Origin of the sequence: Streptomyces sp. NPDC005808 (assembly GCF_042871385.1) — a bacterium.
In the GTDB taxonomy this organism is placed as follows: Bacteria; Actinomycetota; Actinomycetes; order Streptomycetales; family Streptomycetaceae; genus Streptomyces.
The window spans coordinates 111,737-169,188 of the sequence record NZ_JBIAIK010000011.1 but is presented as its reverse complement, the minus strand read 5'-3'; the positions used below and the strand labels follow the sequence as shown (position 1 = coordinate 169,188).

Here is a 57,452-nt window from a genome sequence, read left to right as displayed (position 1 = left end):
ACCCGTCGCCATCAAGCGGTTCGTCCGCGAGCGCGGCGTCGCGGCCTACAAGGTCCCCGATCTCGTCGAGTTCGTCGACGTCTTCCCCCAGACCGGAATCGGCAAGGTCAGCAAGAAGCAGCTGCGTTCCACCGCCGTCGCCGAGCAGCACTGAAAGGCCCAGATTTCCCATGGCACTTCCGGCCATAGCCCCCTACCCCCTGCCGACCGAGGACGAGCTGCCCGCGAACCGGGTCGCCTGGACCGTGGATCCCGCGCGCGCCGTGCTGCTCGTCCACGACCTGCAGAATCACTTCCTCGGCGCGTTCCCGGCCGGTGAACCGCCCCTGACCGGGATGCTCGAGAACACCTCCCGGCTGCTCGACCACGCCCGGAGCCGCGCCATACCGGTCGTGTACTCGACACAGCGGGGCGGGCAGACTCCTCGCCAGCGCGGTCTCCAGCTCGACTTCTGGGGTCCCGGAGTCGCCAACGACCCGCAGGCGCTCAGCGTGCCGGAGGCGGTCGCGCCGCAGCCCGGCGACCGGATGCTCACCAAGTGGAAGTACAGCGCGTTCGTGCGCACCCGGCTGGAGGAACTGCTCCGCGACGAGGACCGGGACCAGCTGATCGTCGTCGGCGTGTACGCCCATATCGGCGTCCTCATGAGTGCCTGCGACGCGTGGATGCGGGACATCCAGGCGTTCGTCGTCGCCGACGCTGTCGCCGACTTCTCCCGCGAGGACCACGACATGGCACTGCGCTGGGCCGCGGGCCGCTGCGCGGTCGTGACCACCACCGACGCGCTTCTCAAGGAGATCTGAGCCCGATGGCCCTCACCCTGGAGCAGATCCGCAGCGATGTCGCCGACTCCCTCGGCGAGAATCCCGCGGACATCCCTTTCGACGAGAACCTCGTGGACTACGGCCTCGACTCGGTCCGGGTCATGGCGCTGCTGGAACGCTGGCGCCGTGACCACGGCGTCGAGGCGGCCTTCGCCGACCTTGCCGAGCAGCCCGCCATCGAGGCCTGGGCGCCACTCCTTGGAGTTGTCTCATGACGGTCCTCCTGACAGGCGACACCGACACCTCGGTCACCGAACTGCCGCTGACGGCAGCCCAGTCGGGCATGTGGTTCGCGCAGGCCCTGGATCCGGGCAGCCCCGCGCAGAACACCGCGGAGTGCCTGGAGATCGATGGGCCGATCGACCCGGAGCTCTTCGCCGCCGCCCTGCGGCAGGTCGTCGCCGAGGCCGACTCACTGCGCGTACGCGTCGAGGAGACCCCGGACGGCCCGCGCCAGCACATCGCCGCCGCCGTGGAGTTGCCGCTCACCGTGCGCGACCTGCGCGCGGCGCAGGACGCCGAGGAGCAGGCCGAGGCATGGATGCGCGCCGACCTCGGCGACCCCTTCGACCTGGCGGCGGGACCGCTGTTCCGCCATGCCCTCTTCCAGGTGGGCGAACAGCGGTGGCTCTGGTACCAGCGCATCCACCACCTCGTCATGGACGGCTTCGGCTACTCGCTCCTCGTTCGGCGCACCGCCGAGGCCTACACGGCGCTCGCCCGGGGCGCGGAGCCGGGTCCGCGCACCTTCAGGTCGCTTGCCGAACTCGTCGCCGACGACGCCGAGTACCGCTCCTCGGACGCCTTCGCGGCCGACCGCGCGCACTGGGCCCAGGCGTTCGCCGACCGTCCGGAGGCGCCGCGGCTCGCGGGCCGCGGCGCCCTTCCCTCGCGCACATTCCGCCGTCGTACGACGTATCTGCCGCGGGAGACCACGGAGCGCCTGCGCGAGCTCGCCGCCCGGTCCCGCGCGACCTGGCCGGACGTGCTGATCGCCGCGCAGGCCCTGTACACCTCCCGGGCCACTGCACAGTCGGATGTCGTACTCGGCCTGCCGATGATGGGCCGCATGGGCTCGGTGGCGCTGCGCGTGCCGGGCATGGTGATGAACGTGCTGCCGCTGCGGCTCACCGTCTCCCCCGACGCGACCTTCGCCGAGCTGGTACGCCAAGTGGTCCTCGGTATCCGGGAGGTGCGCCGCCACCAGCGTTATCGGTACGAGGACATCCGCCGCGACCTGGGGCTGCTCGGCGAGATGCGGGGCCTGGTCGGTCCGCTCGTCAACATCATGCCCTTCGACTACGGCGTCGACTTCGCCGGAGCACCGACCCGGGCACGAAACCTGTCGGCCGGCCCGGTCGACGACCTGACGGTCAACATCTACGACCGCGCCGACGGCCACGGCCTGCGCATCGACCACGACGGCAACCCCGCCCTGTACGAGGACTCCGAACTCGCCGCGCACCAGGAGCGGTTCCTGCACCTCCTGGACCGTCTCGCCAACGCCGACGCGCAACTGCCGCTCGCCGCCCACGGCATCGCGACCCCGGCGGAACACGCCCTGGTTGTGGACGAGTTCAACCACACGGTCCGCAAGCTGCCGCCGACCACACTCATCGGCCCCATCGAGTCGCGCGCGGCCCGGACGCCGGACGCGACGGCGCTGGTGTACGGCGACACCTCTCTGACGTACGCGGAACTCAACGCCCGCGCCAACCGGCTGGCCCGGCACCTGCAGACCCTCGGCGCCCGGCCGGGCGCGGTGGTGGCGGTCTCGGTGCCGCGCTCGGTGGAGCTGATCGTCTCGCTGCTCGCCGTACTGAAGGCGGGCGCCGCCTATCTGCCGCTCGACCCGGACTACCCGGAGCAGCGGCTGACCTACATGCTCCGGGACGCGGCGCCGGTGTGCGCCGTCACCGACCGCGTGGGACGTCTCCCCGAGGACTCCGGCACGCCGCTCGTCGTCCTGGACGGGCTGGACGTGTCCACGCACTCGTGGGTGAACCCGCCTCGGGCGCTCACTCCGTCCGATCCGGCGTACATCATCTACACCTCCGGTTCCACGGGCCACCCCAAGGGCGTCGTCGTCTCCCACGCGGCGATCGACAACCGGCTGCGCTGGATGCAGCACGAGTACGGGCTCACCGCCGAGGACCGCGTGCTGCAGAAGACTCCCTCGTCGTTCGACGTGTCCGTGTGGGAGTTCTTCTGGCCACTGCGCCAGGGCGCGGCGCTCGTGGTCGCAGAGCCCGGCGGCCACAAGGACCCCGTCTACCTGGCCCGGCTGATCCGCGAACAGTCCGTCACCACCTGCCACTTCGTGCCCTCGATGCTTCAGGTGTTCCTGGCGGAGGCGGACACCGCGCAGTGCGAGGGACTGCGCCTGGTCTTCTGCAGCGGCGAGGCCCTGCCGCGCGAGACCGCGAACGCCTTCGGGCGCACCGTGCCGAGCGCCCGGCTGCACAATCTGTACGGGCCGACCGAGGCCGCCGTCGACGTCACCTACCACGCCTGCGCCTCGGAGGGCTCGGGACCGGTGCCGATCGGACGGCCGGTGTGGAACACCCGTCTGTACGTGCTCGACGCCGCGTTGCAGCCCTGCCCGCCGGGAATTCCGGGCGAACTGTACTTGGCGGGAGTGCAGTTGGCGGACGGCTATCTGAACCGTGCGGAGCTGACGGCGTCCCGGTTCGTGGCCGATCCGTTCGGCCCCTCCGGCAGCCGCGTGTACCGCACGGGCGACCTGGCACGCTGGACGAAGTCGGGCGAGGTCGAGTACCTGGGCCGCACCGACCACCAGGTGAAGCTGCGCGGGCAACGCATCGAACTCGGCGAGATCGAGGCCGCGTTGGCCGACCAGGACGGGGTGGACGGATCCTGCGCACTGGTCCTCGACGACCGGTTGGTCGGGTACGTGACCGGCGTCGCCGATCCCGCGACCGTACGGGCAGCGCTGGCGCGCGAGCTGCCGGAGCACATGGTCCCGGCGATCGTCGTCGTCCTCGACGCGTTCCCTCTGAGCCCCAACGGCAAGCTGGACCGGCGCGAACTCCCGGCCCCGGTCTTCGCGGGCGGGGAGGGTGCCAGGCGCCCTTCGGGTCCGCGCGAGGAGGCGCTGACGCGGCTCTTCGCGGAGGTGCTCGGAGTGGAACAGGCCGGTCCCGACGACGCGTTCTTCGATCTGGGCGGCACCTCTCTGCTCGCGGTGCGGCTGGTGGCACGCGTACGGGAGGAGCTCGGCGCCGAGCTGACGATCGGCTCGCTCTTCGAGGCGCCGACCCCGGCCGCACTCGCCGGTCGACTCGAAGAGGCGGGACCGGCCTCCGGGGACGCACTGGACGTCGTACTCCCGCTGCGCGCCGAGGGCGACCGGCGTCCACTATTCGCGTTCCATCCGGCGGGCGGCATCTCCTGGTGCTATGCGGGGCTGTCCGCCCAGCTCGGTCCGGGACAGCCCGTGTACGGCATCCAGGCACGCGGCCTGGTCCGTGACGAGCCGCTGCCGAGCACACTCCAGGACGAGGCCGCCGACTACGTCGAGCGGGTCCGCGAGGTACAGGCACACGGTCCGTACCGTCTCCTCGGCTGGTCCGTCGGCGGGATCCTCGCGCACACCGTGGCCGTGTTGCTCCAGGACGCCGGCGAGGAGGTCGAACTCCTCGCGCTGCTCGACGCGTTCCCGGCCGAACAGTGGCGCGAACGGCCCGCGCCCGAGGAGGGCGACGCGCTGACCGCCGTACTGCGCATGGCGGGCTTCGACCGCACCGAGGAGCGCACCAGGGACGACGTACTCGCCACGCTACGTCGGGCGGGCAGCCCGCTCGCCGGGCTGAGCGACCACACCCTGTCGAAGATCGTCGACATCGTGCCGAACCACGCGCGCATGATGCGCGAACACCAACACCGTTTGTACGACGGTGACTTGCTGTTCTTCACGGCCGCGGCACCGCGTGCCGAGGACTGGCTCAGCCGGGAGGCCTGGCGCCCTCACGTGACCGGTGCCGTCGTCAACCACGACCTGGACTGCACGCACCCGCAGTTGATGCGGGACAGGCACCTCGACGACATCGCCGCGCATCTCGCGGCCCGCTTGAAGGAGCTCGACGATGCCTGCGCAGGGCGAAGATGAGCACGTCTGCACGCGTCACCTGGACGGGTGGCGGGTCAGCCGCCGGCGCCGGACAGCAACTCGACCAACCCATCAGCCAGTTCAGTGCGCCAGCAGAGGTAGTCATGGCCACCGTTGAATTCGCGGTAGGAGGCGTCGTCGTAGCCGGCGGCGGTGAGGGCGTCGCGCAGACGACGGGCCGCCGGGAGGGCGACCCACTCCTGCTCGCCGAAGGAGAGGCGGAAGCGCACCGGAAGGCGGGGGGCCTCGGCGACGCGCCCGGTCAACCACTCCGCCTCCGGACCGACGGGCCACCAGAACGAGCCCGACTGCACGAGCACGTTGCCGAAGCGGTGCGGGGCCCTGAGGCCGGCATAGGCGGCGGTGAGGCCGCCGAGGCTCTGGCCGGCGATCACAGTGCGCGCGGGGTCGTCCGTGACCGGCAGCCGGCCGGCCGCCCACGGCAGCAGCTCGTCCACGAGGAACGCGACGAACTCCGGACGGCACGTCAGCTCCGCCCAGCGGGTGTCCGCGTCCACGGACTCGGGCAGAACGGCGGCGAGCGGCGGGATTCGGCCGTCCGCGATGAGGTTGTCGAGGAGGTTCGCGAGACCGAGCCCCGGCTGCCAGTGCTCGCCGTCGAGCAGGACCAGGACGGGCAGGCCCGCCGACTCCCGTCGCTCCCCAGGGGGTTCATACAGCCAGACGCGCCGTCGCCCGCCGAGGAGCGCGCTCTCCACCTTGTGCTCGGTGGTCGTGCCGCGGGCCACGTCCGGCCTCGGCGTCCAGGCCTGCGCGCCAGGAGCACCAGGGAGTTCGGCGTACGGGACGGGGGTACCGCCCCAACGATGCGGAAGGGTCCGGGCGTTGAATGGGTCGGCGCGCCGCTGGGTGCGCAGCCATCGCCAGTACTCGGGAGTGCCCGGGTCCGGACCCTCACCCTCGTCGACGTAGAAATCGTAGGTGCCGCGCCAGTCGTGGCGCAGGCGGAGCGTCCAGTGCCAGACGTCGGTTCCGGGAGCCCGCTCCATCAGGTTGCCCGCCGGGACGCGCGGGTCGCCGAGCTTGTTGGGCAGGACCTGGACGGCCCGGGTGGCGGGCGTGCCGCGCCACAGGTACGTGACGGCCACATGATCGGCGCTGCCCAAAGGGTCGGGCGAGACGAGCGGGGTGCCGCGTCGGCGGATCCCGGCCCAGAACTCCTCGACGCCTTCCGGCGCCGGCAGTGGGCAGCCCGGTTCCTGGAGTCGCGGCAGCGCTTCGGGGCGCGGCAGTCGGGGCGGGTGGTGCGGGGTGCCCTCGGGCGGCACGAGCTCGAACATGCGGGTTGACTCCGGATGACGGGGGGTGAGTCGGCCATCTTTAGGTTAGGTGAAGCAGTCGGAGTGCGGTCGAGACGCTTTCAGGTACGCGCGGTACCTTCCCCCTGACACGGCCGCGCTCGGCCGGGAAAGTTCTCAGACATCGGGAGAGTCATGCGCGCCGGAGTGACGGACGAGACGATCGTCGAGGTCGCCGCCGGGGTCCACCTGGTCCACGGCAGCGACACGAACTGGGTGATCCTGGCCGAGGGCGACGACGTCACCCTGGTCGACACGGGCTATCCCGGTGACCGACAGGCGGTCCTTGCCTCGCTGGAAGCTCTCGGCCACTCCCCCGAGGCCGTCACGGGCGTGCTCATCACGCACGCGCACAGCGACCATCTGGGTTCGGCCGAGTACCTCAGCAGCACCTTCGGCATCCCCGTCCACCTGCACGACGCCGAACTGCCCCACGCGCGCCGGGAGTTCCTGCATCAGGTCAGCACCGGACAGGTGCTTCGCGAGGCCTGGCGTCCCGGCGTCCTGCCGTGGGCGCTGCACGCCGTCAAGTCGGGCGGCAAGGCGGACGTCCGGATGACCAGGCCGGAGCCGTTCCCCAAGGCGGGCGCGCTCGATCTGCCCGGCCGTCCGGTTCCGGTGCACACGCCCGGCCACACGGCGGGGCACTGTGTCTTCCACCTCCCGGATGCCGGAATCCTGATCTCCGGCGACGCCCTGGTCACCGGCCACCCCACGTCACGGGTACGGGGTCCGCAGCTTCTGCCGGCCATGTTCGACACCGAGCGTGTAAAGGCCCGGGCGTCGCTGACACACATCGAGGCCCTCGCCGCGGACGTCCTGCTGCCTGGGCACGGTCCCGTGCACCACGGCCCGGTGCGCGAGGCCGCGCGACGCGCGCGGGAGCTGGCCGGCTGACGCGGTCCAGTCGGCCGCGCCGGGCCGGGCCGCCGCCAGATATGCCCGCAGCGCGTCGCGGTCGCGGTCGCGGTCGCGGGCCAGGAAGTCGACGTGGCTCTGGATGCGGTCGATCTCGTCACGCAACAGTGCGGCGGTCTCCAAATTCAGGCACGCCTGGCCCGGTGAGCGTGTTGTCACCGGGACCGGTGGAGGCCGACGGGGCTCAGTGACAACACGAAGGTGCCTGCGTCCGTCCTCGTGGCAAGAAGGAGGCCCCACCGGTCAAGCGCGCCCGGTGGGGCCTTCCCTGCTGGAGCCTTCCCTGCTGGAGCCTTCCGGCCTCGGTGGGCGGCGGGCGGTGGGGTCAGCGGGTCGCGGCCGGCCGGGATCGCCGGTACAGGGCTGCCCCGCCCAGGAGCAGGGCGGTGCTCACGGCGATCGCGGGCAGGGTCTGGTCGGCGCCGGTGTGGGCGAGGGACGCCACGGGCTGCGGCGGAGCCTGGTGACGCGGCGTGCCAGGTGGCGTGTGCACCCCGGTTGGCGGGGTGGGCGGCTTCGGTGCGGGCTTGACCGGGCGGTCGGGCCGGCCGCCGGAGTCGTTCGTGGACTCGTTGCCGACGGCCGCGTTGCCGATGCCGACGACGCTCACGGAGTTGCCCGTGACGTTGACGGGGAGATCGACGGGAAGCTGCACACCGTTACCGGAGAGCACACCTGGCGAATCCTTTCCGCTGCTGTGTGCGACGGCACCGCCCTGCGTCCCTCCGGGCGCCTCGGCCCCGCTGCCCCCGCGCGTCCCGCCGGGCGTCCCGGCCCCGCCGCCCTTGTTGGCGCAGCTGTTGCCCGCCGCCGGGTTGAGGAGCCCGACGACGTTCACGGTGTTCCCGCACACGTTCACCGGCACGTGCACCGGGAGCTGGATGGTGTTGCCGGAGATCAGACCGGGCGAGCGCGCCGCGGTGCCGTCCGCCGCGGAGTCGGCGTGCGCCGGCATGGTCACGGCCATGGCGCCCGAGGCGGCGGCTGCGACGATCAATCCATTTCGGGTAACCCGTTTCATAGGGTCCCTGCCTTCCAGACATGGTCGCGGGCGGTCGCCCGCATGGCATAAAACGCGGGAGCACCATCCGAGTTATGGCTTATCGGTCTTTCACCCCATCGAGCGTCCCGTTTATCGAACTGGCGAGGGGGCTTGCGCGACCGGCGTAGGCGCGGAGTCGGCGCTCCTGAAACACGTCGGCCGGCCTCCCGTCGGGCGCGCAGATTAAGGCACCAGGGCCCTTTCCGCTCGCCCAGAGGCGTCCCCGGGAACCCGCGCTTATCGTGGGCGAGGGGGCAGCCGGGCCTACCTGGAGGCATGCATGCCGTCCGTGCACCAACGCTGCGCGCTCACCGGAGCCACGACCGTGACGCTGGCCCTGCTGGCGGCCGGACTCCCTTCGGTGGCGACGGCCGCCGACGCTCCCGACCTGTCCCGTTTCTACGGTCAGAAGATCAAGTGGTCCGCGTGCAATGGCTACGAGATGCCCGAGGACATGCAGTGCGGAAAGGTGACCGTCCCGCTGGACTATGCCAAACCCGGTGACGGAACACTGGACCTGGCGCTGGCCCGCTATCGCGCGACGGGAAAGTCACGGGGTTCGGTACTGCTGAACTTCGGTGGCCCCGGCGGTGCGGGGATACCCCAACTCGCCGTCGGCGGCGAGGACTTCATGGGCCTGACGAACGGCTACGACGTGGTCACCTTCGACCCCAGAGGCGTCGGCCAGTCCTCGCCCGTCAGCTGCGGCGAGGGCGCCGGCGAAACCGACGGCAGGACGGACGACACCACCGATCCGCAGGACGCCCTCAAGGCGTTGCGGAGGGCCGCGGACGAGTGCGCCAGGCACTCGGGGCCCGTGCTGCGCCACATCGGCACGGTCAACGCCTCCCGGGACATGGACGTGATGCGCCAGGCCCTCGGCGACAAGAAGCTCAACTACCTCGGTTTCTCCTACGGAACACGTCTGGGCGCGGTGTACGCGGCCCAGTTCCCCAAGAAGACGGGCCGGTTGGTCCTCGACGGTGTGGACACGCTCACCGAACCGCTGGCCGAGCAGGGTCTGGTGGGCGCGGAGAGTCAGCAGGCCGCGCTGGAGGACTTCCTCACCTGGTGCACGAAGGACCTGACCTGTCCGTTCGGGCAGGATCCGCGCAGCGCCCGAACAGAGGTGGTCCAGCTCATCGACTCGCTGGACGCGGACCCGGTCCCGGCCGACTTCGGCCAGGAGTTCTCCGGACAGGACCTCGTGGGCGCCATCAGCCAGGCGCTCTACAGCCGTCAGATGTGGCCCACGCTGGAGCAGGCCCTCAACTCCCTGCTGCAGGACGGCGACACCCGCTGGCTCGTTCAGTTGTCCGGAGGCGCGGCCTTCCCCGGAACCACCGTCGGAGGCCGGCCGGAAGGCGAACCGGCCGTGCCGGCCCGGCCGGACGGCGAATCGGACACGGCAGCCCGGAAGGACGACGAGCTGACCGTGACGGCCAGCCCGGACGGCGGCCTCGTCGACCCCGTGGACGTCCCCGTCGACAACCTCCCGGCCGCCCTGATGGCGATCAACTGCGCGGACGACCCCGACCGGCCCTCCGCCGACCAGATCACCAAGGAGATCGACAGACTCCGCGCCGAGTACGCGCAGGTGTCCCCGGTCTTCGGCGAGTACCGGCTCACCCAGGTACTGATGTGCTACGGCCGCGCCAAGGGCACCGACTACATACGCGACGAGGTACGCGACGTGGCCGCCCCCAAGATGCTCCTCGTCGGCACCCGTGGCGACCCCGCGACTCCGTACCGCTGGACCGTGGAGACCGCCGAGCGGCTCGGCTCGTCGGCCGTCGTGCTGGACAACAAGGGCGACGGCCACACCGGGTACGCGTCCTCCAAGTGTGTGCACCAGAAGGTCGACGACTTCCTGCTGTACGGCTCCCTGCCGGACAACGGCAGCTCGTGCGGGCCGCCTGACTCCGGCGACTGAACGGGGCGCTCGCGCGAGAACCGTGGTCCCCAGGGAACTGCAACAGCCGTGTAACACGGACAAGTCGGCTACAACCTCCTGATCGGCACGGCCGTCACACTGGGCAGGCGTCGCCTCGACCGGGCGCGCCGCACTTCCCGGGCACATGCCCACCGCAGCTTCACAGGGGGAACACCACCGATGCGTATCCGTCCCGTCCTCGCCCTCGCGACCGCCGCCGCGGCGCTGCTCGTCGCCGCGCCTCAGGGCTCGGCCGCCACGGCGCAGACGCCGACCGCCACCAAGGTCGCCGTCTGCCCCGACGAGGCCCTCACCCTCGCGGCACACCAGTCCGCCAAAAACGCCACTGTCGTGCACATCAGCGTCACCAACCACTCCACGCGCACCTGCACCGTGGACCGCATCCCGACCGTCACCTTCGGGGATCTCGACGGCGCGGCCCTGCCGGTGCCCGCCGGGGACAGCGGGCCCTACCGGGTCGGCGCCGGCAAGACGGCGTACGCGGCCCTGCGCACGATCGTCGACCCCGCCGACCCCGAGGTTCGCCGGGTGGACTCGATCGGCGTCTCCGCCGACCCGGCGCGGTTCGGCCGTACCTTCACGGCGCCGGAGCTGGGCGCCGGTGACGCGGTCCTGGTGTGGGAGCCGGTGACGACGTGGTGGAAGCCGTCGGTGGCCGCCGCGGACAAGGCTCTCGGGCTCAAGTAGGACACGCGGCGGCGCCCGCGCAGCCAGGCGGTCCGGGCACGGAGGACGGGCGGGACCCCGCAGAACTTCACGGGGTCCCGCCCGATCAAGTGCACCAAGTGCCCGATAGGCGAATTAGCCCTATCGTGCAGGTATGGAGCACGCACTCAGTCCCGCGACCCTGACCGAACTGCGCAGGCCCCGGCCCTATCCCGCGGTCTCCGTGCTGACGCCGACCCACCGCCGCGAACCCGACAACGCCCAGGATCCGGTCCGGCTGCGCAATGTGGTGGCCGAGGCCAAGAAGCAGCTTGAGGCCGATCCGTCGGTCACCCGCGAACGGCGGATGGACCTCGTCGAGCAGCTCGACCGGGCCCTCGCTGAGGTCGATCTGACGCACGCCGAGGACGGCCTGGCGATCTTCGCCGCCCCCGGCGAGCACCAGGTCTGGTCGCTGGCCCGCACCGTGCCGGAGCGCGTGGTGCTCTCGGACACCTTCCTGACCCGCAATCTCGTCGCCGCGCAGGCCTCCGAGCGGCCGTTCTGGGTGCTGTCGGTCTCGGCGGACCGGATCACGCTGTGGAACGGCGGCGTCGACCGTGTCGTCGAGGAGAACTCCGGAGGTTTTCCGCTCACGCGGAGCCTGGAGGACCCGGACGCCGAGCGCCAGGAACGCGTCGGCAACCTGCCCAGCTCCTTCCGCGACGAGCAGACGCGGCACTTCCTGCGTGACGCCGACACCGCCGTCGGCGCCGTCCTGCGCAGGCACCCGCGGCCGTTGTACGTCACCGGTGAGACCGCCGCGCTCTCCCTCCTCGAGGAGATCGGCACCGTCACCAAGGAAGCGGCGCACATCCCGCACGGCGGTCTCGCTCACGGCACGCCCGACGCCGTGTGGCACGCGGTTCGTCCGCTGATCAGCGCCGAGGAGAAGAAGGACGTCGACGCGGTGGTCCGGGAGCTCGAATCGGCACGTGGCCGCAAGGCGTTCGCCGCCGGGGTCGACGAGGTGTGGCAGACCGCGGCCGAGGGCCGCGTGCAACTGCTCGCCGTCGAGGAGAACTTCCGTGTGACGGTACGGGACGACGACGGCGACCATCTCGTTCCCGCGGAGAGCAGTGATCTGGACGCCCGCGAGGACATCGTCGACGAGATCGTCGAACAGTGTCTGGAGACCGGCGCCGAGGTGCGCTTCGTCCCCGACGGCAGCCTCGGGGACGCGAAAGGGATCGCAGGGGTGCTGCGTTACTGATCTCCCCGGCCGACAATGATCCCTGTCGTCGGCGGGAAGGTGCGAAGCGCGTGAGTGACCTACTGGGTGTGGCAGTTCTGGGTGCGGGACACATGGGTGCCGACCACATACGGCGAATCGACCAGGTGGTGAGCGGCGCGAGGGTCGCCGCGGTCGCGGATCCCGATACCGAGCGGGTCAAGGACGCCGTGGCCGGGATCGACGGCGTCTCGGTGCACGCCGACGCAACGGCCGCGCTCGACGCACGCGGCGTACAGGCCGTGTTGATCGCGTCCCCCGGGCCCGCGCACGAGGAGGCGCTGCTCGCGGCCTTCGCGCGGGGCCTGCCGGTGCTGTGCGAGAAGCCGATGGTTCCGGAGTCGTCCGGCGCGCTGCGGGTGGTGGAGGCCGAGGCGCGGCTCGGGCGGAGGCTGGCGCAGATCGGGTTCATGCGCCGGTACGACGCCGAGTACCAGCGTCTCAAGTCCCTGCTGGACAGTGGACGGTTGGGCCGCCCACTGATGCTTCACTGCACGCACCGCAATGTCTCCTCGCCGGCTCACTTCACCACCGCGATGCTGGTCAACAGCTCCGTCTCGCACGAGATCGACGCGGCGCGCTGGCTGCTCGACCAGGAGCTCACGGCCGTGACCGTGCTGCAACCGCGCCCGAGCTCACGCGCCCCGGGAGGCCTCCTCGACCCCCAGCTCGTACTGTTCGAGACGGCGGAGGGTGCCCTGGTCGACGTGGAGATCTTCGTCAACTCCGGCTTCGGCTACCAGGTGCGATGCGAGGCTGTCTGCGAGGGCGGGAGCGCTCGGATCGGGGACGAACACACGATGGTCGTGACGACGGCCGGCGGCGCGTCCGAGGAGGTGCCGCAGGACTACCTCGTACGGTTCGCCGACGCCTACGACCGCGAGGTGCAGGCGTGGGTGAACGCGACCCGCGAGGGCCGGGTCGTCGGACCGAGCACCTGGGACGGATACGCCGCGTCCGCCGTCGCCGAGGCGGGAGTCCTGGCGCAGGAGAGCGGCGGCCGGGTGACCGTCGAACTCGCCCCGCGCCCGGGACTCTACGACCGGATCGACCGCTGACGCCCGCCGCGCCCGTCGCGCTCTCGGCCTATGTCACGGCGCTCCGAATGCCGAGGGTGATGAGGACCGCCGACGTGACCTTGGCGGCAGTTTGCTTGAAGCGGGTTCTGTGCAGCGCGTGGGCAGCACGCAGGATGAGAAAGGTCCAGGCGGCGAGCCAGAGTGCGATCAGCAGCGCGTGGGCGGTGGCCAGAGTGAGGATCTGGCCGCCGAAGGGTTGGTGGGGTGCGATGAACTGGGGAACCAGGGTCAAGTAGACAGCTGCGGCCTTCGGGTTGAGGACGTTGGCGAGCAACGCTTGGGCGTAGACGGAGTCCGCCCCCTTCGGCAGGCGTTGGCGGTAGGGGACGGCTGCCGCGTGCGATGCGGCGGAGCGCCATGTCCATATGCCCAGGCCGATGAGGTAGACGGCACCGATGAGCTTGACGGCGGTGAAGGCCTGGCTGGAGTGCATGACCAGGGCTGACAGGCCGGCTATGGCGAGAGTGGCGTGGATGTACAGGCCGGTGACTGTGCCGAGGATGACGGGAAGAGCCTGCCGACGGCCGCTGTCGGTGACGTGTTGGAGCAGCAGGGCCAGGCTGGCTCCGGGGGTGGCGATCAGAGGAAGGACGGCCACCAGGAACCCGGCGACGGCGTAGGGATGGACCATGGTGCCTCCGGATCGTGCGAGCGGGGGATCAGAGCACGACGCGGTAGTGGGTGGTCAGGCGCCGGTCGTCGTCCAGGATGTGGAACGCGAGGCCGGGCGGCTGGTCGCGGTCTGCGGCCTTGTCACCCTCCCAGGGCATGCGCAGAGTCCAGGTGATGGCCGGTCCGACGATCAGCGGACGCCCGGCGAAGGTCGAGGCGGCCGCCGTGTGTGCGTGGCCTGTGAGGACGGCGGCGACCTGTGGGTGCGCGTCGAGCAGGTCGGCCAGTTCTCCGGGCTTTTCGAGCATGCAGGAGTCGGGCAGTGGGTGATGGAGTTCGACCGGCGGCTGGTGGAAGGCGACCAGTGCCGCGGTGTCCTGCGGCAGCGCGGTGAGGGTGGTGTCGATCCAGGCGAGTGTCTGGGCGTCGAGGCGTCCCTCGTCGCGGCCCGGGATGGTGGAGTCGCACATCAGGATGGTGGCGCCGGTGATGTGGTGGGCCTGATTGATGGGACCGTGGCCGGGTGCCTCTCCCAGCAGGGCCTTGCGGTAGGCCGGTCGCGCGTCGTGGTTTCCGGGACAGGTGAGCACGGGGAAGGGGGCGGTCAGGATCTGAGCTGCTTCCTCGTACTCGGCCTCCTCGCCGTGATCGGCGATGTCCCCGGTGACCAGGAGCGCGTCAACCGGGTGGGGGAGAGCTCGCAGATAGTCCATGACACGGGTGGCGCGTCGGGTTGCCCTCTCGCTGCCGTCCAGGTGCAGGTCGCTGATCTGTGCAAGCAGCGTCATTCCGCAGTCGCCTCCAATGGCGGGCTCAGCCGCCGGCCCAAGCCAGGGCGGGTGCCTCCACCTACTCCAGCCTCTAACGGATATTTTCTGTTTTCCATTAGAAACCTTAGGGTGTGCTCGGGGATGCGATCAAGTGGCGGATGACCGGGCACCGAGAGGAAAGGGATGCCTTGTGGAGCGGTGGCTGGCATTGGAACTGGCGAGCACGATTCGCCACGACGGAGACGGCGGCGTCGCCGACGACCTCGCGACGGTCCAGGGAACAACGCACTGGATCCACGAGCAGAGGGATCTACTGGCCGCCGACATTCCGGCCGGCGAACTCGCCGCGGATGAAAACCTCAGGGTCGGGATCATCGAGCTTCGGCAGGCCGTCAGGGCTTTGTTCGCCCGGGTGGTCAGTCCCGCTCCGCCCAGCCCGGCGGACGCCCATCGCCTGATGACTGCCGACCAGGCGATGACCCTCCTCAACACGGCTGCCGCGCAGGAACTGGTCGCCCCTCAGCTGGACTGGCCCGCTGAAGGAGTCCCCAGCGCCCGACTGCTGTCGGCGGAGAGCGATCCGTACGTTCGGCTTGTCGCGGCACTGGCCCGCGCCGCCATCGACTTCCTCAGCAGCCCGCAGCGCACGCAGTTGCGGTCCTGCACGGCGCCCCGCTGCGTGCGCTACTTCGTCAAGAGCCACGGGCGGCAGGAGTGGTGCAAGCCGTCATGCGGAAACCGTGCCCGAGCAGCTCGCCATTACAGGCGTCAGCGCACGGAAGCTGATGACGGTTCTACCGATGCCCGATTCCGTAACACAGCCGGACTAGCACAAACGACCCTCGAACAAGAGAATGAGTAACGTACACGCTTAGCCCCGGGCGCCATCAAGTCACGTACGCCGTCTACGACTTGATCGCATCGAGCACGATCCGGACGCGGCCGGGACACGCACTCCGCGGGGACTGTGGCATATGCCAGATGCACCACCGTATCGTGTGTTGCCAAATCCCTTACAGCGCGTCGCGGGCTGTGCGAGAGTCGTAACGGTCCTTCCGTCAGCCTTGGTCGTACCGTCCCCGCATCGGAGTACGTCATGCCCTCCCATCTCTCTGCGGACCGCTCAGCCGCCCAGCCGCCGCAGCGCGGCACGGTCGATGCGCTCATTTCGCAGACGCGGCGGCTGCGCGGCGAGGTGGACGCCGTACGACGGGAAGCACCCGTCGACGACGAGAACCCACAGGGGCGCTGGCAGCGTGCACTGTGCAATCTGGCGCTGCATCAACTCAACGACCTGGACGAACACTTGGCCCAGCTGCGGGACGGACCTCCACCCGCACCCGTCCAGCCCGCGCCGGTCCCCGCCGTCCGAGCCGTGCCGACCACACCCCGGCGCGGCTCACTGCTCAGCCGGGTCGGCAGCGCCGAGTGGAATCTGCTGACGGACGAGGCCAGTTGGTCGGGGGAGCTCTACGAGATCCTGGGGCGCGACCCGGCCGCTCCCCCGCTCACGCTCGATGAGCTGCCGTCGCTGGTGCACGACGAGGACCGGCCGATGCTGACGGCGATGGTCACGGCCTGCCTCATCGACGCCAAGCCCATCGACGGAGAGTTCCGCATCCAGCGGCCCGACGGCGGGATGCGGACCGTGCACATGATGGGCGAGCCCGTGCTCGACGCCGACGGCAGCACCGTCTCGATGTGGGCCGTGCTGCGCGACGTCAGCGAACTGCGCCGCAGCCAGCGGACGGTGAGCGAGACCCGTGACTCGCTGCAGCGTCAGCGGCACATCGCGCAGACCGAGCACCGGCTCGCGGTAGAACTGCAGGAAGCCGTGCTGCCGCCGTGGCGTGGCTCCCTGCGGTTCCCGCAACAGGGTCCCGAGACACTGGACCTCGCCGCCCGCTATCTGCCGTCGTCCAGCAGCGCACTGGTCGGCGGCGACTGGTACGACGCGCTCGAACTCCCGGACGGCGAAACGCTGTTGAGCATCGGCGATCTCACCGGCCACGGAGTCTCGGTGACCTCGGGCATGGCGATGCTGATCGGCGCCCTGCGCGGTATGGCCGTGGCCGGCACCCAGCCTGGGCAACTCATGTCCTGGCTGAACCAGCTACTTGACGTCTCCGTGCAACCGGCCCTCGGCAGCGCCGTCTGCTGCCGCTACCGGCCCGAGACCCGCACCCTCACCTGGGCACAGGCAGGACACCCCGCCCCGCTGCTGTTCCGCAACGGGACGGGGCGCATGCTGACAGCACCGGACGGCGTGCTGCTCGGGGCGACCTCGGGTGCCACCTACGGACAGGCCGAAGAGACACTCGAAGACGGCGACCTGCTGCTCCTTCACACGGACGGGCTGGTCCCCCGGCGATGGGAGTCCCTCGGCTCGGACGAGTCCGAGAGCGGCGAAGGAACGGCGGCCGTCCCGAGGCTGCTCGCCCTGGCCCCGCGCTTCAGCGAGGCCCGCACGGCGCAGGAGTGTGTACGGGCGGTTGTCGAGGAGTTCGGTGAGACCGAGCGGGAGGACGACGCCTGCGTGCTCGTGGCCAGGGTCGGCTCCTGACGAACGGCCATCACCACGCCATGGCGGTCGAGCTCACGTCCTGCTCGCTGCACCCGCGGACCTAGGCCCGCTCGCTGTTCCCACCCTTCGGCTTGAACGTGCCTTTGGGAAGGGCGAGTTCGATCTCCTCACGCAGTTCGTGGATCTTCGGATAGCTGGAGTACTGCCCGGTGAGCCGGTACATCTCGCGCAGCCTGTCCCAGGTGCGGTGGGAGGAGTTGGCCCCCATCGACGTCAGGGCCAGTCGCGCGTACCGGTCGGCCTGCTCGGGGTCGTCGGCGATGAAGCAGGCGGACGCCAGGGAGATGTGGTCGAAGATCTGTGACCTCTCCCTGCCCGTCCCGCGCAGCTTGAGCGCCTCCTTCGCATGGCGCTGCGCGGTGGCGGCCGCGGCCGGCTCGTGTTCGGCGAGGGTCCGGTAGGCCAGGGCCTGCATGCCGTGCATGTCGGCCTCGTCGAACATCTGCATCCAGCTCGGTGGAGGGACGTCGCCACGGTCGGAGACGAACAGGTCCTCCGCCTCGCCGAGGGTGCGCCGCATGGCCTGGCCCTTGCCCATGGACGCCTGTGCCCAGGCCTCGATGGTGTAGAGCATGGCCTGGGTGCGCGGCAACACCTCGTCGCCGGAACCGGACTTGGCGAGTTTCATGAGGTCGAGTGCGTCGTCGGGCCGGCCCAGGTGCACCATCTGGCGAGCCGCTCGTGAGAGCGCCTCCCCGGCGCGGGGCCGGTCGCCGCCCTCACGGGCCGCGTGGGCGGCGATGACGAAGTACTTCTGGGCCGTGGGCTCCAGGCCGATGTCGTGCGACATCCAGCCCGCGAGGACGGCGAGGTTGGCGGCGACGCCCCACAGGCGCCGCTGCAGATGGTCAGGGTGTCGGTAGGAGAGCATTCCTCCCACTTCGTTGAGCTGCCCCACCACAGCCTTGCGTTGCAACCCGCCGCCGCGGGCCGCGTCCCAGGCCCGGAACACTTCGACCGAGCGCTCCAGCTCTTCGATCTCCTGCGACCCGATGGGGGCGGCCTCGTAGCGGTCGAACCCAGCGGGGTCGGCGTGCAGGGGATCATCGAGATCAGGGGCGTCGGCCGCGAGGGCCGGATCGGTGTGGAGCCACTCGTGCATGGCAGTACTGAGTGCGGAGCCCGCGGCAAGCGCGGCACCCGCGCCCACCAAGCCGCGTCGGTTGAGCATGAGGTCCATTCCCGTGAATTCGGTGAGGACCGCAGCGGTCCGCTCGGGCGCCCACGGCACTCCGTCGGGATGTTCCGCATTCCCGCCGCCCTGCCGTTTCCCCACGCGCCCGTGCCGGACCAGACCGAGGTCCTCGATGGTCACGACACGGCCGAGACGCTCGGTGAACAGAGCTGCCAGCACCCGCGGCACCGGATCGCGCGGGATCTCTCCCATGTCGATCCACCGCCGCACCCGCGAGGTGTCGGTCGCCAGCTGGGGGTGGCCCATGGCCGCCGCCTGCCGGTTGACCATTCTCGCGAGTTCGCCCTTGGACCAGCCGGCCAGGCCGAACAGGTCCGACAGGCGGGTGTTGGGTTGTCCGTTCACGTCAAGCCCCCAGGTTCTCGGCTGAATTGACAGTAACCGTCTGTCAGTTGCTGAGCGACTATTCGCCAGGGTTCGCCAGGGTGCGCCAGATGGTGTGCCACTGGGCATCCGGTGTCAGGTAGGAAAGCGCCACCCCGACCCGGTTGCCCCAGGGACATTCCCCAGGGTGCACCAGGGCAGCCGGGGCGGGTGGCGCGGCATCTTGCAGGCACACGAAGGGATCTGTTTCGCCCATGTACACAGCATCGTCCTCCGTGTCCGCCCCGCCCCGGCCGTTGCACCCCCGCCCGGCGGGCAGCGGCCCCTACCTCGACCCCGCGCGTCCCGCGACGGGCCCCGTGCTCGGTGCCGGCCGGACGCGGCGAGTTCCGGGGCTCGGCACCCAACCGCTCAGCGGGAGACTCGACTTGTCCGGCCCTCAGGGCGCGCAGCTGCGCACGGCGATCGCGTCGGTGCACCGGATCTGTCCGGAGTTCGCTCCGGTTCAGGTACTGCGCCGCAGCGGACGCTCCGTACTCCTGGTCGGCACGACCGGGCGCAGCACGGCCGTCGCCAAGTGTCTACTCGACCACTCTCCGGTGTGGGCTGAGCGCTTCCAGCATGAAATAGCTGCCTACCGCTCGTTCGTGCGGCACCGGCCGCCGGTCCGGGTGCCCCGGCTGATCGCGGCGGACCCGGACAACTGCACCCTCGTGATCGAGCGGATGCCGGGCCGGGTGGCCGCGCTGCAGCGGCATCCGGCGGAGGCCCCGCCGCGCGCGGACATTCGGGCGGCACTGGGTGCCATCTGCCGGCTCAACGCGTGGCGGCCGCCGGCGGGGACGTTCAACGCCCCGATGGACTACGCGGAGCGGATCTCCCGTTTCCATCAGCTGGGTCTGCTCACGGACCGGGACATGGGCGATCTGCAGAAACTGGTGCACGGCATCGCGCACTCGGCGGGCCGCCAGGGCATGGGCCAGTTCTGCCACGGCGACGCCCTCCTGTCGAACATCCTTCTCTCACCGGCAGGTCCAGTGCTGGTGGACTGGGAGCACGCGGGCTGGTATCTGCCGGGGTACGACCTCGCGACCCTGTGGGCGATCCTCGGTGACGCTCCGGTGGCGCGGCGGCAGATCAGCCAGCTCGCGCAGTCGGCGGGGCCGGCGGCGCGCGACGCGTTCCTGGTGAACCTGATGCTCGTACTGACCCGGGAGATCCGTACCTACGAGACGGCCGTGCAGCGTTCGATGCACGACGCGACCCCGGCGGCACCGGGACCGGCCCATCCGGGTGCTGCGCCGTCCGGCGAGGAACAGCGGCTGCTGCTGAGGCGGCTCCACGACGACTGCCAGATGGCCCGGCGGGCCGTTCGAGCGGCGGTCGGAACTCGCTGACGGGGATGGCGGTCCGCGGTCGCGCCTTGGACAGGGGCGCACCGCGGACCTTCGTCATGCCCGGGGGTGTTCCGGTCGCGCTCGGGTTGTACATCCCCCAGCCGGGTTATCGGCCCACATCACTGACACTCCACCAGCGACCACACTGCCGCCACGAAATCTCCTTCACCCCTTCCTGACGTGGGAAATCGCCTGCCTCTGGGCATGATTGACGGATCGTCCGCGAGCCGATACCACTGACGCACGTTCGGCCCCGCACGCCCCACCGCGCTCGACCGTCCCAGGAGGCTGCTTTGCGAGGACCCGTCACCGATCCCAGGACCACCGCCGGGCGCAGAGGCGCGCGCAGGACCGCGGGCACCGTCGCCTCGGCAGCACTGCTGCTGCCACTGCTCGGCGCGGCCCCCTCCGACAACACCGTGCAGGCCTCCTCGGCACAGTTGCAGAGCGCCTTCGCCGACGCGGCCGCCCAGTACCACGTGCCGCAGAGTGTGCTCCTTGCCGTCTCCTATCTGCAGTCCCGCTGGGACGCGCACGGCGGAGCGCCGAGCGTCAGCGGCGGCTACGGCCCCATGCACCTCACCGACGCGCGTACGGCGATCGCTGAAGCGCCACACCACAGCGAGGGCACGGAGGACGCCCGCGGCGACAGTTCGCGCCCGGCCCTGCACCCCGACACCGCAGTGCCGGAGAACTCCGAACTCCCCGCCCGCCTCAAGACCTTGACGAAGGCGGCCGAGCTCACCGGCCTGCCGGCGGAGCAGCTGCGTACGGACACGGCGGCGAACGTGGCGGGCGGCGCGGCACTCCTCGCCGCCGCACAGCGGGACCTCGGCGAGCCGTTGAGCGGCAACGCCGCCGACTGGTACGGGGCGGTGGCACGCTTCTCGGGCGCGGACGACAGCTCGACGGCGGCGACGTACGCCGATGACGTCTACGACGTGATCCGCGGCGGCGAGCAGCGCACCACGGACGCCGGTCAGCGGGTCGAGCTGGCGGCTCAGCCCGGGCTGGTCCCGGACACCGCTCAGCTCGGGCGAACCGGGCTGCGCACGGTCTCCGCGGCCGGCACGGAGTGCCCGACGACGGTGTCCTGCGAGTGGATCCCGGCGCCTTACGAGGAGTTCGGCGACGGCGACTACGGAAATCACGACCTCGGCAGCCGGCCCGCCTCGCAGAGCATCAAGTACATCGTCATCCATGACACGGAAGGCACCTGGAACGGTGTCCTGCAAATGGTCCAGGACCCGACCTATGTGTCGTGGAACTACACCCTCCGCTCGACCGATGGTCACATCGCCCAGCATGTGAAGGCCAAGGACGTGGCCTGGCACGCGGGCAACTGGTACGTCAACGCCAAGTCGATCGGCCTGGAGCACGAGGGTTTCCTCGCCTCGCCCGACGCCTGGTACACGGAGGAGATGTACCGGTCCTCGGCACGGCTGGTGGCCTACCTCGCCAAGAAGTACGGCATTCCGCTGGACCGACAGCACATCCTGGGCCACGACAACGTTCCGGGCACGACGGCGTCGACCATCCCCGGCATGCACACCGACCCGGGGCCGTACTGGGACTGGCAGCACTACTTCACCCTGATCGGCCACCCCTTCCGCGGCACGGCAAAGGCCGGCGGCGGGCTGGTGACCGTGCTGCCGGACTTCACCGCGAACCGGCCCGCCTACACCGGTTGCGTCACCGCGGGTGAGCCCTGCGCCGTGCACGGTTCCAGCGAGGTGCGGCTCTACAGCGCGGCCGACGAGACATCACCCCTGATCAAGGACATCGGTCTGCGACCGGGCGGCGCCGCCTCCACGATCGGCGTGAACGACATCGGCTCCCGGGTCTCCACCGGACAGCGGTACGCGGTGGCCGGCCGCGACGGCGACTGGACGGCGATCTGGTACCTGGGTCAGAAGGCCTGGTTCAAGAACCCGCAGAAGCAGCCCACGGCGGTGAGCGCGTCGGGGCTCGTGATCACACCCAGGACAGGTCTCCCGGAGATCCCCGTCTACGGACGCGCCTACCCGGAGAAGGCGGCGTACCCGGCGGGCGTACCCGTCCAGTCGGTCTCACCCCTGCCGTACAAACTGCTGGCGGGCCAGGAGTACGCGGTCGGTGACAAGGTGCCGGGCGAGTACTACTTTGCGCCGACGTTCGACACGGCTGCGCACAAGGTCGTGGTCGGCAAGGACATGTACTACGAGATCCAGTTCGGGCATCGGGTGGCGTTCGTGCGCGCCGCCGATGTGCGGGTGGCCTCCTCGGCCTCGTGATGAGGGGTGCCGGGTCCGCTGGACACACGGACCCGGCTCCCTCACCCCAGCCGCGATCACTGGAGCCGCACTACGCTTTCCAGACGTACCGTCGGCCGGCGACCGCCTTGAAAACCACCTCGCCCCCCTCCAGCAGCTCGCTGCGTACGGTGAGTTCGCGGGTCCGGTGGGCGGTCAGCGTGATGCGTGTGGCCTTGCCGTCCGCCCAGTCGATGTCGAGCGTGGCACCGCCACGGGCGCGCAGACCGCGCACCGATCCGTCCGGCCAGGCCGCGGGCAGCGCGGGGAGCACCTCGATCACATTGTGCTGGCTCTGCAGCAGCATCTCGACGACCCCGGACGTCGCACCGAAGTTGCCGTCGATCTGGAACGGCGGATGAGTGTCCCAAAGATTGGGCAGCGTCGAGGACTTGAGCTGTTCACCGAGCATCTTGTGGGCATGGTCGCCGTCTCGCAGCCGCGCCCAGAAGTTGATCTTCCAGGCCTTGGACCAGCCGGTTCCGCCGTCGCCGCGCGCGGTGAGCGAGACCCTCGCGGCGTCCGCCCACTGACTGCCGGGCTCGATCTGCCGCCCCGGGTGCAGGGCATAGAGGTGCGAGACATGCCGGTGGTCGTCGGCCGGGTCGTCCAGGTCCGACTTCCACTCCTGAAGCTGCCCCCATGAACCGATCCGCAGCCCGGGATCCAGCTGACCGAGTGTTCCGGCCAGTTGCTCGCGGAACTCCGGGCTGTCGCCCAGAATCCGCGCGGCCTCCAGCGTGTTGGTGAACAGGTCGTGCACGATCTGCTGCGACATCGCCGCGCCCGCCGTGAAGTCCCCGTGCTCGGGCGAGTAGCTGGGTGTGACGACGAGGGTTCCGTCGCGCGGGTCGGTGCGCAGGTTGTCGAGCCAGAACTCGGCGGCTTCCTTCATCGCGGGATAGGCGGTGGAGCGCAGGTAGGCCGTGGATCCGCCGAACCGGTAGTGCTCGTACAGCTGCCCGGTCAGCCAGGCCGCCGCCTCCGGGAACCAGAAGGAGGTCGCCCAGGTGTGCACGCCTGTGAAGCCGTACGGATTCGTCTCGTTGTGCACGACCCAGCCGCGCGAGCTGAACATCTCTTCGGCGGTACGCCGTCCGGGAGCGCGCAGCGCCTCGACGAAACGGTCGTACGGGACTGTCGTCTCGGCGAGGTTCGCGGCCTCGGCGAGCCAGTAGTTCATCTGCAGGTTGATGTTGACGTGGTAGTCCGCCGACCAGGGTGGCGCGGTGCTCTGGTTCCACACGCCCTGGAGGTTGGCCGGCAGCGAGCCGGGGCGCGAGGAGGCGATGAGGAGGTAGCGGCCGTACTGGAAGAAGAGACCCTCCAGGGCGCGGTCCGTGGCAGTCGTCCCGCCCGTGTAGCCGGCGAGCAGCTGGTCCGTCGGAACGTCGGGGACCTCCGCTCGGATGTCGAGCGCGACCCGGTCGAACAGGGCGCGGTGGTCGCGCACATGGCGGGCCCGGAGTGCCGAATAGCCTTTACCGAACGCGCTGTTGACCGTCTTGGTCACGCTCGCGTGCGGGTCGGCTCCGCGGTAATCGGGGTAGGTGTCGGCGTAGTCGGTGCCCGCGGCCAGCACGAACCAGACACTGTCGGCCCCGGTGACGGTCAAAGTACCGTCAGGGTTGGCGACAAGGCTGCCGCCTTCCTGCCGTACGCGGAGCTGCGCCTCGAACTTCATCCCGTTGTCGGCGAGTTCGCCGCGCACGGTGACCCGGTCCCCGCTCGCGGTCGCGACGAAATCGGCCCTGGGTGAGGTGTAGCGCAGGGTGACGCCGACTCCGCCGGTGAGGCGACCCACGATGACGTTGTCGGGATGGGAGACGAAGAACTCCCGGTGGTGACGCGCCTGTTGATCGTCCGTGTACGTGACGGTGGCGACCGCCTCGCGCAGATCGAGGGCGCGACGGTAGGAGTCGGGGGTCTGCGCCGGAGCGCCGGGCAGATCGAGGTGGAGGTCGCCGAAGGTCTGGTACGCGCCGAATCCGGCCTTGGTCTGGCCGAGCTCGGCGGCGACGGCGACGGGGTCGAGCTTGGTCTCGGCGTCGATCTGCTCCTGTACGGCGGTGATCGCGCCGGGGCGGGGTGTGCGCCAGTTGCCGAAGTCGTAGCCCTGCCGCGAGCCGGGGCCGCCGGTCCACAGGGTCTTCTCGTTGAACTGGAGCCGCTCGGTGGCAAGGGTGCCGAACACCATGGCACCGAGCGCGCCCCCGCCGAGGGGCAAGGCCTCGCGCTCCCAGTCCGCGGCGGGGGCCGCGTACCAGAGGGCTAAGCCGACATCCTCTTGAAAGACATCGGAGGAATCTGCAGCGTCCGCCGACTGGGCGAGAACTCCCCCACCCAGTGCCAGCCCTCCCGCGCCGCCGAGTGCGGTTTTCAGCGTGGTTCTTCGGGATATCTCATGCGACATACCACGGGAAGGTAATGGTCCGATGTCTGACCGACAAGGGTCATGACAAGCCGTACAGAACCACGAACGCCCACGGCCCGGAAGAGGCGGCTTTGAGACGGTTCAGCCCTGCTGGAACAGCTCCGCCGGCAGCGGCTTGAGCAGTGTGTACAGATCGTCGGTGATGGGGCGGTCCCAGGCGGCGATGGTGACCAGCACCTTGTCGCTGCGGTCGAACTGCACGCAGGAGATGCGGGTCTCGGAGAGCTTGAGGCGGCGCACGATCAGAAGGTTGTCACCCTGCATCACCGGCATGTCCTCGGTGCCGACGACGGTGACCTCCTCGTCGTTCTCCAGTGCGAGCAGCAGCTGGGCCACCTCGAAGGGGACTTCTCCCTCGGGCACGTCACGGGCCGGGGAGCCCTCCGGGAGATTGCCGATGATCATCGCGGGGCCGCGGCCGCCGAACAGGTCGTAGCGCAGGAAGACGCCCTGGCAGCTGCCGTCGGGAGCGGGCAGCAGGCCGGCACCGAGATTGCCCGGCCAGTCGCCCGGGTCCATGGCCAGAACATCGAAGTCGGGCCCGGCGGGAGTGGCGCTGCGGCGGCGGAGAAAGGACATGCCGTAATGGTACGTGCACGGTCGTGAACCGGGCCCCGGGGGCGGGCCTTGCACGCGGCCGCGCGGACGGTTGTTCCGTCCTCGTCGAGCACATGGCCTTCGTTGATCCACCTGCCCGCCCGGACGTCGAACAGTGGCCATCCTCCCCTCTTGTCCTGGGCAAGGAGAGGGGAGGATCACCTCCGTAGCGGTCGGCGCTCAGGTCAGGTCGAACTCGCCCTCCCGGGCGCCCGACACGAACGCGCCCCACTCCGCCGGTGTGAAGATCAAGGAAGGACTTTCGGGTCGGCCGCTGTTGCGCATCGCGATGAAGCCCTCGACGAATGCGATCTGGACGTCTCCCCGCCCTCGGCTGCTGGAATGCCACTCGGCCCTGCTGAGGTCCAGCTCCGGCTTGTCCCAGCCCGCGAGCGGGTGCTGCTCAATGGTGCTTTCGGCCACGTCCGTGCTCCTCCCGATTCGTCGTCCGCGGCCAGCCTAGCGATCGGTTCGGGCGGCGGACAGGCCACGTGAGGGGGACGGTTTCAGGAGGCGGGCGGCGCGGCCCCGACCAGCCACATCGAGAAGAACTGGGATCCGCCGCCGTAGGCGTGCCCCAGCACCCGGCGTGCCCCGTCGACCTGGTGATCTCCCGCCTGCCCGCGTACCTGAAGTGCCGCCTCGGCGAAGCGGATCATGCCGGAGGCGCCGATCGGATTGGTGGAGAGCACTCCGCCCGACATGTTGACGGGCAGGTCCCCGTCAAGCTCCGTCACCCCGGACTCGGTGAGCTTCCAGCCCTCGCCCTCCGCGGCGAAACCGAGGTTCTCCAGCCACATCGGCTCGTACCAGGAGAACGGCACGTACATCTCGACGGCGTCGATGTCACGGCGCGGGTCGGCGATGCCTGCCTGCCGGTACACGTCCGCCGCGCAGTCCTTGCCCGCCTGCGGCGACACGAAGTCCTTGCCCGCGAACATGGTCGGCTCGCTGCGCATCGCGCCACCGTGCAGCCACGCGGGCGGGCGGGGCGAACGGGCCGCCCCCGCCCGGTCGGTGAGGATCATCGCGCACGCACCGTCCGAGGACGGGCAGGTCTCCGAGTACCGGACCGGGTCCCACAGCATGGGCGAGGCCTGGACCTTCTCCAGCGTGATGTCGTGCTCGTGGAGATGTGCGTACGGGTTCTTCAGCGCGTTGCGGCGGTCCTTGTAGGCGACCAGCGAGCCGACCGTCTCGGGCGCGCCCGAGCGCCGCATGTACGCCCGGATGTGCGGCGCGAAGAAGCCGCCCGCCCCGGCGAGCAACGGCTGCGTGAAGGGGACCGGCAACGACAGGCCCCACATGGCGTTCGACTCGGACTGCTTCTCGTAGGCCAGGGTCAGCACGGTGCCGTGCACGCGCGCGGCGATCAGGTTGGTGGCGACGAGCGCCGTCGATCCGCCGACCGAGCCCGCCGTGTGCACCCTGAGCATCGGTTTGCCGACGGCGCCGAGCGCGTCGGCGAGATACAGCTCCGGCATCATGACGCCCTCGAAGAAGTCGGGCGCCTTGCCGATGACCACCGCGTCGATGTCGGCCCATGTCAACTCCGCGTCTTGGAGGGCGCGTTGGGCGGCCTCGCGGACAAGTCCCGCGATCGACACGTCCCGTCGGGCGGCCACATGCTTGGTCTGGCCGATGCCCACGACGGCCACGGGCTCCTTGCTCATCGGGCATCCCCTTCCAGTACGGCGACCAGGTTCTGCTGGAGGCACGGGCCCGAAGTGGCATGGGCCAGCGCCCTGTCGGACTCGCTGCGGTGGATGCGGGCGGCTGCCTCGCCGATGCGGATGAGCCCCGTCGCCATCACCGGGTTGGCGGCGAGCGCGCCTCCGGAGGGGTTGACGTTCACGTCGTCACCGAGGCGCAGCGCCTTGCGCAGGACGAGCTCCTGCGAGGAGAAGGGCGCGTGCAACTCGGCGGTGTCCACGGGGCGTTCGAAGACGCCGGCCCGCTCGGCGGCGAGGCGCGTGGACGGCGAGTCCGTCAGGTCGCGCACCCCGAGGCTGTGCGCCTCGATGCGGTGGTCGATGCCCCGGATCCAGGCGGGCCGCGCGCACAGTTCGCGGGCCCGCTCCCCCGCCGCGAGGATCACGGCGGCGACCCCGTCGCCGATGGGCGGGCAGTCACCGGTGCGCAGCGGACGTACGACGTAGTCCCCCTGAGGCACCGAACCCCGCAGCTGCGCATGGGAGTTGGCGGATGCGGATGCGCGGCTGCGGGCGGCGACCGTGGCGAGCGCGGGTTCGTCGGTCTCGCCCGCGTCGATGAGCGCCTGCGCCTGGAGCGCCGCGAGCGCGACGGAGTCCGGCCACAGCGGCGCCACGTAGTACGGGTCGAGCTGCCGGGTCAGAACGTCCCGTACGGAGCCGGGTGACGACTTGCCGTACGCGTAGACGAGCGCGGTGTCGGCGTCACCGGTCAGCAGTTTGGTCCATGCCTCGTACAGCGCCCACGCGCCGTCCATCTCCACGTGCGACTCGGATATCGGCGGCCAGGCGCCCACTCCGTCGAGCGCCATCGTGAAGGAGAAGGCGCGGCCCGCGAGGTAGTCCGTGGAGCCGGAGCAGGTGAAACCGATGTCGCTGGTCTTCAGCCCCGTCCGGTCCAGGACGTCGTGCAGGACCGGGATGAGCATCTCCACCTCGGACTGCTCGTCGCTGGTGCGCCGGTGGTCGTTCTGCGCGAAGGCGACCACGGCAATCTCACGCGTCACAGCAGCTCCTTGTACATGTCGTAGTCCGCGTCCGGTTCGCCGCTCGGCCGGTAGTGGTCGGGGTAACGGCCGCCTTCCGTCCACACCGGCTCGACCCGTAGGCCCATGCGCACCTGGTCGTAGGGGATGCCGCCGATCCGGCCGTGCAGGGCGAGGTCGGCGCCGTCGAGGGCGATGTGCGCGTAGACGTAGGGCACTTCGATGTCGAGATTCGCCGTGTGACCAGCCTTGATGTTGACGATGCAGTACGTCGTGACGGTGCCGGCCGGGCCCACTTCCACCTGTTCCGACGTGGCGATCCCACACGTGGGACACGCACCCCTGGGCGGGACGTACACCTTGCGGCAGGACGGGCAGCGCTCCCCGACGGTCCGCTGCTCGGAGAGGGCGCTGATGTAGGCCGACTGGGCGCGGCCGGGTGAGTAGACGTAGTCAAGGCGGGCGGGGGCGACGATGCCGGTCACCAGGTCCTCGAAGTGGCCGTCGTGCCCGGCCCCGGCGGGCTGCCACGGCTCGCCGTCGTACGGCTCGAAGCAGGCGATGTCGGTGATGGCGCCGGAGCGTTCCCCGGCCCAGCGGACGCGGACGCGCATTCCCGTGTGTACGGCGTCAGGGCCGGGGGCGTCGAGCGCGTGCAGGAGGCCCGTGTCGGCGCCGTCGAGCCGGACCAGGACCCAGGCGAAGGGGGTGCCGAGGGGCTGGCCGCGGCGGGGTTCGTGGTTCCAGGCCCAGGTGGTGACGGTGCCGGTGGGGGCTACCTCGACCAGGTCGCGTATCTCCTCGGCGGTGACAGGGTCGTACTCGACGGGCGGTACGAGGGTGCGGCCGTCGCCGGTCCGTACACCGAGGACTACGCGCTCGCGCAGGCCGGTGAGGAACGCGCTCTGGACGGGGCCGAGCGACCGGGTGAAGGGGAACTCGACGACGAGGGGGGCTTTGAGGACTTCGGGCATCCCGGATGTCTCCTTCGATGGTCGGGCGCGCCGGTGGACGGGCGGGGTCGGGCGCGCCGGTGGACGGGCGGAGATCAGGCGCGCCGGTAGAGGGGCGGGCGCTTCTCTGCGAAGGCCCGGGAGCCCTCTTTGGCGTCGGCGGTGTCGAAGACCGGCCAGCCGCGCGCCAGTTCGGCGGCGAGTCCGTCGGTCTCGGTCATCTCGGCGGTCTCGTACACGGACGCCTTGACGGCCTCGACGGCCAGCGGGCCGCAGTCGTTGATCTGCTCGGCGACCGCGAGGGCCTTGTCGAGGGCGGTTCCGTCGGGGACGACATGCCCGATCAGACCGATGTCGGCGGCTTCCCGCGCCGTGTACGGGCGGCCCGTGAGCAGCATTTCGAGGGCGTGGGTGCGCGGGATCTGCCGTTGGAGGCGGACCGTGGAGCCGCCGATCGGGAACAGTCCGCGCCGCACCTCGAAGAGCCCGAAGGTCGCTGAGCGGCCGGCGACACGGATGTCGGTGCCCTGGAGTATCTCGGTGCCGCCCGCGACGCAGTGCCCTTCGACGGCGGCGATCACGGGCTTGCGCGGACGGTGGTGGCGGAGCATCGCCTTCCAGTGCAGATCCGGGTCCGCCTTGAGCCGGTCACGGTACTCCGCGCCCTCCATGCCCTTTCCGGCCAGTGCCTTGAGATCCATCCCGGCGCAGAACGCGCCCCCCGCGCCGGTGAGCACGATCGAGCGGATCGTGTCGTCCTCGTCGGCCTCGATCCAGCCGTCGTACAGGCCGACCAGCATCGGCAGTGAGAGCGCGTTCTTGGCCTCGGGCCTGTTGAGCGTGAGCACCAGCGTGGCGCCTTCGCGCTGCACGGTGAGGTGTTCCGTCCCACCCATGGGTTCCTCCCGTCTCGGACCGTCCTGGCCCTCCTGGCCGTCCTGGCCGTCCCGGACGTCCCGGACGTCCCGGACCGCTCGGGCTGTTGCGACCGCCTCCGGCCCTTGCGAGCTCTCGGATGCGAGAACAGGTTGCAGGAGGCTTCGAGCCAGTACAAGGGTTTTCTGACAGGTAGTCAGATTACTTCTGCGCGGACCCTTCACAGTTGGGTCCGGCTTTGCTCTGATGACCGTCGAGCCGATGGCGCCCAGCCGATGACGTCGCACCGATGGGCGCCATGATCGTCCGGGGTCAGGAGGAGCGGTGGAGTACAACCTTGCCGACCTGTTCGAGTCGGTCGTCGACGTGGTCCCCGACCGCGAGGCGCTTGTGTACATCGACCACCCCGGCACCGGTGCCGAGCGCCGGCTGTCGTACGCACAGCTGGACACGGCCGCGAACCGCATCGCGCACCACTTGATCGACAGAGGCGTTCGCCCCGGCGAGCACCTCGGGCTGCACCTCTACAACGGCATCGAGTATCTGCAGACCGTACTCGCCTGTCTGAAGGCGCGAGTCGTTCCGGTGAACGTGAACTACCGTTACGTGGAAGAGGAGTTGGTCTACCTCTACCGGGACGCGGATCTGGTGGCCCTGGTCTTCGACGCGGAGTTCACGGAGCGGGTGGCGGCGGCACTGCCACGGGCTCCGGCTCTGCGGCATCTCGTCCGGGTGGGATCGCCCGCCCCCGATGCCGTCCCGGTGCCCGCGGTCGAATTCACCGACGCCGAGGCCGCCGGATCCCCGGAGCGGGGCTTCCCGCAGCGCTCGGCGGACGACCAGTTCATCATCTACACCGGCGGCACGACCGGGATGCCCAAGGGGGTGATGTGGCGCCAGGAGGATCTGTTCTTCTCCGGGTTGGGCGGAGGTGCCCCGACGGGCGAGCCGGTCAGCAGTCCGGAGGAACTGGCCGAGCGCGTCGCGGCCGGAGGCGAGGGCATCACCTTCTTCCCCACACCCCCGCTGATGCACGGCACTTCGACCCTCACGGCCTTCATCGGCTTCAACTTCGGCCAACGCATCGTGATCCACCGCAAGTTCGTGCCGGAGGAGGTGCTGCGGACGATCGAGAGGGAGCAGGTCACCAGCGTGTCGCTGGTCGGGGACGCGATGCTGCGGCCGCTGATCGACGCGCTCAACGGGCCCTTGAAGGGCACCGACTGCTCCTCCCTGTTCAGCGTGTCCTCCTCCGGAGCGATCATGTCGGAGACCGTGCGCGAGCAGTTCCAGGCACTCGTCCCGAACGTGCTGCTGCTCAACAACTTCGGCTCGTCGGAGTCCGGCTTCAACGGCACGGCCACGGCGGACTCGGGCCCTGAGCGAGGATTCCGGGTGCGGGTCAACTCCCGTACAGAGGTGGTCGATCCGGCCACCTACGAACCGATCGCCGTGGGCGAGCCAGGCCGCATCGCACAGCGCGGCCATGTGCCCCTCGGCTACTACAACGACCCGAAGAAGACCGCCGAGACCTTCTTCCAGAAGGACGGCGAGCGCTGGGTGCTCCTCGGCGACATGGCCACAGTCGACGAGGAGGGCATCGTGACCGTCCTCGGCCGTGGCTCGCAGTGCATCAACACCGGTGGCGAGAAGGTCTATCCGGAAGAGGTCGAACAAGCCCTCAAGTCCCATCCCGACGTCTACGACGCCCTCGTCGCCGGAGTGCCCGACGAGAAGTGGGGCAACCACGTGGCGGCGGTGGTCCAGCTCCGCGGCGGCGCCGACCGACTCTCCCTGGACGACATCCAGACCCACTGCCGCTCCCACCTCGCGGGCTACAAGATCCCGCGTCAGCTCGTCATCACGGAGGCCATCGAGCGGTCGCCGAGCGGAAAGGCGGACTATCGATGGGCTCGGTCGGTGGCGGCGGAGGCGGCTCGCTGAGGTCTCCCGGCACACCGCGCACCGTCCGTCTCACCGCCGAGCGACTAGAGTGAAACGGTGAGTTCCCTGCCGGAAAAGCCGCCGACGCTGATCACCGAGGACGACCGCGACACCGCCGTGCGGCGCGTGCAGCAGGGGTACGCCGAAGGGCACATCTCGCACGAGGAGATGGACGAACGCCTGCACCGGGCACTCACCGCCACAACGCGCGGCGAGCTCGTGTCGGCGCTGTCCTCACTCCCGGAGGAGCCCGCGGAGAGTACGTCGACGATCGCCGCCGCAGGCGGGCGGATCCAGCGGCGCGGCGCTTGGCGGGTGCCACGCACCCTCAAGATCGAGTCCGCCTTCGGAAGGGTGCACCTGGACCTGTCCCGGGCGGTCATCGAGCATCCGGTGGTCGACATCGAGCTGCACCTCGGCACCGGCAGGGCAAGAATCACGGTGCCTCGCGAAGCGACCGTCGAAGTCGGGGAGCTGCAGACCGGGTGGAAGGACTGGCGCTACAAAATCCCGCGGCGCTCACGCCCTGGCGGACCGACGATCCGGATCTCCGGGTCCATGGGGTTCGGACGGCTGAAGATCCGCCACGCACGGCGATGACGTTGCGGATGCCGGCGCCGCGCCCATCGGCCGTAGGCAGGCGAACCCGCGGCTCGACCGACCACAGGCAGGCGAACCCACGGCTCGACCGACCACAGGCACGGGCGAACCCGCGGGGCACAGCGGGCTCGGGAGTGTGGCACTGGCGCCCAGACCTCAGGCAAACCTTTCCCGCAACTCCCGCTTGAGGATCTTCCCGCTGGCGTTGCGCGGCAGCTCGTCCACGAACAGCACCCGCTTGGGCGCCTTGAAGTGGGCGAGCTTCTCCCGTGCGTACGCGAGGAGTTCGGCCTCGGTGACCTCACCGCGGGGAACGACGACAGCGGTGACCGCCTCGATCCAACGCTCGTCAGGAAGGCCGATCACCGCCACTTCGGCGACCCCCTCATGCGTGTACAGCGCGTCCTCGACCTGGCGTGAAGCGATCACCACGCCACCGGAGTTGATGACGTCCTTCACCCGGTCGACGACGGTGAAGTACCCGTGGGCGTCCCGCACCGCCAGGTCCCCGGAGTGGAACCAGCCGTCGCGGAACGCCTCGGCCGTCTCCTCCGGCTTGTCCCAGTACCCCTCGCACAACTGCGGGGAACGGTAGACGACTTCACCCTGCGTCCCGTCGGGGACCTCCTTGCCGTTCTCGTCGACCACCTTCGCGTTCACGAACAGGACCGTACGTCCGCAGGAGTCCATCCGCCCCTTGTGCTCGTCCGGCGCCAGGACCGTGGCCAGCGGGCCGATCTCGCTCTGGCCGAAGCAGTTGTAGAAGGCCAGCTTCGGCAGCCTGGCGCGCAGCCGCTCCAGTACGGGCACCGGCATGATCGACGCCCCGTAGTACGCCTTGCGCAGTCCGCTCAGGTCACGGGACGCGAAGTCGGGACGGTTCGACAGACCGATCCACACGGTGGGCGGGGCGAAGAAACTGTCCGCGCGGCCGGCCTCGATCAGCTCGAAGATATGGTCCGCGTCGGGCGCGTCGATGATGACGTTCGGCGCGCCGACCGCGAGGTACGGCAGCAGGAACACATGCATCTGCGCCGAGTGGTAGAGCGGCAGCGCGTGCACGGGCCGGTCCCCCGGGCTCAGGTCAAGGGCCGCGATCGCGCTCAGGTACTCGTGCACCAGGGCGCGGTGCGTCATCATCGCGCCCTTGGGAAGAGCGGTGGTGCCCGAGGTGTAGAGCAACTGCACGAGCGTATCGGTCCGCGGCTCGGTACCCTCGTACACGGGCGCCGCGTCCAGCCGCGCGAGCAGCGAGTCGCCCGCGTCCCGCAGCGGCAACGTACGTACCGACTCGGGGAGTCGGGCGGCGAGGTCCGGGTCGGTCAGGACAAGGGAACTGCCGGACTGGCCAACGATGTACGCGAGGTCGTCGCCGGTCAGGTTCTGGTTGACCGGCACGTGGACCAGTCCCGCGCGGGCGCAGGCGAGGAAGCCGATCAGGTACGCGTCCGAGTTGTGGCCGTAGGCGCCGACGCGGTCGCCGGGGGCGAGCCCCTGCTCCAGCAGCACGCTCGCCGCGCGTGACACGGCGTCGTCGAGTTCCGCGTACGTCCAGGAGCGCTCGCGGTACTCGACCGCGATGCGGGCCGGGACACGCCGGGCGCTGCCCTTCAGCACTCCGTCAACCGTGCTGCCGTGTTCAGGCGTCATGACACATGATCCTCGTTCCATCGCGTCGAGGAGGTCAAGCCGGACGCACAGTGACGGGAACGGACACCCCGCTCACGCCGGCCGGCACATACCCAGCCTCGGTTTCGGCACCGGCTGGGCGCAGGCCGCCGACCAGATGTGCACGCTCGCCGACGGCTTCCCGACCTTACGCGGCGATCGTTCCCGCTGCTTCGGTCCCGACCGGGCCCCAGGCCACACCATCGGTCGCAGCTGGTCCGGCGCTCTCTCACACCACCCGGTCGCGCCCCTCCCAGTACGGATCGCGCAACCGCCGCTTGTACAGCTTCCCGTTCGGATCGCGCGGCATCGTCTCGATGAAGTCGACGCTCCTGGGGCGCTTGTAGCCCGCGAGCTGCCGTTCGCAGTGCTCGAGAATGTCCGCGGCGAGGGCGGCGCCCGGTTCGTGTCCGGGAGCGGGCTCGATCACCGCCTTGACCTGCTCACCCCAGCCGTCGTGCGGGATGCCGAAGGCCGCCGCGTCGGCGACCGCGGGGTGCGCGAGGAGCGCGGCCTCGATCTCGGCCGGATAGATGTTGACCCCACCCGAGATGATCATGTCGATCTTGCGGTCGCGGAGGAAGAGATAGCCGTCCTCGTCGAGCAGACCGAGGTCGCCGACGGTGAAGAAGTCGCCGATGCGGTTCTTCTTCGTCTTGCTCTCGTCCTTGTGGTACGAGAATCCGCCGGTGCTCATCTTCATGTAGACGGTGCCGAGTTCACCGGGCGGCAGCCTGTTGCCGTCGTCGTCGAAGACGGCGAGTTCACTGATCGGCCAGGCCCTGCCGACCGTGCCGGGCTTCTTGAGCCAGTCCTCGGCGGTCGCGAAGGCCCCGCCGCCCTCACTGGCCGCGTAGTACTCCTCCACACACTCGCCCCACCACTCGATCATCGCCCGCTTCACATGGTCCGGGCACGGGGCCGCGCCATGGATCGCGTGCCGCATGGCGGAGACGTCGTAGCGGGCCCTCACCTCGTCGGGGAGTGCCAGCAGCCGGTGGAACTGGGTCGGGACCATATGGGTGTGGGTGCACCTGTGTGCGTCGATCACACGGAGCATCTCTTCGGGCGTCCACTTGTCCATCAGCACCAGAGGGTGGCCGATGTGCAGGGACGCGCCCGCGAACTGCAGAACGGCGGTGTGGTAGAGCGGCGAGCAGACGAGGTGCACATTGTCGTCGTACGGCTTGATGCCGAAGATGCCGAGGAAGCCGCCGAGATACGTCTCCTCGGGGAGCTTGCCGGGCAGCGGGCGCCGGATGCCGCGTGGGCGGCCCGTGGTGCCCGAGGTGTAGTTCATGACCCAGCCGAGTGTGCGGTCCTCGGGCACCGATGCGCTCTGTCCGTCCAGCAGTTCGGTGTACGGCCGGAAGCCCTCGCCGCGGCCGACGCAGTAGCGGTGCTTGACCGGCAGCATCGCCTCGTCCGCGGCGTGACGTGCGGCGTCCGCGAAGCGCTCGTGCGCGATGAGCACCTTGGCTCCCGAGTCAGCGACGATCCAGGCGATCTCGGGGCCGACGAGGTGATGGTTGACGGGAACGAGGTAGAAGCCCGCCTGTGAGGCGGCGAGGTAGGCGACGACGAACTCGACGCTGTTGGGCAGGACGATCGCGAAGGCGTCCCCGCGTGCGAGGCCCGCGTCGCGCAGTCCGTGGACCAGTTGATTGGCGCAGGCGTGCAGCCGGCCGGCGCTCCACTCCTCTCCTGCCGGGGTGATGAGGACCGTTCGCTCCGGGTCGGCCGCGGCCTGGGCCCAGAAGCCGTTCGGCGGCGCACTCTCCACCTTGCTCACGACGGGTCGCCCCTTCCTGCGATGCGGTTGATCCGGTCGACGGCGTGCTCGAACCCCCGGGTCAGGTCGTCGAAAACCTCCTGGACACTGCGCTCGCTGTTCATCCGGCCGACGATCTGCCCGACGGGTGTGCCGAGCAGTGGCTCCACCTCGTACTTCTGGATCCGGGAGAGCGCCTCGGCCACGAGCAGGCCCTGCAAGGGCATGGGAAGCGTGCCGGGCCCGCTCGGGTCGTCCCAGGCGTCGGTCCACTCGGTACGCAGTTGCCGTGCCGGTTTTCCGGTCAGCGCGCGTGAGCGGACCGTGTCGCCGGATCCTGCGGCGAGCAGCTTCCGCGTGACGCCGCGGGAGTGCATCTCGGCCTCTGTCACGGTCAGCCATATGGAGCCGAGCCACACACCTTGGGCACCGAGGCTGAGCGCGGCGGCCACCTGCTGTCCGCTGCCGATGCCACCGGCGGCGAGTACGGGCAACGGGTCGACGGCTTCCACGACTTCGGGGGTGAGCACCATCGAGGCGATCTCCCCGGTGTGGCCGCCCGCCTCATAGCCCTGCGCGACGACGATGTCGATGCCCGCCTCGGCGTGCTTGCGGGCGTGCCGGGCGCTGCCCGCAAGGGCTGCGACGAGCACCCCGCGCTCGTGGGCGCGCTCGACGACATCGCCGGGCGGCGACCCGAGCGCGTTGGCCAGCAGTGTGATCGGGTAGTCGAAGGCGACGTCCAGCTGAGTGCGGGCGACCTGCTCCATCCACCCCGTGATCCGCCATCCCGACACCTCGCCCTCGGCGAGCTCGGGCACGTCGTACTTGGCCAGGGTGTCCCTGACGTACTGCCGGTGCCCCTCGGGGATCATCGCTTCGACGTCGGCCTCGCTGACGCCCTCGACCTTCTTGGCCGGCATGACGACATCGAGGCCGTAGGGCCTCCCGTCGACGTTCGCCTCGATCCAGTCGAGATCGCGTTTGAGGTCGTCGGGGGCGGCGTAGCGGACCGCACCGAGCACACCGAATCCGCCCGCCCGGCTGATGGCCGCGACGACCGCGGGAAACGGCGTGAAGCCGAAGATCGCGTGCTCGACTCCCAGTCTCCTGCTCAGCTCCGTCTGCATGGGCGCAGGATGCCGCAGTCCTCCGGACGAGGGAAGACCTTTTCTGATGATCCGTCAGATTCCCGGGCCTCGCCTGCCACGGTTGACACACCCCCTCCCCTGACAGGAAAGTTTCACCCCGCACAGCGAACCCGGAAAGATAATTTCAGGCGGCGCGGCGGGAGACTCCTCGATGACCGAACAAGCAGTGGGTAATTCGGCGGGCGGGCCGACCCGTCGTCAACTGGGCCGACAGATACTGGCCTTGAGCGGCGCGCTGGCCATCGCCCCCTTCCCGGCAGGGCCCGCGGCGGCCTCCGAAGGAGCTGGTGACGACCGGCCGACACTGCGGTACGGATCGGCCGAGCGTGCCGGCCTGCTCCCCGGCCATCTGCGCCAACTGGTCACCGACACCGAGGCGTTCCTCAACCCCTCCCCCAAGCACCCCTGGTACGCGGGTGCCGTACTTCTCGCCGGGCGCGGCGACACCGTGGCGCTGCACCAGCCCATCGGCATGGCGGTGCGCTATGCGGCGTACGACGAGAAGACCGACACCGGCGTCGAGTTCCCCAATGGGCAGCAGATCGCTGCGTCCGAGGACACCGTCTACGACCTCGCCTCCGTGTCGAAGCTGTTCACCTCGATCCTCGCGGTCCAGCAGATCGAGCGCGGCACGCTGGAGCTGACGGCGACGGTCGCCTCGTACCTCCCGGAGTTCGCGGGCGCGGGCAAGCAGGACATCACGATCCGTCAGCTCCTCACCCACACCTCGGGTTTCCGCGCCTGGATCCCCCTCTACAGCGCGCCGACCCAGGAGGGAAAACTCCAACTCATCTGGAACGAGGCGCCGCTCAACCCGCCGGGCACCAAGTACCTCTACTCGGACCTGAACCTGATCTCGCTCCAACTCGTCCTGGAGGAGATCACGGGCCGCACCCTCGACACCCTCCTCGACGAGGAGATCACCCAACCGCTCGGCATGCACCGCACCCGCTACAACCCGCCTGCCTCCTGGAAGCCGAAGATCGCCGCCACCGAGGACGCCAGGCTGCCCTGGTCGGGGCTGAACCGGGGGCTGGTGTGGGGCGAGGTGCACGACGAGAACGCGTACTCCCTGGGCGGGGTGGCCGGCCACGCGGGTGTGTTCTCCTGCGCCTGGGACCTGGCGGTTCTCGGCCGCACACTGCTCAACGGGGGCGCGTACGGCGGGGCCCGCATCCTGGAGCCGGAGACGGTGGACCTGATGTTCACCGACTTCAACACGGCCTTCCCCGGCGACGAGCACGGCCTCGGCTTCGAGCTCTACCAGCACTGGTACATGGGCGCGATGGCCACGCCGCGCACCGCGGGCCACACCGGCTTCACCGGCACCTCACTCGTCCTCGACCCGACGACCGACTCGTTCCTGATCGTCCTTGGCAACTCCGTTCACCCCGCTCGCAGTTGGCGCTCCGGCTCCGCTCCCCGGGTCGCCGCGGCGAACAACCTGGCGCGCGCCGTGCCGGTACGCCCCGCCCGGGGCCGCACGTCCTGGTTCTCCGGGATGGCGAGCACCACGACGGCCACACTGGCCCTACCCGTACTCGACACCGGCGCCGGCCCCACGCGCCTGCGCTGCGCCCTGTGGTGGGACACCGAACCGCAGTCGGACCTCCTCTTCCTGGAGGCCTCCACCGACGGCGGCGCGACCTGGCAGCCGGTTCCCTTCACCACGGCGGCCCCGCACGGCGAGGAACCGCGGGAACATCCGACCGGCTCGGTCACCGGCTGGTCGGGGCGGGTATGGCAGCGGCTCACAGCCGACCTCCCGCAGACGCGGCAGCTCGCCGCACGCTGGCGATACCGGACCGACCAGCTGTACGTCGGGCGCGGCGCGTACGTCGACGGACTCCGCGTCGAGTCCGGCGACCGGGTCCTCTTCGACGAGGCACGGCCTGCGGACGCCGCTCGGATCGAGGCGGTGGGCTGGGTGGAGTCCGGCGACTGAGGCCGCCGCAGGCATTCCCCAGCCACGCGCCACCCGTCACAAGGCTTCCCCGGCCAGGTGAACGGCCTAGCCGAGGTCTCCGGGGTCTCGCTCCTCCAGCACGGCCATCGCCGCGTTGTGCCCAGGCACGCCGCTCACCCCGCCGCCCCGCACGGCGCCCGCCCCGCACAGCAGGACGTTCGGGTGCCGGGTCTCCACACCCCAGCGGCCCGTACCCTCCTGCGCGTAAGGGAAGGCGAGGTCGCGGTGGAAGATGTTGCCGCCCGGCAGCCGCAGCTCGCGTTCCAGGTCGAGCGGGGTCTTCGCCTCGACGCAGGGGCGGCCGTCGGCGTCGGTGGCCAGGCAGGAGACGAGCGGTTCGGCGAGGTACGCGTCCAACTGCGCCAGGGTCGACTTCAGCAGTTCGTCGCGTACCGCCTCGTTGTCTCGCGCGAAGAGCCGGGCCGGCGTGTGGAGCCCGAAGAGCGTGAGGGTCTGGTAGCCCTGCTCGACCAGATCCCGGCCGAGGATGCTCGGGTCGGTGAGCGAGTGGCAGTAGATCTCGGAGGGAGGCGCGGTGGGCAGTTCGCCGGACGCGGCCTGCGCGTGGGCGGTGGCCAGCTGCTCGTACCCCTCGGCGATGTGGAAAGTCCCGGAGAACGCCTCGCGCGGGTCGACGGAGGTGTCGCGAAGCCTCGGCAGCCGCTTCAGGAGCATGTTCACCTTGAGCTGGGCGCCCTCGGCCGGGGTGGGCGGTTCGTCGCCGGTGAGGCGCGCGAGCTCCTGCGGCGAGGCGTTCACCAGGACGTGCCGGGTCGCGATGACGCCCTCGCCGTCCGCGCTGCGGTAGGTGACCTCGGCGGCCTGCCCGTCCGTGTCGATCCGTACCGCCTCGTGGCCGGTCGCGATCACGACGCCCGCGTTGCGTGCCGCCGCGGCGATCGCGTCGGTCAGGGCTCCCATGCCGCCGACGGGCACGTCCCAGGCTCCGGTGCCACCTCCGATGACGTGGTAGAGGAAGCAGCGATTCTGCCGCAGTGAGGGGTCGTGGGCGTCCGCGAAGGTCCCGATGAGGGCGTCGGTGAGGACGACACCGCGTACGAGGTCGTCCGCGAAGTACTCCTCCACGGCGGCGCCGACCGGTTCCTCGAAGAGAACCCGCCAGGCCTCCTCGTCGTCGACCCGCCGGCGCAGCTCGTCACGCGTGGGCAAGGGCTCCGTGAGCGTCGGGAAAACCCGCTGGGCGACACGGCCCGTCATGCCGTAGAACCGCTGCCACGCCGCGTACTCGCTGTCCGATCCGGTCAGCCGCGCGAAGGCCTCGCGGGTGCGCCGCTCGCCACCGCCGACGAGCAGGCCGGTCGGCTTTCCGTTCCGCTCGACGGGTGTGTACGAGGAGACGGTGCGCCCGCGTACCCGAAAGTTCAGGCCGAGATCCCGCACGATCTTCCGGGGCAGCAGGCTGACCAGGTACGAGTAGCGCGACAGGCGTGCGTCGACCCCGGTGAACGGCCGCGTGGACACCGCGGCACCGCCGGTCGTCCCCAGGCGCTCCAGCACCACCACCGACCGGCCGGCCCGGGCCAGGTAGGCAGCGGCGACGAGGCCGTTGTGGCCCCCGCCGACGATCACGGCGTCGTATCCCTCGAGTGCAGGCATGCTTCTTGGTAGCACGCGATGATCTACAACGGCCAGGGTTACGCGGCAGGCGGCGGGCGCCCGTATGGGGCGACGTCCCCGCAGGGGCGCGGGGAACCGCGCGACAAGCCCCCACGGCCCGCAGCGAACAAACGACCCAGGGGGTCGGGGCGCAGCCCCAGAAAGAAGGGACGGGTAGGGGCGGCGGGGGCGAAAACCCACCACCCCACCACTCCACCACCCGTCACTGCCCCCCGGCCGCCCGCTGCTGCCGCAACGCCGCCACCCTCCGGTACAGCTCCACCGCCTCCTGCCGCCGTCCCAGCTGCTCCAGACAGTGGGCTTCGTCGTTGCGACTGGCAAGCGCGTCGGGATGGTCGGCCCCGAGGACCCGCTCTCGGGCGGAGGCCACCTCGCGGTACTCGGTGAGCGCGTCGGACCAGCGGCCGAGCCAGCCGAGGCCGACGGCGACCTCTCGGCGGCTGACAAGGGTGTCGGGATGGTCGGCGCCGAGGACTCGTTCACGGATGGCGCACACGTCGCGGGACTCCGCGAGGGCCTCCTCCCAGCGGCCCATCCGGCCGAGGTTGACGCCGAGGCCGTGCCGGGCGCGCAGGGTCTCGGGATGCGCGGCCCCGTGCACCCGGGTGCGGTCGTCGATCAGGTCGCGGTACAGCTCCAGGGCCTGCGCGCTGCGGCCGAGGCGGCCGAGGCTGATGCCGACCTCGTAGCGGGCGGCGAGGGTGTCCGGGTGATCGGGACCCAGTGCCTGCGCGCGGGCCTCGGCCACCTCACGGTAGGTGTGCAGGGCTTCGGGCCAGCGCCCCAACTGGCCCAGCGCGTAGGCGACTTCGTAGCGGGTTACCAGCGTGTCGGGGTGCGTCGCGCCAAGGACCCGGGCACGGGCGGACGCCACCTCGCTCGCCATGCGGTACGAGTCCTCCAGTCGGCCCAGTCTGCTCAGGTTGAAGGCGAGGTTGTGGCGGCAGCGCAGGGTGTCCGGGTGATCGGCGCCCATGGCACGCTCCCGGGCGGCGAGCACCGACGCATAGGCCTGGTGCGCCTCGAAGTGGCGGCCCAACTGGCCCAGCACGTACGCCATTTCCTGCCGCGCGGCGAGCGTGTCGGCGTGGTCGGGGCCGAGCACCCGCTCCCTGGCCCGGGCGACATGCGCGTACTCGCGCAGTGCCTCGGCGGGGCGTCCGGTGCGACTGAGGGTGAATCCGACCTCGTAGCGGCTGGCGAGCGTGTCGGGGTGATCGGGGCCGAGGACGTGTTCCCGCTCGGCGGCGACCGCGCGGTGCACCTCGCCGGCCTCGGTCCACCGGCCGAGCCGCCCGAGACTCAGCCCAGCGCTGTGCCGCCCTGCCAGGGCGGTGACCGCCTCCGGTGAGGGAGTGGGACGTTCGGTGTGCTCGATCTCCCGTGCCACCGCCGCTGACGGACGCGCGATCCACTCGCCGGTGAGGCCCGCGGAGGCGTCCGGCGGTGCGGCGCGCAAGCCGGCGCCGGTCGCCTTGTGGCCCGTCGTCATACCCCGGGTCCAGGAGGGCAGCCGGGATTCGCGCGACGGCGGCAGCTCGGGGCGCGCCTGGACCGAGGGCGCCAACGGATGCTGATCCATGGCGTGTTGTCGTACGACGGGAGACACCACGGTCGGCACGTACATGCCGGGCGCGCGGCCCGCGCTGATCCGGTGGCCGAGTTCGCGGGCGTCCTGCGGGCGCTCCTCGGGCTCCTTGGCGAGCAGATCCAGAATGATCTTCTCGAAGTACTCGGGGAGTTCAGCCCGGTGGTTGCGCGGCGGTTCCGGCGCCGTGTCCCGGTGGCCGACGAGGACCGCCCATGCGTCGTCGAGGTCGAACGGCGGCGCCCCGGTGGCGATTTCGTAGAGCACGCAGCCGAAGGAGTACAGATCGCTGCGCTGGTCGACGTGGGTGCCGCCGATCTGCTCGGGCGACATGTAGTGCGGGGTGCCCATCGCGATACCGGTGCCGGTCAGACGCGAGGTGAACCCGATGTCGTGGCCGAGGCGTGCGATGCCGAAGTCGCAGATCTTCACCGTGCCGTCGGAGAGCCGCATGATGTTCGCGGGCTTCAGGTCACGGTGCACGATGCCCTGTTGATGTGTGTAGGCGAGGGCCGCGGCCACCTGGTCGGCGACGTCGATGACGTCGGCGACCGGCAGCGGATGCTGCTTGTTGTCCTCCAGGAGCTGGCTGAGGTTCCGCCCTTCCAGAAGTTCCATCACCAGATACAGCACGCCGTCGGACTCGCCGAAGTCGTGGACCACCGTCACCCCGCGGTGCTGGAGGGCGGCGGCCACCCGTGCCTCGCGCCGGAACCGCTCCCGCAGCACGCGGGTGAAGGACTGATCGTGGTGCGGTCCAAGGGGCTTGAGGCACTTGACCGCCACCTGACGGCCGAGGGACTCGTCCCGCGCCCGCCACACCTCACCCATACCGCCGCGCCCTATGAGATCGAGCAGCCGGTACCGGCTCTGGATCAGTCTGGTGTCCGCCATCTCCTGCGACCGCCCCCGTCGATGCTCACCCCGCGCCCTCCCCGGCCCGTCCAGTATGGCGAGTTATCTGTCGACTTTGTACGGCGCCGGGCGGGAGCCGGGGCCCAGTCGTGACATGGCGCGCAGAATGTGTTTGGGCGGAAGTTGCCAGCGCAGACGGGCGGGAACACAGCGCAGCATGGTGCCCGTGACACGCAGGCGCCGGGTCACCGCGGCGGGCGGCGGGGCCGTCCTGCCGTACAACTCGTGGGCGTACGACGGCAGAGAGGCGTACGCCAGCTGCGCCACACGCCGCCACAGCACAGCGCGCGCCGGTACGAGCAACGGGTGTGTCGGCGGGCGCAACAGGAAGTCGTCCACGTCCCGCGCCTCCGGACCCGCCGCCAGCTCGGGCAGCACCTTCTCGAAGTACCCGGCCAGTTGGGCCCGGTCCGCGGGTACGTCGTCGGGGTCGAGCCCCACCAGCCGTGCGCTGACCCGGTGTTCACCGATGTACTGGTCGGCCTGCGCGTCGGTGAGGCGGAACCCCGAGCGCCGTACGACGTGCAGATAGGAGTCGATCTCCGCGCAGTGCACCCACAACAGCAGCTCCGGCTGGTCGATCCGGTACCGCTCCCCCGTCTCCGGGTCGACGGCTGTGAGCATCGTGTGAATCTTCCGTACGCGCGTCCCTGCCTTCTCAGCGGCTTCACTGGTCCCGTAGGTCGTCGTCCCCACGAAGTTCGCGGTGCGCATCAGCCGTCCCCACGCGTCACGCCGGAAGTCGGAATTCTGCATGACTCCCCGCACTGCCCGCGGGTGCAGGGCCTGCAGGTAGAGCGCGCGGACTCCGGCGACCCACATCATCGGGTCGCCGTGCATCTGCCAGGTCACCGAATCCGGAGTGAAGAGTCCTGGGTCACCTGCCCGAAAGGCGTCCACACGAGCAGTGTGGCCGGTCCTTGCTGTCGGCACCATCCGCGCCGTCGGCTTTTCGCGGTGCCCGGGGACGTTTCCGCAGCGTGGTCAGCCGCGGCGCGGGATGGAGGCGGGCGGACACCTCTCCGAAGCCGGCTATCGCCGCACCCGTGGCATCCCCAGACCGATCCACGAGATGATCTCCCGCTGGATCTCGTTGTTGCCGCCGCCGAAGGTGAAGATCACCGCTGACCGGTAGCCGCGTTCGAGTTCGCCGTGGAGGACCGCGCCCGCAGAGCCTTCCTTGAGAGCGGCCGGGGCGGCGACGACCTCCATCAGCCAGGCATAGGCGTCCCGGCGGGCCTCGGAGCCGTACACCTTGACCGCGGAGGCGTCCTGCGGGGTGAGGGAACCGTCCTGGACGGCATTCACCATCTGCCAGTTGAGGAGCTTCATGGCGTCGAGCCGGGTGTGGGTCTGAGCCAGCCGGCGGCGCACCCAGGGCAGATCGATGACACGGCGGCCGTCGGCGAGCTTGGTCTCCATCGCCCAGTGCTGCACGTCGTGCAGGGCGCGGATCGCCATGGTGCCGTGCGCGGCGAGGGTGACGCGCTCGTGATTGAGCTGGTTGGTGATCAGCCGCCAGCCCTTGTTCTCCTCCCCGACACGGCGCGAGACGGGCACGCGGACGTTCTCGTAGTAGCTCGCGGTGGTGTCGTGCGAGGCCAGGGTGTTGATGAGGGTGCAGGAGTATCCGGGGTCGGAGGTCGGGACGAGGAGCATCGTGATGCCCTTGTGCGGCGGGGCGGTGGGGTCGGTACGGACGGCGAGCCAGACCCAGTCGGCCGTGTCGCCGTTCGTCGTCCAGATCTTCTGTCCGTCGACGATGTAGTCGTCGCCGTCCCTGACCGCTCTCGTCTTCAGGGCGGCCAGGTCCGTACCCGCGTCAGGCTCGCTGTAGCCGATCGCGAAGTCGATCTCGCCGGACAGGATCCTGGGCAGGAAGTACCTCTTCTGCTCCTCCGTGCCGAACTGCATGATCGTCGGGCCGACCGTGTTCAGTGCCATCAACGGCAGGGGTACGACCGCCTGGGCCGCCTCGTCGAAGAAGATGAACTGCTCCATCGGGCTGAGCCCGCGCCCGCCGTACTCCTTGGGCCAGCCCACGCCCAGCCAGCCGTCCGTGCCGAGGCGACGGATGGTGTCGCGGTAGAAACGCTTCTGAGCGGCCCGGTCGGCGTACCGGGCGTAGGCGTGATCGGGTACCAACTCGGCGAAGTAGCCGCGCAGTTCGGTGCGCAACCGCTGCTGCTCTGGCGTGTATTCGAGATGCACGGCGCCTCCTGGCTCCCACTGACTGAGCTGGTTCTCCCGGGCTTGACGGCGCACACGGTAGAACGCGTTGCAGAAATTGGGAATGCCGGTGACGGCCTCGAAGGGACCAGATCTCGAGTCTGAGGTGCGCTCAGCTCAGCGTGGCGATGAACTCCATGCACACCTGGGCGCATTCACGGCAGGCCTTCGCCGCGTCCTCGGCCCCGGCGAAGTCGTCGAAGACCTGCGCGCTCTCCAGACAGACCGTGCGGCACCACTCCACCTGGACCCGGATGGCCGCCTCGTCCTGATGGAGCTGCTCGGACAGCACACGACAAGTCGCGTCGCACACTTCCGCGCACAGAATGCCCTCCCGGCGCATGAGTTGCTGTTCCTTCGGCCCGTCCGGATTCACGCAGCTCGCGCTGGTCGCACACGCCCGGGCGCATTCGGTGCAGGCCTGGGCGCAGGCGAAGCGGTCCTCCAGGAATCGGAAGAGCTCCTGTTGGGATGTCGTCGTGGTCACAACGCGCGGGTAGCCGAAGGGAACCGCGTCAAACCCGCGAGGAGCGCTGGACTGCGCTCACGCGCCCGCCGCCTCCTGCGCGATCCGCTCGAACTGCTCCGCCATCGCCTCGGCGAGCGCGTTGGCCGCCGAGAGCGGGCGGACCATGACCGTCAACTCGTCGATCCTGCCGTCCTCGTCGAAGTGCAGGAAGTCGCAGCCCTCGATCTCCTTGCCGCCGACCGTCGCCTTGAAGACCAGCGCGTGGTCACGGCCACCGGCGTCGGCGATCTCACGGACGTAGCGGAAGTCGGTGAACACACGGGTGGCGCCGCGCAGGATGGCCGCGGTGATCGCCTTGCCCGGATAGGGCTTGAAGACGACGGGGCTGGTGAACACGACGTCGTCAGCCAGCAGTTCCTCGATCGCAGCGAGGTCGCCCGCCTCTACGGCCTTGCGGAAGGGGTTCATGACGCCCGCCTCTCCTACTCGAAAAGTCACGAAGAGTGATACTCAACCAATTGATCAGGTGCGGGACAGATTAGTCGCCGGTGCGGGTGTCCAGGCGGTCGGCGCGGGGGACGCGGGGGACGCGGGCACCGTACGGGCGGCCATCGCCGAACGGCTGGCGTGAGCGCGCCAAGCCGGCCCGCTACGCGCGGATGTGCGCCGCGGTACGGCAGCAGGCCGGGCCACTGGATGCCGGTGACTGCCAGGGTTCCCTGCTGGCCGCTCGTCTCCGGGCGGCATAGCGTCGGGGACATCGCCGCCCTGATGATGTGAAGACGGAGTGTCAGGGCAGGTGAGTGAAGCAGATCCCGTTCGCTGCCCATGCCCGTCAGGGCCCGACCCCCGGAGCAACGCCATGTCGAAGATCCTGTTCGTACTGACCGGCGCCGACCACTGGACGCTCGCCGACGGCACCCAGCACCCGACCGGCTTCTGGGCCGAGGAGGCCGTCGCACCGTACGAGGCATTCAAGGCTGCGGGACACGAGGTCGTCGTCGCCACGCCACGCGGCGTCGTGCCGACGGTGGATCAGGGGAGCCTGGCACCCGAGTTCAACGGCGGACAGGAGGGCTCCGACAGGGTCGCCGCCGCCCTCGCCTCGTTCGACGAACTCCACAAGCCCGTCAAGCTCGATGAAGTGGACCTGAGCGGCTACGCGGCCGTCGTCTACCCGGGTGGTCACGGTCCGATGGAGGATCTCGCGGTCGACGAGGAGTCCGGCCGGCTGCTCACCCGCGCGCTGGCTTCGGGCAAGCCGCTCGGTGTGGTGTGCCACGCCCCGGCCGCACTGCTCGCCGCCACCGGCCCGGACGGCGCCAACGCGTTCGCCGGCTATCGGATCACCGGCTTCACCAACGTCGAGGAGGCGCAGGCCGGTTTCGCCGACAAGGCCGAGTGGCTGCTCCAGGACCGTCTGGTCGAGGCGGGCGTCGACTTCCAGGAGGGCGAGCCGTGGGCCCCGCACGTGGTCGTCGACCGCAATCTGGTCACCGGCCAGAACCCGGCCTCCGCCGCCCCGCTCGCCGCCGAACTGCTGAAGAAGCTGGCCTGAGCGAGGGGCGGCGGCGGTTCGAAGGGCAGGGCGGGCGACCGACCTCGCGTCGAGCGCGCCGCCCGCCCATCAGCTGTCGCCGTCCGGGATCAGGGCTCACGCCCCTCGTCGAAGCTGGCGAAGTAGGCGGCCGCCATGTCCTCGTCGCCATGCCCCTGGGCCTCGGCGCGGGCGAGGCGTTCGGCACCGGCGGCCGCGATGTCGAGCCGGACACCGTTCCGCTCGGCGGCTTCGACGATCAGCCGGGCGTCCTTGGCGGCGGTGGACACGGCGAAGGCGGCCGGGGTCAGTCGGTCCTCCAGGATGAGCCCGGCCTTGGCGCGCAGATAGCCCATGTCGAGCGGGCCGCCTTCGATGGCGTCGAAGAAGCTCTGCGGGTCCACTCCGAGAGCCTTGGACAGGGCCAGGACCTCGCCGGTCGCGTTGTTGACCGCGACGACCCAGCTGTTGGCGACGAGCTTGAGCCGGGTGGCGCTGCCCGCCGCACCGTCCTCGCCGGTCCACACCGTGCGGGCGCCGACCGCCTCGAAAACGGGCGTGACGGCGTCCCGGCCCTGGCTCGGGCCCGCGGCCAGCACGAGCAACTGGCCGGCCTCCGCGGGCTGCCTGGTCCCCAGTACCGGGGCGTCGAAGAAGACCAGCCCGTTCTCGCGGGCGAAGTCGGCCAGCTCGCCGATGGCCTCGGTCCCGGCGGTCGTCGACTGCACCCAGGCGGTACCGGGGCTCAGTGCGGGAGCGGCCTGCCGCATCACGTCCAGTGCGGCGGGGCCGTCGTACAGGATGGTGAGGACGACGTCGGCGCCCTCCACCGCCTCGGCGGGCGTGCCGGCGATGTGCGCGCCGTCGGCGGCAAGCGGCTCGGCCTTGTCCCGGCTGCGGTTCCAGGCGCGGACGTTGTGCCCGGCGCGGGCGATGTTGCGGGCCATCGCGGCCCCCATGATTCCGGTGCCCAGCACACTCACCGTGAGCTTGTCGGTCATGTCATCAACTTCCCTGTCCATATGGTGCGGTGGAACTTCTGGTCTCTGCGGGGGCGGTGGCTGCCCGACCGGTGGCCAGGGCCGTGACAGGCGACGTTCGCCCCGTCGTCGTACGCCTGCACCGGCCGAAGATCCGGGTAGGTCCGGTAGAAGGGCCTCCGTAGGCATGCCGGGAGCACGCACCGGCCGCCCCTCCTTCACGGGCGAAAATCGCCGGACACGGCACTAGCCGGACACCTGGTCGCTGTCCCGCAGGCCGCCCCAGCCGTGCCAGCGGTCGACCTCGATCCACGCGCTGACGCGACGCCGGTCGCGCTGCGCGTACGGCTTGCCGAGGTACTGCCGGGAGAGCCGGTCGATGTCGGCCAGCCCCTTGTCGTCATGCATCTCCACGACGCGTCCGATCAGCGTCACGTGGGTGTACCAGTCGGCCTCGTCGAGCACCGTCAGCGTGACCCGGGGGTCGTTGCGCAGGTGGTCGAGCCGCTTGCGGCCCTCGTCCATGTTGACCAGCACCCGCCCGTCTTCCCAGAGGTACCAGGTGGCCGTGGACACCGGCTGCCCGTCGGACCGCAGGGTGGTGATGACCGCCGGGTTGGGCTTGCCCAGCATGGCGACTGCGGCCTCGGGAAGCGGCGGCTTGGACATGGGCTCTCCTCTACGTCGTCCTGCGCGCGGCCCCGTAGCGGTTGCGCACAGTGTCCGAGCGGTGGATCTCGGAGGTTGATCCATCGGGCACGCGTCCACGCTGCCATATACCGGTAGCGGGATTCCGCACCACCCCACTGGACGTGGTCAAGGGGTTACGTCGTCAGTCGACGCCCGTGACGGATGAGCACGTCTCGCTGGAGCCTCGGCGGATCGCTGGAGCCTTCGACGGACCAGCCGTCGGGACCCGTGATGGTCACCTTTGTTCCTCCAGCCGCCCGCCGCCCTTGAACCGGCCCGCCCGGACCGATCACGGAGTGGTGTTCCCGGCGTCGCCAAAGGTGCCGTCACGGGTGCCTCCATTTGACTCACTCGGCAGCGTCACTACGTCCCAGGAAGCATCCGCTCGCGTCAACCATGTCCTCGACCGATTCTCGAATCCCGCCGGAGGAATACCTTCACGGCGAGCGTCGTCGAAGAGGTCATCCCGCCTGAGTACATTCCTCGCAAGATCACCATCCCGACGCTCGATGAGATCCACGCGCTGAAGGCAGCGGCCAGTGACGAATCGGTCGTCGTGATCGACCAGACGCCTACCGCCTGGGGGCCGATGCCGGCGAGCGGGCGGAAGCCTCACGGGCGAGGACACGGATCAACGCAAGCCAGCGTACGTCCAACGCAGACCATTTCATCTTCTTGACCTCTGGCGAAATATCGCCATCAGGATCAGAGAAAATCCGCCAACAGTTGCAACTACCCCGGCTCCGAGAAGAGCATAGTTCCGGCTTTGAGCGCCCAAGATAATGCAGAACAATCCGAACGCCGTACCTATTACTACGAACCATGTCAGCTTCTTGGCTGGACTGATTGACACAACTTCTCCTTGTTCGGTTCCGTGTCTTCTCTTCGGGAGAGCTCGCAAGAGAGAACGCCAAGTTCTGGCAGTTTCCAGGTGGCAGTCAGAGGGAAAGGCTGCCACCTGGAAACTCTGCTCTTTGGTTCCGTTGTCTCAGTTTGTGACCGTTCTCGCTCTCCTGTTACCCGTAGGAGATGATGTCCGCACCTATCAAAGCAGCCCCCGCTCCGACGCCACAGGCGAGAGTTCCAGCCGCCAAACCGCCTGGCGCGCCAAAGAAGCCAGTCGCTGCTGTAAGGATTCCGGATTCACCCGCAGCACCAATTCCGGCCAGGCAGCCAACGGCAGCGCTGAAGATCTTCTCTCCTACTTCGAGGGCGGCGGAGAGACTGAACAGGCCTGTCGGGTCGCTGTTGTTGACGGGGGCGCCGTCGGCGTATAGGTAGGGGTTGGTTTCTGGCCGGAGGGGTCGGGTTGGGTGAAGCGGCCGAGTTGGGGGTCGTAGTAGCGGGCGCCCTCTTGTGCGCTGTTCGGCGGCTCGCGTGAGCGCCAACGCCGAGGGGCCCGGACAAATGCGTCGCAGCCGCCACCGAGGCTGCACGCACCGCCCCCTTTCCGACACCCGCCGCGATCGACAGACCCCGGCAGCCGGACATGCCTGCCCACGGGCGTCCAAGCCCGTGACCTTCACTCCCGCAAGGTCGATACTTCTCACAGGGGCGCTATTACCAACCCTCGCTCGACCAACCCAAGAGACCTGACACTCCATCACCAGAGTCAGCATTGAGGCAGTCAGCATCCGCCCGGCCAGAACCCGCTCTCGACCGCAACGGACCGCCAAGATCAAGAACTGACGTAACCCACTCTGACCAGGAAAGACACAGGTCAGAGACTCGCCTGCGAGTGTCACCAGGAGGTACCCATGAGAATGCTCATCAACGTGGCGGAGACCGTGGTCGCGGATGCCCTGCGGGGCATGGCGGCCGCGCATCCGGAGCTGACGGTGGACGTGGAGAACCGGGTGATCGTACGGCGGGACGCTCCGGTGGCCGGCAGGGTGGGCCTCGTCTCCGGCGGCGGCTCGGGGCACGAACCGCTGCACGGCGGTTTCGTGGGTCCCGGAATGCTCTCGGCGGCCTGTCCCGGCGAGGTCTTCACGTCGCCGGTGCCGGACCAGATGCTGCGGGCCGCGGCCGCCGTGGACAGCGGCGCGGGCGTGCTGTTCATCGTGAAGAACTACACGGGTGACGTGCTCAACTTCGACATGGCGGCCGAGCTCGCCGAGGACGAGGGCATCCAGATCGCCAAGGTCCTCGTCAATGACGACGTCGCCGTCACCGACAGCCTCTACACGGCCGGGCGACGCGGCACGGGCGCGACGCTGTACGTGGAGAAGATCGCGGGCGCCGCCGCCGAGGAGGGCGCCCCGCTGGAGCGGGTCGAGGCGCTGGCCCGCCAGGTCAACGAGAACTCCCGGAGTTTCGGCGTCGCCCTCAGCGCCTGCTCCACACCGGCCAAGGGCAGCCCCACCTTCGACCTGCCGGCCGGGGAGCTGGAGCTGGGCGTCGGCATCCACGGCGAGCCGGGCCGGGAGCGACGCGCGATGATGACCTCACGGGAGATCGCCGACTTCTCGGTGAACGCCGTCCTGGAGGACCTCGATCCGCGCAATCCGGTGCTGGTCCTGGTCAACGGCATGGGCGCGACGCCGCTGCTGGAGCTGTACGGCTTCAACGCGGAGGTGCAGCGGGTGCTGACCGAGCGCGGGGTCGTCGTGGCCCACACCCTCGTCGGCAACTACGTCACCTCGCTCGACATGGCGGGCGTCTCGGTGACCTTGTGCCAGATCGACGAGGAGCTGCTGCGGCTGTGGAACGCGCCGGTGAAGACACCGGGCCTGCGCTGGGGTGTGTGACGCCCACGAGTCTGACGCCCACGCCGGTTCGGTCAACGTTCGTACCACGCAAGGAGATTCCGTGCTCGACGCCGATTTCTTCCGCCGTTGGATGACGGCCACCGCCGCGTCCGTGGACCGCGAGGCTGAGCGGCTCACCGCCCTGGACTCGCCGATCGGCGACGCCGACCACGGCAGCAATCTGAGGCGGGGGTTCACCGCCGTGGTGGCCACGCTGGAGAAGGAGGCCCCACAGACACCGGGCGCCGTCCTCACACTCGCCGGACGGCAGCTCATCTCGACGGTCGGGGGCGCGTCCGGACCGTTGTACGGCACCCTGCTGCGCCGTACCGGTAAGGCTCTCGGGGATGCCGCCGAGGTCAGCGAGGACGAGTTCGCCGACGCACTGCGTACGGGCGTGGACGCGGTGATGACGCTGGGCGGAGCCGCGCCCGGCGACAAGACCATGATCGACGCGCTGGTACCGGCCGTCGACGAGCTCCCCGAGTCCTTCGCCGCGGCGAGGACCGCCGCCGAGGAGGGCGCCGCCTCGACGATCCCGCTGCAGGCCCGCAAGGGCAGGGCGAGCTATCTGGGCGAGCGCAGCATCGGGCACCAGGATCCCGGCGCCACCTCCTCGGCGCTGCTGATCGCCGCGCTGGAGGAGGCAGCCGATGAGTGACGCCCCGGGCTCCGCCGACGCCGGCCCTCAGCTCGTCGGCATCGTCCTGGTGTCCCACAGTGCGGCCGTCGCCGCCTCGGTCGCCGATCTGGCGACGGGTCTGGCGGGCGGCGGTACGACGGCTCCCGTCGCTCCGGCGGGCGGCACCATGGACGGCGGTCTCGGTACGAGCGCCGAACTGATCGCCGCCGCGGCCGCCTCCGTGGACCGTGGCGCCGGCGTCGCCGTCCTCATGGACCTCGGCAGCGCGGTCCTCACCGTGAAGGCCCTGCTCGCCGAGGGCGACGAGCTCCCCGCGGACACCCGGCTGGTGGACGCGCCCTTCGTCGAGGGCGCCGTGGCCGCTGTCGTCACGGCCTCGGCAGGCGGGGACCTCGCCGCGGTGGCGGCGGCCGCGGCGGAGGCGTACTCGTACCGGAAGGAATGAGGCCCGCTACGCCGGGCTCACCGGCTCAGTTCGCGTTGACGAACTTGCGCGCCAGGCTCTCTCCCAGCGTCACCGCCGCCCGGTGGCTCTCGATGGGTGAGACCCGGGAGTCCTTGAACACCAGGTAGGTGACCCCGGCGTCCGTCCCGCCGCCGACCGGGTCGGGGCGGATACCCAGGGCCTTGGCGGTGGCGTACGAGGCCTCGCCGATGATGTGGCGCGGCCCGATGTCGCCGACGACCGCGTACTGGACGCGGTCCCGGTAGATCACCGCGGCCACCGAACCGGCGCGTACGTCGTGGTCCCGGTGGTTCCAGATGCTGCTGACGCCGGGGACGACGATGTACGGGAGGTTCTCGGCGTCCAGCTGGCGTCCGTCGGACTGCTGGTAGGCGGTGGCGTCGGAGAAGAGCGGGTCGGTACGGCTGTTGCAGCGGCGGCCGGGGCGGCCGTCGCAGTCGATGTCCATGTCGGCCTTCCAGAACACCGCGCCCTGTTTTCCGCAGACGGGGATGTTCGCACGGGCGCCGTCGTCGCTGCGGTAGCGCCCCTTCGAGATCTGGGCGCAGCCGCGTAGTTTCGCGAGCAGGTCGGCGGCCTGGACATCCCCCTCACGCACCACCGCGGGAGCGCCCGCGCGGGCGGCGGCGGGAGGCGCCGCGGAGGCGGGGGCAGGAGCGAGCAGGGCGGCGCCTGCCACGGCCAGCGTCAGCGACTGGACACGCACGATGAGAGACCCTCTCCTGGGGGACATTGACGGTCACTCGCCCAAATCTGGTGCGTATCTGACGGTCCGTCCACCGGGAGGGGCCCGGACGGTGCACAGGCCCCGAAACTGGCGGTGTGCGGCCGAGGGCCCGAGCCGCAGTGGGCTCGGGCCACTCGACCGCCTTCGCCGGCGCGGGAACAGCGACGACAGCGGTCCGCGCCGTGGACACGAACTCCCCTGACAAAGGGCTCAGTTCGCGCCGCGTCAAGAATCAGCATACGTATCCCACGGCGGTCCGACGAACGGTCACCGCCCTCTTGATGTGGTCGCGTCAGCGGTGTCTTATAGGTACAGACCAATCCCGTCGAGGGAAGGCATGACCGTGCGACGCGTCCCCCACGCGCTGATCTGCGGCTCGCTGCTCGTCCTGACGTCCTGTGGGCTGGGCGGACAGAGCGACAGCCAGGGCGGAAAGCTGCCCTCGGCACCGATGGGCGTCACCGCCGCGGCGGGCAGCGCCACCAGTGTGCACGTCATGTGGAACCGGGCGTCCGGCGATCCCGAGGTCTCCCGGTACGTGGTGTACCGCGGCATGACGAAGCTCAAGGAAGTACCCGGCGCGGAGTACATGGTGGACATCACCAGGCTCAAGCCCTCCACGACGTACGTGTTCACGGTCCGCGCGCTGAACACCGAGGGGAATCCCGGTCCGCCCAGCAAGCAGGTCCGCGCGACCACACCGGCAGCCGTAGCGGCCGACGACAAGGCGCCGTCCCGCCCCGGCAGTCCGAGCGGAAAGGCGGTCGGGAGCGGAGCGGCACAGCTGTCCTGGGAGAAGTCGACGGACAACCGTGGCGTGGCCTCGTACGACATCTATCAAGGTGACTCGAAGATCCACAGCGTGGGCGGGGCGCAGACCGCGACCGTGGTGACCGGCTTGCGGCCCGGCACCAGCTACTCCTTCACCGTGAAGGCGCGGGACGCGGCGGACAACGTCTCCCCCGCGAGCGGTGCCGTGCGGCTCACCACCGCGCCCGGTTCGGACGACGGAAAGGGCACCGCGCCGACCGACTTCCGCGCTGGCACCCACCTCGCTGACGGGGCGTACTACCTCGATCTGTCGTGGGTTCCGCCGGAAGCGGACGGGGTGATCACGGAGTACCAGATCGAGCTCGAGGGGCAGGACGCGACCTCGCTGGTCTGGGGCGGCACCGCGCCGAGCGAGAAGGCGACCTACAGCTTCTATGTGGGACGTGACGCCGGCGTCACCCACCGGGTGCGGATCCGGGCGAAGCTGCCGGACGGCACCTGGGGCGGGTACTCGACGGAGCGGACGGTGACAACGGGCAGCGAGGGGTAGACGGGGCCGCGGGTTCCCCGGACCTTCCCGGGCCGCGTACCTTCTCGCGGTGCCCACCCGTCGGCCGGACGATGGAATCCGTCACCTGCCCGGTCCCCGTCCGCATGCGGGCCGGATGAAAGACACGTTGGCTCTCCCTGGAGGCAGCACGGGCCTTTCCAATCCTCGGCGGCGCATGGGATGTACCGCCAACCGTGCCGCTGGAGGGCAGTCCTATGCGTACTACTCAGATATTTCTCCGCTCCGGCCTGACCGTGGCCGCCGCCGCTGCGCTTCCGCTCACCCTGGCCGCCTCGCCGGCCGTCGCAGTGGGTTCGGGGATCTCCGTGAGCACCAGCGGTTCCACGGTTTCGGTCACGACCAGTGCCTGTCCGAGCAAGGGCAGCAGCTTCGGCAACGCTTCGCTGCTCACCAGTAGCCAGGGGAGTTTCGCCCAGGGGCGGCAAGTGGCCCTGACGGGGACGAGCACCAGTCAGGCGGCGTCCTGGTCGAGTGTGAGTGCCGGCACCTACACGGTCATCGTGGTCTGCCAGGACGGGACGACGGCGGGCACCCAGTCCATCGTCGTGTCGGCAGCCTCGACGCCCAGAGTCTCCGCGACGCCTTCGCTCGGAGTCATGGGCGGCCTCGGCGGAGCGACCAAGGACTACGGAGCCGTCACCCTGGTGGGCGGCGCGGCGCTGGTGGCCACGGGCACCATCGCGGGGGCCTGGTTCCTGCGCCGGCGGGCCAAGCCGCACCGGCTCTGATCCGGGGTTCCTCACCGCGGCGGCCGTCCACCCGACTCCGGTCGGCGGGACGGCCGCCTACTCGTGCGCGGGCAACTGCTCGAACTCCTCCAGCGCATGGGTCAGCCACTGCGTCCAGAAAGTCTCCAGGTCGATTCCGGCGCGCAGGACGAGATGCCGCAGGCGGTCCTGCGGCGTGTCCTTGCCAGGCGGGAAATCGCGCGCCTCGATCTCCTGGTACTCGCCCAACTGCCGCTCGTGGAGGCCGAGATGACGACGCAGGTCCGCCTCGATGCCCGCGGTGCCGACGACGGCCGAGGCGCGCAGCCGCAGCAGCATCGCGTCGCGCATGGGCTTCGGGTCCTGGGAAGCGGCGGTCCAGCGGGCGAGTTCGGCGCGGCCCGCGGGCAGGACCTCGTAGCTCTTCTTCCGCCCCCGGGCCGGCTGCTCGGACTGCAGGGCGCGGATGTGGCCCTCGGCCTCCAGCTTTCCCAGCTCGCGATAGATCTGCTGATGCGTCGCCGACCAGAAGTAGCCGATCGACTTGTCGAACCGCCGGGTCAGTTCGAGACCCGACGACGGCCTCTCCAGGAGAGCCGTGAGGATCGCGTGCGGGAGTGACATGGGGTCATCCTAGGGACGGGGCGCGGGCCCCTACAGCGCCGCCGCCAGCTCCGTGCCCTGCTTGACGGCACGCTTGGCGTCCAGTTCGGCTGCCACGTCGGCGCCGCCGATGAGGTGCACGTTCACGCCCGCGGCGAGCAGTTCCTCGTACAGGTCGCGGCGCGGGTCCTGCCCGGTGCAGAGCACGATCGTGTCCACGTCCAGGACCTGGCTGTGTCCCTCGACGGTGACGTGCAGTCCGGCGTCGTCGATCCGGTCGTACCGGACGCCCGCGACCATGGTGACGCCACGGTGCTTGAGCTCGGCGCGGTGGATCCAGCCGGTGGTCCTGCCGAGCCCGGCGCCGACCTTGGACGTCTTGCGCTGGAGGAGGTGGACGGTGCGCGGCGGGGCGGGGCGCTCGGGGGCGGCGAGGCCGCCGGGGAGCCGGTAGTCCATGTCGACGCCCCAGTTCCGGAAGTACGCCGCCGGGTCCTCGCTCGCCTTGTCGCCGCTGTCGGTCAGGTACTCGGCGACGTCGAAGCCGATGCCGCCCGCGCCGAGGATCGCGACACGGTCGCCGACGGGGGCGCCGTCGCGCAGCACGTCCAGGTAGCCCACGACGCTGGGGTGATCGATGCCGGGGATCTCGGGGGTGCGCGGGCTGACGCCGGTCGCAACCACGACCTCGTCGTAGCCGGAGACGTCCTCGGCGGTGACGCGGGTGTTCAACCGCACGTCCACGCCGTGCAGTTCGAGCTGGGTACGGAAGTAGCGGATCGTCTCGTCGAACTCTTGCTTTCCGGGGACCTTGCGGGCCACGTTGAGCTGACCGCCGATCTCCGACGCGGCGTCGAACAGCGTGAGGTCGTGACCGCGCTCGGCCGCGGAGACCGCACAGGCGAGTCCGGCGGGACCCGCGCCGACCACGGCAACTCGCTTGCGCAGCTTGGTCGGTGAGAGGACGAGTTCCGTCTCGTGGCAGGCACGCGGGTTCACCAGGCAGGAGGTGATCTTGCCGCTGAAGGTGTGGTCCAGGCAGGCCTGGTTACAGCCGATGCAGGTGTTGATGGCCTCGGGCCGGCCCGCCTGAGCCTTGGCGACGAAGTCGGGGTCGGCGAGCATCGGGCGAGCCA

At 70.1% G+C, this 57,452-nt stretch carries 48 protein-coding genes and 1 pseudogene (2 of these 49 running past the window's edge); 23 read left to right on the top strand and 26 right to left on the bottom strand.

All coding sequences use genetic code 11. From position 1 onward, the window contains the following. The 4 genes in view from ACFYPC_RS24360 to ACFYPC_RS24345 are tightly spaced (at most 16 nt apart) and all read left to right on the top strand, a layout consistent with a single transcriptional unit that may run on beyond the window. Positions 1–154, top strand: partial view of a (2,3-dihydroxybenzoyl)adenylate synthase gene (locus ACFYPC_RS24360; protein WP_388679845.1) — the 3' portion only. 1,514 nt of this gene lie to the left of the window's left edge; 154 of the gene's 1,668 nt are visible here — the last part of the coding sequence; its start codon lies off the left edge, out of view; its stop codon occupies positions 152–154. A 16-nt stretch (positions 155–170) separates the two neighbouring features. Beyond that, the gene (locus tag ACFYPC_RS24355; RefSeq protein ID WP_388679843.1) at positions 171–803 is read left to right on the top strand and encodes an isochorismatase family protein; all 633 of its coding nucleotides are present in this window, start codon (positions 171–173) and stop codon (positions 801–803) included. Positions 804–808: 5 nt separating this feature from the next. Then, complete coding sequence (locus tag ACFYPC_RS24350) at positions 809–1,039, top strand: phosphopantetheine-binding protein (protein WP_388679841.1); 231 nt, start codon at positions 809–811, stop codon at positions 1,037–1,039. Then, a complete protein-coding gene (locus ACFYPC_RS24345; protein WP_388679838.1) occupies positions 1,036–4,953 on the top strand; it encodes an amino acid adenylation domain-containing protein in 3,918 nt (1,305 codons plus the stop codon). The genes ACFYPC_RS24350 and ACFYPC_RS24345 overlap by 4 nt, the downstream gene beginning before the upstream one ends. A 35-nt stretch (positions 4,954–4,988) precedes the next feature. Here the strand turns inward: ACFYPC_RS24345 and fes are convergent, their stop codons facing one another. Continuing rightward, positions 4,989–6,254: an enterochelin esterase gene (gene fes, locus ACFYPC_RS24340; protein ID WP_388679836.1), complete on the bottom strand. Its 1,266-nt coding sequence runs from the start codon at positions 6,252–6,254 to the stop codon at positions 4,989–4,991. Between the two features lie 153 nt (positions 6,255–6,407). On the opposite strand from fes, the gene ACFYPC_RS24335 reads away from it, so the two are divergent. Then, entirely contained in the window at positions 6,408–7,169 is a 762-nt protein-coding gene (locus tag ACFYPC_RS24335) for an MBL fold metallo-hydrolase (RefSeq protein ID WP_388679833.1), read from the top strand. 346 nt (positions 7,170–7,515) lie between these two features. Here ACFYPC_RS24335 and ACFYPC_RS24330 read toward each other — a convergent pair whose 3' ends face one another. Continuing rightward, positions 7,516–8,211: a chaplin gene (locus ACFYPC_RS24330; protein WP_388679830.1), complete on the bottom strand. Its 696-nt coding sequence runs from the start codon at positions 8,209–8,211 to the stop codon at positions 7,516–7,518. Between the two features lie 301 nt (positions 8,212–8,512). Here ACFYPC_RS24330 and ACFYPC_RS24325 point away from each other — a divergent pair, with 301 nt between their 5' ends. The 4 genes from ACFYPC_RS24325 to ACFYPC_RS24310 all read left to right on the top strand — a co-directional run bounded on the left by ACFYPC_RS24325 (position 8,513) and on the right by ACFYPC_RS24310 (position 13,180). Further along, complete coding sequence (locus ACFYPC_RS24325; RefSeq protein ID WP_388679827.1) at positions 8,513–10,165, top strand: alpha/beta hydrolase; 1,653 nt, start codon at positions 8,513–8,515, stop codon at positions 10,163–10,165. 180 nt (positions 10,166–10,345) lie between these two features. Further along, positions 10,346–10,873 (top strand): DUF4232 domain-containing protein, encoded by a 528-nt coding sequence (locus ACFYPC_RS24320; RefSeq protein WP_388679824.1) that lies wholly within the window; start codon positions 10,346–10,348, stop codon positions 10,871–10,873. Positions 10,874–11,006: 133 nt separating this feature from the next. Continuing rightward, positions 11,007–12,104, top strand: coding sequence for a chemotaxis protein (locus ACFYPC_RS24315; protein ID WP_388679821.1), 1,098 nt, complete (start codon positions 11,007–11,009; stop codon positions 12,102–12,104). 50 nt (positions 12,105–12,154) lie between these two features. Further along, positions 12,155–13,180 (top strand): Gfo/Idh/MocA family protein, encoded by a 1,026-nt coding sequence (locus ACFYPC_RS24310; protein ID WP_388679818.1) that lies wholly within the window; start codon positions 12,155–12,157, stop codon positions 13,178–13,180. Positions 13,181–13,208: 28 nt separating this feature from the next. Here ACFYPC_RS24310 and ACFYPC_RS24305 read toward each other — a convergent pair whose 3' ends face one another. Further along, positions 13,209–13,832, bottom strand: coding sequence for a LysE family translocator (locus tag ACFYPC_RS24305; protein ID WP_388679815.1), 624 nt, complete (start codon positions 13,830–13,832; stop codon positions 13,209–13,211). 28 nt (positions 13,833–13,860) lie between these two features. After that, entirely contained in the window at positions 13,861–14,601 is a 741-nt protein-coding gene (locus ACFYPC_RS24300) for a metallophosphoesterase (RefSeq protein WP_388679812.1), read from the bottom strand. A 172-nt stretch (positions 14,602–14,773) separates the two neighbouring features. On the opposite strand from ACFYPC_RS24300, the gene ACFYPC_RS24295 reads away from it, so the two are divergent. Beyond that, on the top strand, positions 14,774–15,445 hold the full coding sequence (locus tag ACFYPC_RS24295) for a CGNR zinc finger domain-containing protein (RefSeq protein ID WP_388679810.1): 672 nt from the start codon (positions 14,774–14,776) through the stop codon (positions 15,443–15,445). Between the two features lie 234 nt (positions 15,446–15,679). Next, a complete protein-coding gene (locus ACFYPC_RS24290; RefSeq protein ID WP_388679807.1) occupies positions 15,680–17,146 on the top strand; it encodes a PP2C family protein-serine/threonine phosphatase in 1,467 nt (488 codons plus the stop codon). A 61-nt stretch (positions 17,147–17,207) separates the two neighbouring features. Here ACFYPC_RS24290 and ACFYPC_RS24285 read toward each other — a convergent pair whose 3' ends face one another. After that, on the bottom strand, positions 17,208–18,707 hold the full coding sequence (locus ACFYPC_RS24285) for a hypothetical protein (RefSeq protein ID WP_388679804.1): 1,500 nt from the start codon (positions 18,705–18,707) through the stop codon (positions 17,208–17,210). Between the two features lie 233 nt (positions 18,708–18,940). On the opposite strand from ACFYPC_RS24285, the gene ACFYPC_RS24280 reads away from it, so the two are divergent. Both ACFYPC_RS24280 and ACFYPC_RS24275 read left to right on the top strand, forming a co-directional pair. Further along, positions 18,941–20,083, top strand: coding sequence for an aminoglycoside phosphotransferase family protein (locus ACFYPC_RS24280; RefSeq protein WP_388679802.1), 1,143 nt, complete (start codon positions 18,941–18,943; stop codon positions 20,081–20,083). Between the two features lie 293 nt (positions 20,084–20,376). After that, positions 20,377–22,356 (top strand): N-acetylmuramoyl-L-alanine amidase, encoded by a 1,980-nt coding sequence (locus ACFYPC_RS24275; protein WP_388679800.1) that lies wholly within the window; start codon positions 20,377–20,379, stop codon positions 22,354–22,356. 70 nt (positions 22,357–22,426) lie between these two features. Here ACFYPC_RS24275 and ACFYPC_RS24270 read toward each other — a convergent pair whose 3' ends face one another. The 7 genes from ACFYPC_RS24270 to ACFYPC_RS24240 form a co-directional block, all read right to left on the bottom strand. Beyond that, positions 22,427–24,787 carry a glycoside hydrolase N-terminal domain-containing protein gene (locus ACFYPC_RS24270; RefSeq protein WP_388679797.1) on the bottom strand — a complete coding sequence of 787 codons (2,361 nt, stop codon included), beginning with the start codon at positions 24,785–24,787 and terminating at the stop codon, positions 22,427–22,429. A gap of 102 nt (positions 24,788–24,889) precedes the next feature. Beyond that, positions 24,890–25,387 carry a hypothetical protein gene (locus tag ACFYPC_RS24265; protein WP_388679794.1) on the bottom strand — a complete coding sequence of 166 codons (498 nt, stop codon included), beginning with the start codon at positions 25,385–25,387 and terminating at the stop codon, positions 24,890–24,892. A 198-nt stretch (positions 25,388–25,585) separates the two neighbouring features. Then, positions 25,586–25,828 carry a DUF397 domain-containing protein gene (locus ACFYPC_RS24260; protein WP_384376807.1) on the bottom strand — a complete coding sequence of 81 codons (243 nt, stop codon included), beginning with the start codon at positions 25,826–25,828 and terminating at the stop codon, positions 25,586–25,588. 83 nt (positions 25,829–25,911) lie between these two features. Next, positions 25,912–27,078: a thiolase domain-containing protein gene (locus ACFYPC_RS24255; protein ID WP_388679792.1), complete on the bottom strand. Its 1,167-nt coding sequence runs from the start codon at positions 27,076–27,078 to the stop codon at positions 25,912–25,914. After that, positions 27,075–28,124 carry a thiolase domain-containing protein gene (locus ACFYPC_RS24250; protein ID WP_388679789.1) on the bottom strand — a complete coding sequence of 350 codons (1,050 nt, stop codon included), beginning with the start codon at positions 28,122–28,124 and terminating at the stop codon, positions 27,075–27,077. Before ACFYPC_RS24250 ends, ACFYPC_RS24255 begins: the two co-directional genes overlap by 4 nt. After that, positions 28,121–29,077, bottom strand: coding sequence for a Zn-ribbon domain-containing OB-fold protein (locus ACFYPC_RS24245; protein ID WP_388679787.1), 957 nt, complete (start codon positions 29,075–29,077; stop codon positions 28,121–28,123). Before ACFYPC_RS24245 ends, ACFYPC_RS24250 begins: the two co-directional genes overlap by 4 nt. Before the next feature lie 74 nt (positions 29,078–29,151). Then, positions 29,152–29,952, bottom strand: coding sequence for a crotonase/enoyl-CoA hydratase family protein (locus tag ACFYPC_RS24240; RefSeq protein ID WP_388679785.1), 801 nt, complete (start codon positions 29,950–29,952; stop codon positions 29,152–29,154). A gap of 304 nt (positions 29,953–30,256) precedes the next feature. Here ACFYPC_RS24240 and ACFYPC_RS24235 point away from each other — a divergent pair, with 304 nt between their 5' ends. Further along, positions 30,257–31,876, top strand: a complete 1,620-nt coding sequence (locus tag ACFYPC_RS24235; protein ID WP_388679784.1) for an acyl-CoA synthetase — start codon at positions 30,257–30,259, stop codon at positions 31,874–31,876. 57 nt (positions 31,877–31,933) lie between these two features. Further along, entirely contained in the window at positions 31,934–32,476 is a 543-nt protein-coding gene (locus ACFYPC_RS24230) for a DUF1707 domain-containing protein (protein WP_388679782.1), read from the top strand. A 156-nt stretch (positions 32,477–32,632) separates the two neighbouring features. Here the strand turns inward: ACFYPC_RS24230 and ACFYPC_RS24225 are convergent, their stop codons facing one another. Beyond that, positions 32,633–34,126, bottom strand: coding sequence for an acyl-CoA synthetase (locus tag ACFYPC_RS24225; protein ID WP_388679779.1), 1,494 nt, complete (start codon positions 34,124–34,126; stop codon positions 32,633–32,635). A 94-nt stretch (positions 34,127–34,220) separates the two neighbouring features. Here ACFYPC_RS24225 and ACFYPC_RS24220 point away from each other — a divergent pair. Beyond that, a pseudogene (locus tag ACFYPC_RS24220) lies at positions 34,221–34,349 on the top strand (penicillin acylase family protein); the annotation flags it as partial. A 24-nt stretch (positions 34,350–34,373) separates the two neighbouring features. Here ACFYPC_RS24220 and ACFYPC_RS24215 read toward each other — a convergent pair. After that, the gene (locus tag ACFYPC_RS24215) at positions 34,374–35,927 is read right to left on the bottom strand and encodes an acyl-CoA synthetase (protein WP_388680076.1); all 1,554 of its coding nucleotides are present in this window, start codon (positions 35,925–35,927) and stop codon (positions 34,374–34,376) included. Between the two features lie 5 nt (positions 35,928–35,932). Next, positions 35,933–37,045 (bottom strand): NAD(P)H-dependent flavin oxidoreductase, encoded by a 1,113-nt coding sequence (locus tag ACFYPC_RS24210; protein WP_388679777.1) that lies wholly within the window; start codon positions 37,043–37,045, stop codon positions 35,933–35,935. A 172-nt stretch (positions 37,046–37,217) separates the two neighbouring features. On the opposite strand from ACFYPC_RS24210, the gene ACFYPC_RS24205 reads away from it, so the two are divergent. After that, a complete protein-coding gene (locus tag ACFYPC_RS24205) occupies positions 37,218–39,011 on the top strand; it encodes a serine hydrolase (RefSeq protein ID WP_388679774.1) in 1,794 nt (597 codons plus the stop codon). A 66-nt stretch (positions 39,012–39,077) separates the two neighbouring features. Here ACFYPC_RS24205 and ACFYPC_RS24200 read toward each other — a convergent pair whose 3' ends face one another. The 6 genes from ACFYPC_RS24200 to ACFYPC_RS24175 form a co-directional block, all read right to left on the bottom strand. Continuing rightward, positions 39,078–40,649, bottom strand: coding sequence for a phytoene desaturase family protein (locus ACFYPC_RS24200; protein ID WP_388679772.1), 1,572 nt, complete (start codon positions 40,647–40,649; stop codon positions 39,078–39,080). A 223-nt stretch (positions 40,650–40,872) separates the two neighbouring features. Next, entirely contained in the window at positions 40,873–43,152 is a 2,280-nt protein-coding gene (locus ACFYPC_RS24195) for a tetratricopeptide repeat protein (protein ID WP_388679770.1), read from the bottom strand. A gap of 63 nt (positions 43,153–43,215) precedes the next feature. Further along, positions 43,216–44,109, bottom strand: a complete 894-nt coding sequence (locus ACFYPC_RS24190) for an oxygenase MpaB family protein (RefSeq protein ID WP_388679767.1) — start codon at positions 44,107–44,109, stop codon at positions 43,216–43,218. Between the two features lie 96 nt (positions 44,110–44,205). After that, positions 44,206–45,384, bottom strand: coding sequence for an acyl-CoA dehydrogenase family protein (locus tag ACFYPC_RS24185; RefSeq protein ID WP_388679764.1), 1,179 nt, complete (start codon positions 45,382–45,384; stop codon positions 44,206–44,208). A gap of 130 nt (positions 45,385–45,514) precedes the next feature. Next, positions 45,515–45,889, bottom strand: coding sequence for a ferredoxin (locus ACFYPC_RS24180; protein WP_388679763.1), 375 nt, complete (start codon positions 45,887–45,889; stop codon positions 45,515–45,517). Positions 45,890–45,946: 57 nt separating this feature from the next. Further along, the gene (locus ACFYPC_RS24175) at positions 45,947–46,339 is read right to left on the bottom strand and encodes a nuclear transport factor 2 family protein (protein ID WP_388679760.1); all 393 of its coding nucleotides are present in this window, start codon (positions 46,337–46,339) and stop codon (positions 45,947–45,949) included. A gap of 394 nt (positions 46,340–46,733) precedes the next feature. Here ACFYPC_RS24175 and ACFYPC_RS24170 point away from each other — a divergent pair, with 394 nt between their 5' ends. Continuing rightward, positions 46,734–47,429 carry a type 1 glutamine amidotransferase domain-containing protein gene (locus ACFYPC_RS24170; RefSeq protein ID WP_388679757.1) on the top strand — a complete coding sequence of 232 codons (696 nt, stop codon included), beginning with the start codon at positions 46,734–46,736 and terminating at the stop codon, positions 47,427–47,429. Positions 47,430–47,518: 89 nt separating this feature from the next. Here the strand turns inward: ACFYPC_RS24170 and ACFYPC_RS24165 are convergent, their stop codons facing one another. Both ACFYPC_RS24165 and ACFYPC_RS24160 read right to left on the bottom strand, forming a co-directional pair. Next, a complete protein-coding gene (locus ACFYPC_RS24165) occupies positions 47,519–48,409 on the bottom strand; it encodes an NAD(P)-dependent oxidoreductase (protein WP_388679755.1) in 891 nt (296 codons plus the stop codon). Positions 48,410–48,634: 225 nt separating this feature from the next. Beyond that, positions 48,635–49,057, bottom strand: coding sequence for a PPOX class F420-dependent oxidoreductase (locus ACFYPC_RS24160; protein ID WP_388679752.1), 423 nt, complete (start codon positions 49,055–49,057; stop codon positions 48,635–48,637). A 1,778-nt stretch (positions 49,058–50,835) separates the two neighbouring features. Here ACFYPC_RS24160 and dhaK point away from each other — a divergent pair. From dhaK to ACFYPC_RS24145, 3 genes are all read left to right on the top strand, one after another. Further along, positions 50,836–51,828: a dihydroxyacetone kinase subunit DhaK gene (gene dhaK, locus ACFYPC_RS24155; RefSeq protein WP_388679749.1), complete on the top strand. Its 993-nt coding sequence runs from the start codon at positions 50,836–50,838 to the stop codon at positions 51,826–51,828. A gap of 61 nt (positions 51,829–51,889) precedes the next feature. Further along, the gene (gene dhaL, locus ACFYPC_RS24150) at positions 51,890–52,489 is read left to right on the top strand and encodes a dihydroxyacetone kinase subunit DhaL (RefSeq protein WP_388679746.1); all 600 of its coding nucleotides are present in this window, start codon (positions 51,890–51,892) and stop codon (positions 52,487–52,489) included. Beyond that, positions 52,482–52,916, top strand: a complete 435-nt coding sequence (locus ACFYPC_RS24145; protein ID WP_388679743.1) for a PTS-dependent dihydroxyacetone kinase phosphotransferase subunit DhaM — start codon at positions 52,482–52,484, stop codon at positions 52,914–52,916. The genes dhaL and ACFYPC_RS24145 overlap by 8 nt, the downstream gene beginning before the upstream one ends. Before the next feature lie 25 nt (positions 52,917–52,941). Here the strand turns inward: ACFYPC_RS24145 and ACFYPC_RS24140 are convergent, their stop codons facing one another. Then, positions 52,942–53,643, bottom strand: coding sequence for a glycoside hydrolase family 75 protein (locus tag ACFYPC_RS24140; protein WP_388679740.1), 702 nt, complete (start codon positions 53,641–53,643; stop codon positions 52,942–52,944). A 358-nt stretch (positions 53,644–54,001) separates the two neighbouring features. Here ACFYPC_RS24140 and ACFYPC_RS24135 point away from each other — a divergent pair, with 358 nt between their 5' ends. Further along, the gene (locus ACFYPC_RS24135) at positions 54,002–54,985 is read left to right on the top strand and encodes a fibronectin type III domain-containing protein (RefSeq protein ID WP_388679737.1); all 984 of its coding nucleotides are present in this window, start codon (positions 54,002–54,004) and stop codon (positions 54,983–54,985) included. Between the two features lie 215 nt (positions 54,986–55,200). Then, on the top strand, positions 55,201–55,734 hold the full coding sequence (locus ACFYPC_RS24130; protein WP_388679734.1) for a hypothetical protein: 534 nt from the start codon (positions 55,201–55,203) through the stop codon (positions 55,732–55,734). Positions 55,735–55,791: 57 nt separating this feature from the next. On the opposite strand, the gene ACFYPC_RS24125 is transcribed toward ACFYPC_RS24130, so the two are convergent. Both ACFYPC_RS24125 and ACFYPC_RS24120 read right to left on the bottom strand, forming a co-directional pair. Further along, on the bottom strand, positions 55,792–56,337 hold the full coding sequence (locus tag ACFYPC_RS24125; protein ID WP_388679732.1) for a PadR family transcriptional regulator: 546 nt from the start codon (positions 56,335–56,337) through the stop codon (positions 55,792–55,794). Positions 56,338–56,367: 30 nt separating this feature from the next. Then, positions 56,368–57,452, bottom strand: the 3' portion of a protein-coding gene (locus ACFYPC_RS24120; RefSeq protein WP_388679729.1) for an FAD-dependent oxidoreductase. Its footprint extends 931 nt past the window's final position; only the last 1,085 of its 2,016 coding nucleotides appear in the window; the start codon falls outside the window, past its right edge; the stop codon is at positions 56,368–56,370.

Bases quoted from the DNA above. Each gene is read 5' to 3' on its own strand.
- ACFYPC_RS24355 (WP_388679843.1), top strand. From the start codon at position 171: ATGGCACTTCCGGCCATAGCCCCCTACCCCCTGCCGACCGAGGACGAG.
- ACFYPC_RS24350 (WP_388679841.1), top strand. From the start codon at position 809: ATGGCCCTCACCCTGGAGCAGATCCGCAGCGATGTCGCCGACTCCCTC.
- ACFYPC_RS24345 (WP_388679838.1), top strand. From the start codon at position 1,036: ATGACGGTCCTCCTGACAGGCGACACCGACACCTCGGTCACCGAACTG.
- fes (WP_388679836.1), bottom strand. From the start codon at position 6,254: ATGTTCGAGCTCGTGCCGCCCGAGGGCACCCCGCACCACCCGCCCCGA.
- ACFYPC_RS24335 (WP_388679833.1), top strand. From the start codon at position 6,408: ATGCGCGCCGGAGTGACGGACGAGACGATCGTCGAGGTCGCCGCCGGG.
- ACFYPC_RS24330 (WP_388679830.1), bottom strand. From the start codon at position 8,211: ATGAAACGGGTTACCCGAAATGGATTGATCGTCGCAGCCGCCGCCTCG.
- ACFYPC_RS24325 (WP_388679827.1), top strand. From the start codon at position 8,513: ATGCCGTCCGTGCACCAACGCTGCGCGCTCACCGGAGCCACGACCGTG.
- ACFYPC_RS24320 (WP_388679824.1), top strand. From the start codon at position 10,346: ATGCGTATCCGTCCCGTCCTCGCCCTCGCGACCGCCGCCGCGGCGCTG.
- ACFYPC_RS24315 (WP_388679821.1), top strand. From the start codon at position 11,007: ATGGAGCACGCACTCAGTCCCGCGACCCTGACCGAACTGCGCAGGCCC.
- ACFYPC_RS24305 (WP_388679815.1), bottom strand. From the start codon at position 13,832: ATGGTCCATCCCTACGCCGTCGCCGGGTTCCTGGTGGCCGTCCTTCCT.
- ACFYPC_RS24300 (WP_388679812.1), bottom strand. From the start codon at position 14,601: ATGACGCTGCTTGCACAGATCAGCGACCTGCACCTGGACGGCAGCGAG.
- ACFYPC_RS24290 (WP_388679807.1), top strand. From the start codon at position 15,680: ATGCCCTCCCATCTCTCTGCGGACCGCTCAGCCGCCCAGCCGCCGCAG.
- ACFYPC_RS24280 (WP_388679802.1), top strand. From the start codon at position 18,941: ATGTACACAGCATCGTCCTCCGTGTCCGCCCCGCCCCGGCCGTTGCAC.
- ACFYPC_RS24270 (WP_388679797.1), bottom strand. From the start codon at position 24,787: ATGTCGCATGAGATATCCCGAAGAACCACGCTGAAAACCGCACTCGGC.
- ACFYPC_RS24265 (WP_388679794.1), bottom strand. From the start codon at position 25,387: ATGTCCTTTCTCCGCCGCCGCAGCGCCACTCCCGCCGGGCCCGACTTC.
- ACFYPC_RS24255 (WP_388679792.1), bottom strand. From the start codon at position 27,078: ATGAGCAAGGAGCCCGTGGCCGTCGTGGGCATCGGCCAGACCAAGCAT.
- ACFYPC_RS24245 (WP_388679787.1), bottom strand. From the start codon at position 29,077: ATGCCCGAAGTCCTCAAAGCCCCCCTCGTCGTCGAGTTCCCCTTCACC.
- ACFYPC_RS24240 (WP_388679785.1), bottom strand. From the start codon at position 29,952: ATGGGTGGGACGGAACACCTCACCGTGCAGCGCGAAGGCGCCACGCTG.
- ACFYPC_RS24225 (WP_388679779.1), bottom strand. From the start codon at position 34,126: ATGACGCCTGAACACGGCAGCACGGTTGACGGAGTGCTGAAGGGCAGC.
- ACFYPC_RS24210 (WP_388679777.1), bottom strand. From the start codon at position 37,045: ATGCAGACGGAGCTGAGCAGGAGACTGGGAGTCGAGCACGCGATCTTC.
- ACFYPC_RS24205 (WP_388679774.1), top strand. From the start codon at position 37,218: ATGACCGAACAAGCAGTGGGTAATTCGGCGGGCGGGCCGACCCGTCGT.
- ACFYPC_RS24200 (WP_388679772.1), bottom strand. From the start codon at position 40,649: ATGCCTGCACTCGAGGGATACGACGCCGTGATCGTCGGCGGGGGCCAC.
- ACFYPC_RS24195 (WP_388679770.1), bottom strand. From the start codon at position 43,152: ATGGCGGACACCAGACTGATCCAGAGCCGGTACCGGCTGCTCGATCTC.
- ACFYPC_RS24190 (WP_388679767.1), bottom strand. From the start codon at position 44,109: ATGGTGCCGACAGCAAGGACCGGCCACACTGCTCGTGTGGACGCCTTT.
- ACFYPC_RS24175 (WP_388679760.1), bottom strand. From the start codon at position 46,339: ATGAACCCCTTCCGCAAGGCCGTAGAGGCGGGCGACCTCGCTGCGATC.
- ACFYPC_RS24170 (WP_388679757.1), top strand. From the start codon at position 46,734: ATGTCGAAGATCCTGTTCGTACTGACCGGCGCCGACCACTGGACGCTC.
- ACFYPC_RS24165 (WP_388679755.1), bottom strand. From the start codon at position 48,409: ATGACCGACAAGCTCACGGTGAGTGTGCTGGGCACCGGAATCATGGGG.
- ACFYPC_RS24160 (WP_388679752.1), bottom strand. From the start codon at position 49,057: ATGTCCAAGCCGCCGCTTCCCGAGGCCGCAGTCGCCATGCTGGGCAAG.
- dhaK (WP_388679749.1), top strand. From the start codon at position 50,836: ATGAGAATGCTCATCAACGTGGCGGAGACCGTGGTCGCGGATGCCCTG.
- ACFYPC_RS24145 (WP_388679743.1), top strand. From the start codon at position 52,482: ATGAGTGACGCCCCGGGCTCCGCCGACGCCGGCCCTCAGCTCGTCGGC.
- ACFYPC_RS24135 (WP_388679737.1), top strand. From the start codon at position 54,002: ATGACCGTGCGACGCGTCCCCCACGCGCTGATCTGCGGCTCGCTGCTC.
- ACFYPC_RS24130 (WP_388679734.1), top strand. From the start codon at position 55,201: ATGCGTACTACTCAGATATTTCTCCGCTCCGGCCTGACCGTGGCCGCC.
- ACFYPC_RS24125 (WP_388679732.1), bottom strand. From the start codon at position 56,337: ATGTCACTCCCGCACGCGATCCTCACGGCTCTCCTGGAGAGGCCGTCG.